Annotated in this window: 44 protein-coding genes, 1 tRNA gene and 2 pseudogenes; 24 read left to right on the top strand and 23 right to left on the bottom strand. The window is 60.1% G+C overall.

The annotated features are described in order from the left end of the window. Positions 1 to 1,435, bottom strand: a 1,435-nt coding sequence (gene istA, locus HAT86_RS10680; protein ID WP_167197099.1) for an IS21 family transposase, incomplete at its 3' end; no start/stop codon positions are given. A gap of 136 nt (positions 1,436 to 1,571) precedes the next feature. Here istA and HAT86_RS10675 point away from each other — a divergent pair. From HAT86_RS10675 to HAT86_RS10665, 4 genes and pseudogenes are all read left to right on the top strand, one after another. Beyond that, positions 1,572 to 2,222, top strand: a complete 651-nt coding sequence (locus tag HAT86_RS10675) for a hypothetical protein (protein ID WP_167197096.1) — start codon at positions 1,572 to 1,574, stop codon at positions 2,220 to 2,222. Positions 2,223 to 2,257: 35 nt separating this feature from the next. Next, a complete protein-coding gene (locus tag HAT86_RS16865; protein WP_231125883.1) occupies positions 2,258 to 3,082 on the top strand; it encodes a type I secretion system permease/ATPase in 825 nt (274 codons plus the stop codon). Between the two features lie 15 nt (positions 3,083 to 3,097). After that, positions 3,098 to 4,285 (top strand): annotated as a pseudogene (locus HAT86_RS16860) (type I secretion system permease/ATPase); the annotation flags it as partial. Then, a complete protein-coding gene (locus HAT86_RS10665; protein ID WP_167197093.1) occupies positions 4,282 to 5,619 on the top strand; it encodes an HlyD family type I secretion periplasmic adaptor subunit in 1,338 nt (445 codons plus the stop codon). The pseudogene HAT86_RS16860 and the gene HAT86_RS10665, both read left to right, overlap by 4 nt. A gap of 31 nt (positions 5,620 to 5,650) precedes the next feature. On the opposite strand, the gene HAT86_RS17020 is transcribed toward HAT86_RS10665, so the two are convergent. From HAT86_RS17020 to HAT86_RS10630, 7 genes are all read right to left on the bottom strand, one after another. Further along, positions 5,651 to 6,040 (bottom strand): SGNH hydrolase domain-containing protein, encoded by a 390-nt coding sequence (locus tag HAT86_RS17020; RefSeq protein ID WP_269204316.1) that lies wholly within the window; start codon positions 6,038 to 6,040, stop codon positions 5,651 to 5,653. Positions 6,041 to 6,048: 8 nt separating this feature from the next. After that, positions 6,049 to 7,641: an acyltransferase family protein gene (locus HAT86_RS10655; RefSeq protein ID WP_167197087.1), complete on the bottom strand. Its 1,593-nt coding sequence runs from the start codon at positions 7,639 to 7,641 to the stop codon at positions 6,049 to 6,051. A gap of 269 nt (positions 7,642 to 7,910) precedes the next feature. Next, entirely contained in the window at positions 7,911 to 9,545 is a 1,635-nt protein-coding gene (locus tag HAT86_RS10650) for an acyl-CoA synthetase (protein ID WP_167197085.1), read from the bottom strand. 4 nt (positions 9,546 to 9,549) lie between these two features. Continuing rightward, positions 9,550 to 10,353 (bottom strand): enoyl-CoA hydratase, encoded by an 804-nt coding sequence (locus tag HAT86_RS10645; protein ID WP_167197080.1) that lies wholly within the window; start codon positions 10,351 to 10,353, stop codon positions 9,550 to 9,552. 22 nt (positions 10,354 to 10,375) lie between these two features. Then, entirely contained in the window at positions 10,376 to 10,825 is a 450-nt protein-coding gene (locus HAT86_RS10640; protein ID WP_167197077.1) for an OsmC family protein, read from the bottom strand. Positions 10,826 to 10,835: 10 nt separating this feature from the next. Beyond that, positions 10,836 to 12,008, bottom strand: coding sequence for a glycine cleavage T C-terminal barrel domain-containing protein (locus HAT86_RS10635; protein WP_167197074.1), 1,173 nt, complete (start codon positions 12,006 to 12,008; stop codon positions 10,836 to 10,838). 189 nt (positions 12,009 to 12,197) lie between these two features. Further along, positions 12,198 to 12,692 (bottom strand): Lrp/AsnC family transcriptional regulator, encoded by a 495-nt coding sequence (locus tag HAT86_RS10630; RefSeq protein WP_167197072.1) that lies wholly within the window; start codon positions 12,690 to 12,692, stop codon positions 12,198 to 12,200. 335 nt (positions 12,693 to 13,027) lie between these two features. On the opposite strand from HAT86_RS10630, the gene HAT86_RS10625 reads away from it, so the two are divergent. The 5 genes from HAT86_RS10625 to HAT86_RS10605 all read left to right on the top strand — a co-directional run bounded on the left by HAT86_RS10625 (position 13,028) and on the right by HAT86_RS10605 (position 18,462). After that, positions 13,028 to 14,566, top strand: coding sequence for an ABC transporter substrate-binding protein (locus tag HAT86_RS10625; RefSeq protein WP_167197069.1), 1,539 nt, complete (start codon positions 13,028 to 13,030; stop codon positions 14,564 to 14,566). Positions 14,567 to 14,637: 71 nt separating this feature from the next. Continuing rightward, positions 14,638 to 15,624 (top strand): ABC transporter permease, encoded by a 987-nt coding sequence (locus HAT86_RS10620; RefSeq protein ID WP_196780587.1) that lies wholly within the window; start codon positions 14,638 to 14,640, stop codon positions 15,622 to 15,624. After that, the gene (locus HAT86_RS10615; RefSeq protein ID WP_167197066.1) at positions 15,621 to 16,529 is read left to right on the top strand and encodes an ABC transporter permease; all 909 of its coding nucleotides are present in this window, start codon (positions 15,621 to 15,623) and stop codon (positions 16,527 to 16,529) included. Before HAT86_RS10620 ends, HAT86_RS10615 begins: the two co-directional genes overlap by 4 nt. Next, positions 16,529 to 17,494: an ABC transporter ATP-binding protein gene (locus HAT86_RS10610; RefSeq protein ID WP_167197063.1), complete on the top strand. Its 966-nt coding sequence runs from the start codon at positions 16,529 to 16,531 to the stop codon at positions 17,492 to 17,494. The genes HAT86_RS10615 and HAT86_RS10610 overlap by 1 nt, the downstream gene beginning before the upstream one ends. Further along, positions 17,494 to 18,462, top strand: coding sequence for an ABC transporter ATP-binding protein (locus HAT86_RS10605; protein ID WP_167197059.1), 969 nt, complete (start codon positions 17,494 to 17,496; stop codon positions 18,460 to 18,462). The genes HAT86_RS10610 and HAT86_RS10605 overlap by 1 nt, the downstream gene beginning before the upstream one ends. A gap of 30 nt (positions 18,463 to 18,492) precedes the next feature. Here HAT86_RS10605 and HAT86_RS10600 read toward each other — a convergent pair whose 3' ends face one another. The 9 genes from HAT86_RS10600 to HAT86_RS10560 all read right to left on the bottom strand — a co-directional run bounded on the left by HAT86_RS10600 (position 18,493) and on the right by HAT86_RS10560 (position 29,644). After that, a complete protein-coding gene (locus tag HAT86_RS10600; RefSeq protein WP_167197056.1) occupies positions 18,493 to 19,920 on the bottom strand; it encodes a 3-hydroxyacyl-CoA dehydrogenase NAD-binding domain-containing protein in 1,428 nt (475 codons plus the stop codon). Between the two features lie 6 nt (positions 19,921 to 19,926). Continuing rightward, the gene (locus tag HAT86_RS10595) at positions 19,927 to 21,462 is read right to left on the bottom strand and encodes a 3-hydroxyacyl-CoA dehydrogenase NAD-binding domain-containing protein (protein WP_167197053.1); all 1,536 of its coding nucleotides are present in this window, start codon (positions 21,460 to 21,462) and stop codon (positions 19,927 to 19,929) included. Beyond that, positions 21,459 to 22,625, bottom strand: a complete 1,167-nt coding sequence (locus HAT86_RS10590) for an acyl-CoA dehydrogenase family protein (protein ID WP_167197051.1) — start codon at positions 22,623 to 22,625, stop codon at positions 21,459 to 21,461. Before HAT86_RS10590 ends, HAT86_RS10595 begins: the two co-directional genes overlap by 4 nt. Next, positions 22,625 to 23,329, bottom strand: coding sequence for an SDR family NAD(P)-dependent oxidoreductase (locus HAT86_RS10585; RefSeq protein WP_167197048.1), 705 nt, complete (start codon positions 23,327 to 23,329; stop codon positions 22,625 to 22,627). The genes HAT86_RS10590 and HAT86_RS10585 overlap by 1 nt, the downstream gene beginning before the upstream one ends. After that, positions 23,322 to 24,095: an enoyl-CoA hydratase/isomerase family protein gene (locus tag HAT86_RS10580; RefSeq protein WP_167197045.1), complete on the bottom strand. Its 774-nt coding sequence runs from the start codon at positions 24,093 to 24,095 to the stop codon at positions 23,322 to 23,324. The genes HAT86_RS10585 and HAT86_RS10580 overlap by 8 nt, the downstream gene beginning before the upstream one ends. Beyond that, complete coding sequence (locus tag HAT86_RS10575) at positions 24,092 to 25,717, bottom strand: class I adenylate-forming enzyme family protein (protein ID WP_167197042.1); 1,626 nt, start codon at positions 25,715 to 25,717, stop codon at positions 24,092 to 24,094. Before HAT86_RS10575 ends, HAT86_RS10580 begins: the two co-directional genes overlap by 4 nt. Positions 25,718 to 25,728: 11 nt before the next feature. Then, positions 25,729 to 26,508 (bottom strand): enoyl-CoA hydratase-related protein, encoded by a 780-nt coding sequence (locus HAT86_RS10570; protein WP_167197039.1) that lies wholly within the window; start codon positions 26,506 to 26,508, stop codon positions 25,729 to 25,731. Between the two features lie 56 nt (positions 26,509 to 26,564). Next, positions 26,565 to 27,800 carry a CaiB/BaiF CoA transferase family protein gene (locus tag HAT86_RS10565; protein WP_167197036.1) on the bottom strand — a complete coding sequence of 412 codons (1,236 nt, stop codon included), beginning with the start codon at positions 27,798 to 27,800 and terminating at the stop codon, positions 26,565 to 26,567. A 188-nt stretch (positions 27,801 to 27,988) separates the two neighbouring features. Further along, positions 27,989 to 29,644: a sigma-54 interaction domain-containing protein gene (locus tag HAT86_RS10560; protein WP_167197034.1), complete on the bottom strand. Its 1,656-nt coding sequence runs from the start codon at positions 29,642 to 29,644 to the stop codon at positions 27,989 to 27,991. 245 nt (positions 29,645 to 29,889) lie between these two features. Between HAT86_RS10560 and rpoN the strand changes: the two genes are divergently transcribed. The 9 genes from rpoN (at position 29,890) to HAT86_RS10515 (ending at position 39,767) form a co-directional block, all read left to right on the top strand. Continuing rightward, the gene (rpoN, locus tag HAT86_RS10555; RefSeq protein WP_167197030.1) at positions 29,890 to 31,257 is read left to right on the top strand and encodes an RNA polymerase factor sigma-54; all 1,368 of its coding nucleotides are present in this window, start codon (positions 29,890 to 29,892) and stop codon (positions 31,255 to 31,257) included. Between the two features lie 84 nt (positions 31,258 to 31,341). Beyond that, positions 31,342 to 32,547 carry a 3-oxoadipyl-CoA thiolase gene (gene pcaF / locus HAT86_RS10550; RefSeq protein WP_167197026.1) on the top strand — a complete coding sequence of 402 codons (1,206 nt, stop codon included), beginning with the start codon at positions 31,342 to 31,344 and terminating at the stop codon, positions 32,545 to 32,547. A gap of 335 nt (positions 32,548 to 32,882) precedes the next feature. Further along, positions 32,883 to 34,088 (top strand): ABC transporter substrate-binding protein, encoded by a 1,206-nt coding sequence (locus HAT86_RS10545; RefSeq protein WP_167197023.1) that lies wholly within the window; start codon positions 32,883 to 32,885, stop codon positions 34,086 to 34,088. Between the two features lie 68 nt (positions 34,089 to 34,156). Next, positions 34,157 to 34,942: an ABC transporter ATP-binding protein gene (locus HAT86_RS10540; protein ID WP_167197020.1), complete on the top strand. Its 786-nt coding sequence runs from the start codon at positions 34,157 to 34,159 to the stop codon at positions 34,940 to 34,942. Continuing rightward, positions 34,926 to 35,675: an ABC transporter ATP-binding protein gene (locus tag HAT86_RS10535; RefSeq protein WP_167197017.1), complete on the top strand. Its 750-nt coding sequence runs from the start codon at positions 34,926 to 34,928 to the stop codon at positions 35,673 to 35,675. The genes HAT86_RS10540 and HAT86_RS10535 overlap by 17 nt, the downstream gene beginning before the upstream one ends. Before the next feature lie 11 nt (positions 35,676 to 35,686). Continuing rightward, the gene (locus tag HAT86_RS10530) at positions 35,687 to 36,574 is read left to right on the top strand and encodes a branched-chain amino acid ABC transporter permease (protein ID WP_167197014.1); all 888 of its coding nucleotides are present in this window, start codon (positions 35,687 to 35,689) and stop codon (positions 36,572 to 36,574) included. A 3-nt stretch (positions 36,575 to 36,577) separates the two neighbouring features. Then, positions 36,578 to 37,567, top strand: a complete 990-nt coding sequence (locus HAT86_RS10525) for a branched-chain amino acid ABC transporter permease (protein WP_167197011.1) — start codon at positions 36,578 to 36,580, stop codon at positions 37,565 to 37,567. A 68-nt stretch (positions 37,568 to 37,635) separates the two neighbouring features. After that, positions 37,636 to 38,781 carry a CaiB/BaiF CoA transferase family protein gene (locus tag HAT86_RS10520; RefSeq protein WP_167197008.1) on the top strand — a complete coding sequence of 382 codons (1,146 nt, stop codon included), beginning with the start codon at positions 37,636 to 37,638 and terminating at the stop codon, positions 38,779 to 38,781. Beyond that, positions 38,778 to 39,767 (top strand): NADPH:quinone oxidoreductase family protein, encoded by a 990-nt coding sequence (locus tag HAT86_RS10515; RefSeq protein WP_167197005.1) that lies wholly within the window; start codon positions 38,778 to 38,780, stop codon positions 39,765 to 39,767. Before HAT86_RS10520 ends, HAT86_RS10515 begins: the two co-directional genes overlap by 4 nt. A gap of 22 nt (positions 39,768 to 39,789) precedes the next feature. Here HAT86_RS10515 and HAT86_RS10510 read toward each other — a convergent pair whose 3' ends face one another. From HAT86_RS10510 to HAT86_RS10490, 5 genes are read right to left on the bottom strand one after another with little or no spacing between them, the layout of a single operon-like run. After that, positions 39,790 to 40,599: an N-acyl homoserine lactonase family protein gene (locus tag HAT86_RS10510; protein ID WP_196780586.1), complete on the bottom strand. Its 810-nt coding sequence runs from the start codon at positions 40,597 to 40,599 to the stop codon at positions 39,790 to 39,792. Further along, on the bottom strand, positions 40,596 to 41,864 hold the full coding sequence (locus HAT86_RS10505) for an alpha/beta fold hydrolase (RefSeq protein ID WP_167197002.1): 1,269 nt from the start codon (positions 41,862 to 41,864) through the stop codon (positions 40,596 to 40,598). Before HAT86_RS10505 ends, HAT86_RS10510 begins: the two co-directional genes overlap by 4 nt. After that, a complete protein-coding gene (locus HAT86_RS10500) occupies positions 41,833 to 42,753 on the bottom strand; it encodes an NAD(P)-dependent oxidoreductase (protein ID WP_167196999.1) in 921 nt (306 codons plus the stop codon). The genes HAT86_RS10505 and HAT86_RS10500 overlap by 32 nt, the downstream gene beginning before the upstream one ends. Further along, the gene (locus tag HAT86_RS10495; protein ID WP_167196996.1) at positions 42,743 to 43,123 is read right to left on the bottom strand and encodes a carboxymuconolactone decarboxylase family protein; all 381 of its coding nucleotides are present in this window, start codon (positions 43,121 to 43,123) and stop codon (positions 42,743 to 42,745) included. The genes HAT86_RS10500 and HAT86_RS10495 overlap by 11 nt, the downstream gene beginning before the upstream one ends. 24 nt (positions 43,124 to 43,147) lie before the next feature. Beyond that, positions 43,148 to 43,825, bottom strand: coding sequence for a GntR family transcriptional regulator (locus tag HAT86_RS10490; RefSeq protein ID WP_167196993.1), 678 nt, complete (start codon positions 43,823 to 43,825; stop codon positions 43,148 to 43,150). 169 nt (positions 43,826 to 43,994) lie between these two features. On the opposite strand from HAT86_RS10490, the gene HAT86_RS10485 reads away from it, so the two are divergent. The 4 genes and pseudogenes from HAT86_RS10485 to HAT86_RS17070 all read left to right on the top strand — a co-directional run bounded on the left by HAT86_RS10485 (position 43,995) and on the right by HAT86_RS17070 (position 48,182). Then, complete coding sequence (locus HAT86_RS10485) at positions 43,995 to 45,392, top strand: MmgE/PrpD family protein (protein ID WP_167196990.1); 1,398 nt, start codon at positions 43,995 to 43,997, stop codon at positions 45,390 to 45,392. A gap of 3 nt (positions 45,393 to 45,395) precedes the next feature. After that, the gene (locus HAT86_RS10480) at positions 45,396 to 46,154 is read left to right on the top strand and encodes a cyclase family protein (RefSeq protein ID WP_167196988.1); all 759 of its coding nucleotides are present in this window, start codon (positions 45,396 to 45,398) and stop codon (positions 46,152 to 46,154) included. A 51-nt stretch (positions 46,155 to 46,205) separates the two neighbouring features. Further along, positions 46,206 to 47,009 (top strand): SDR family NAD(P)-dependent oxidoreductase, encoded by an 804-nt coding sequence (locus tag HAT86_RS10475; protein WP_167196984.1) that lies wholly within the window; start codon positions 46,206 to 46,208, stop codon positions 47,007 to 47,009. Between the two features lie 70 nt (positions 47,010 to 47,079). Continuing rightward, a pseudogene (locus HAT86_RS17070) lies at positions 47,080 to 48,182 on the top strand (NADH:flavin oxidoreductase/NADH oxidase). A gap of 261 nt (positions 48,183 to 48,443) precedes the next feature. On the opposite strand, the gene HAT86_RS10465 reads toward HAT86_RS17070, so the two are convergent. Next, positions 48,444 to 48,533: transfer RNA gene (locus HAT86_RS10465), tRNA-Ser, on the bottom strand. 281 nt (positions 48,534 to 48,814) lie between these two features. Between HAT86_RS10465 and HAT86_RS10460 the strand changes: the two genes are divergently transcribed. Then, entirely contained in the window at positions 48,815 to 49,330 is a 516-nt protein-coding gene (locus HAT86_RS10460; RefSeq protein ID WP_167196981.1) for a hypothetical protein, read from the top strand. A 146-nt stretch (positions 49,331 to 49,476) separates the two neighbouring features. After that, a partial coding sequence (locus tag HAT86_RS10455) for a site-specific integrase (protein ID WP_167196978.1) occupies positions 49,477 to 51,209 on the top strand: 1,733 nt, incomplete at its 3' end.

Here is a 51,209-nt window from a genome sequence, read left to right as displayed (position 1 = left end):
CGACCCGCGCCCGTGGCAGGTAGGGGTACACGTCGAGGTCGAGCCGTGGTGGCCGCTTCTCGACCTGACACAAAACCAGATGCTTCACAGCATCAAAGCCGACCGCGCCCATCTTCAGGGCCTGCTTTACGGCAACGTGCAGGTCATCCATGCCGAAGGTCTCCAGAAGGCGCAGCACCTGGACATACTCGCGGCGCCCTATCTTCAGCATGCGCGCTTCCATCAGGCGGCGCAGCGTGTCGAACTCTTCTGGCAAGTCCCACTCCGCAAGGGGCGCGGCCTGATCCAAAGCATTGATCTTGCGTTCGATCAGCGGGAGGTAGTGGATCGGGTCGAACACCATGTCCTCGCGCGCGTAGCACCGCGGATGGCGTGCGATCACGTCCCCACGGCAGCCAATCACCACCTGATCGACATAGGCCCGCACCCAGACATCCTGATGGCCATAGGCCACGGGGACCGAGTAATCGTTGGTGTCGTAGCGGACCAAAGACTGGGAGCTCACCCGGCCGCTGGCCTGTGCGCAGGCCTCAAAGGGGGCGGCTGGCAAGGGGCGCATCTCGGCCAGATCCCGCTGCAGGCGCGCGCCGATCGCCTCCGTGTGCCCACGGAGTGTATCAGTCTGACGGGCGCGACACTGCTCTTCAAGATAGGCGTTGAAGCTCTCCCAATCCGGGAAGTGGGGGATCGGCACCATGTGGTTGCGGCGCACGTAGCCCACCATCCCCTCAACATTGCCCTTGTCGTTCCCTTTACCGGGCCGCCCGTAGCGGTCTCGGAACAGGTCGTGCGACAGCAGCCCGCTGAACAGCGTCGCGCGGACCCGCGTACCATCCAGCTGGATCTTCGAGACCAGGCAGCGATCGTTGTCGTAGAGAACCGACTGCGGCACCCCGCCAAAGAAGGCAAAGGCATGCACATGCCCGTCCATCCAGGCCTCCGCCGTCGCCGCCGGGTAGGCCCGCACGAAGTAGGCATCGCTGTGCGGCAAATCCAGAACGAAGAAGTGGGCCTTTTGTTCGACACCCCCGATCACAACCAACGCTTCGCCAAAATCGGCTTGCGCATGGCCCGGCGGATGCGCCAGCGGCACGAACATCTCACGGCTGCGTCGTTCACGCTGCCGAACGTAATCCTTGATGATCGTATAGCCGCCGTTGAACTTGTGTTCCGCCTTGAGCCGCTCGTGGATCCGCTTCGCCGTGTGGCGCTGTTTGCGGGGCACATTCTTGTCCCCTTCAAGCCAGCCGTCGATGATCTCCGTAAACCCATCAAGCTTGGGACGCTTGATCTCCTTCGTGCGCCGGTAACCCGGCGGCGAAGAAAACGCCAACATCTTGCGAACGCTGTCGCGCGATATATTGAAATGGCGCGCCAGCTCCCGCTGGCTCATTCCCTCGCTGCGCGCCAGCCTGACCTTCAGATAAAGTTCCACGGTGTAAATCTCCTCGCCCTCCCTGCAGCTGCAAGAAGGGAAAAAGTGGACGACTTTTACGCCGCCCGCACCGCCAATATGGCGGCGCTACCGTGGTCTAATTTTGCACCGCCGTTCTCACATTCAGCAGATCAACGTGCTGCTGGATGACGACAGCATTTTTTATCCCGATGACGACGCATGGTCGATTGGCACCGATGGGAATTCTCTTTGGAACCACGCGGCGATCCGGTCATCTGGTGTGAACACAACAGACGAGATGCCGGACATCTACAAGCAATTGGCCAATTCGCTTGAGGCCGGATCGAATGCGGTCGGCGCGGGGGTGCGTGGGGATGACCCGTTCGAAGGCATGGACCGGCTGGACGTGCTTTACATCGAGGGCGACTTGCTCAGCCTGCAAGCAATCCGTCAGGTCAACTATGCGGGCGACGCCGATCAGGTCGAGTTGAAGGCGACCCAAGCCGCCCTGACCGAGGGTGGCGAAATTTCGGTAACCACCGGCGCGAACTTCCTGATCAACATTGCCGAGCTGTCCGACTTCGGGGTCGACAGCGCCGTTTATGTGGAGGGAGAGCAATATTCCGACGCCTTGATGCACCAAGCAGGATTGATCGTGTCCGACCCGGCAAATCAGGGCCTAGGGGGCGATGGCTTGGCCAGCGAAGCGGTGGCCTTTCTGGCCGATGGCATGATCGGGGAAGAAAAAGACGAAACGTCCGCCGCGCCAGACAACAGTGACGGCATGGACGCCAACCACGATGTCATGGGCGGCATTTTGACGTGACATTCAAAGACCGGTCTTGAGGGGGACATATTTAAATGAACAGACCGACCAAAAATCTCAAGCCGGACGACAAAGCGGCCACGCATGAAAGCACACACTCCAAAGCGCTGGATCGGAAACCACCAAAGCCAATACGGCTGGAACCTGAAGCGCGGGTTGATATCGACGTTCCGGCCAAAACGCGCAGGCCGGACCGAAAATCCAAAGACACCCCAACCGACGCCAAGGCGACTGAAACATCCGGCGGCGGGACCGGTGGCACAACCGACGGCGGCGGTGGCGGCGGCGGTTCGGGCGGCTTTCACAAGCGGCTTGGCCCGGTTGATTTCTCGGGCAACCTCAAGGCCGGGCTGGCGTCGGTCAGGCGCAACATCTGGGTTGTCATGCTGTTCACGCTGGCGACTAACCTGCTGATTCTGGCCATTCCGGTTTACCTTTTCCAGATTTCTGATCGCGTCCTGACCAGCCGATCAACCGACACCCTTATCATGTTGACCGTGGTGATTGTCGGGGCGGTTATTCTGCAAGCGTTTTTCGATGCAATCCGGCGTTTTATCCTGATGCGCACCGCGGTCGAGGTGGCGGCACGGCTTGGCTCTTCGATCCTCAGCGCGGCCGCGCGCGCATCGCTGCACGGCACGGGTCGGGAATATCAGACCTTGGGCGATCTACAGCAATTGCGCGGTTTTCTTGTGTCGGGCACGCTGTTGTCAATCCTTGATGTGCCCTTCGCCCCAATTTTCATCTTGGCAATTTTTCTTGTTCACCCGCATCTTGGCTTGATCGTTATTGGCACAGCACTTGCCTTGCTGGTGATTGCGTTGATCAACCAACGTCTGACCGCCCGGCATTTCGGCTAGGCCAACCGCCATCAAAGCATGGCCAACATGCATCTCGATTCCATGGCGCGGAATAGTCAGATTATCAACGCGCTTGCCATGATCCCCGAGGCAGTTTCGATCTGGGGGCGTGATACGGCCGCTTCGTTGAAATCTCAGGTCCGCGCACAAGATCGCAACATCGCGTCAGCGGCGGTATCGCGCGGCGTGCGCCTTTTGACACAGGTCGGAATGCTGGGATGGGGTGCCTATCTTGCTATCTTGGGCGAAATCACGGGCGGCATGGTCATCGCCGCCTCGATCATCGCGGGGCGGGCCTTGGCCCCGATCGAAGGTGCCATCGAAGGGTGGAACCAGTTCACCCTGTCGCGGGCGTCATTCGGGCGCATTTCAAATCTGCTGAACGACTCGCCGCTGAATCAAGACCGCCTGCGCCTGCCCCGCCCCGAGGGTCGGCTAGACGTTGAACGGCTGCTTTACGTGCCGCAAGGCACCAAAAGCGTGATCCTGAACGGGATCAGTTTTTGTCTGGCCCCCGGTGAATCCTTGGCGGTCATCGGCAATTCAGGCGCGGGCAAAACGACACTTGGCAAAATGCTGGTCGGGGCGATTTTGCCCACGTCGGGCTGTGTGCGTCTGGATTTGATGGACCTGCGCAACTGGGACCAGCGCCAATTCGGGGAAAGCATTGGCTACCTGCCGCAAGACGTTCAACTGTTCCCCGGCTCGATCAAGGCCAACATCGCGCGCATGCGCGCCGATGCCACGGATGATCAGATTTATCAGGCCGCGATGCTGGCCGATGTGCATGACATGATTGCCAATCTACCGCATGGCTACGAAACCTTTGTCGCCGCAGATGGCGCGCCATTATCAGGCGGCCAGAAACAGCGCATCGCCTTGGCCCGCGCCTTCTATGGCAATCCAAGACTGGTGGTGCTGGACGAGCCGAACTCGAATCTCGACACCGCGGGCGATCAGGCTTTGGCGCGCGCCATGGAACACGCCAAGAAAAGCGGGATCACCGTTGTGGTCGTGACCCAAAAGCCGTCCCTTCTGGCCCATGTGGACAAGATCATGCTGCTGGCGGGCGGCAATGTCGCGATGTTCGGCGAACGCGAACGCGTTCTGGCGCAACTCAAGCAACAACAAGGCGGCGCGCAGGGCAATCTTGGCAACGGTGGCGGTAAATCTCTGCCCGGCAACGGAGGCACAGGCAAATGACACGGTCCATCGCATATGATGCAAGTGAATGGTATTCCAGCGTTCCGCGCTCGATCAGCAAGCATGTCACTGTTGGATTGCTGGTCATGGCCCTGTCATTTGGCGGGTTTGGGGCTTGGGCCTTTCGCGCGCCTTTGGCCGCAGCCGTGATCTCGCCGGGGACGTTCGTGGCAACCGGCAACAACCAGATCGTGCAACACCTTGAAGGTGGGATTATCCGTGAAATCATGGTGACCGAAGGGGCGCGGGTCAAAAAAGGCGATCCGATCATCCGATTGGACGAAACCGCCACAGAGGCCCGCCTGCGCGAACTGTTCTTGCGGCGGGCCCGGCTTGAAATCATGACGGCCCGCCTGTTGGCCGAGTATCATGGTCAAGACGACATGCCGACGCCTGAGTTTCTGCAACAATCGGCTGACGACCCTGCTGTCGCGGAAATCATCCGCAACCAAGAACTGAATTTCGCAGTGTCAAAGATGAAGGTCGCCAAGGACATTTCGCTATTGCGCAGCAATATCAGCGCCTTGGAAAACCGCTTGGATGGATACGAGGCACAGCACAAATCGCTGGAAGAACAGATCGCATATCTTGACGAAGATATCGCGACGCAATCCACCCTTTTTGAAAAAAGGCTGGTCTCGAAAAGTCAGATCAATTCGCTGCAACGGGCGCGGGCCGAAGGGATTGGGCAAAAAGGCCGTGTTCTGTCTCAAATCGCCGAAACGCATGAGATGATTTCCAAACAGAAGTCGCAGATTGAGCAAGCGCGCACAGCCCACAAGGAGGCCGCACTGGATGAATTACAGGTCACCGAAGGCGAGTTGGACAGTGTGCGCGAACAATACCGCAATGCCCTGAGCATTCGACAGCGCTCAACGATCGAGGCACCGGTCAGCGGCACCGTCGTGCGCATGAATTACAATACACCGGGTGGCGTCATAGAAAGCGGCAAAAGCATCGCCGAGATCCTACCATCAGGTGCCCCGTTGATCATCGAAACGGAAATCCCGCGCAAGAATATCGATAGCGTCCAAATCGGCCAAACGGCCACGGTCCGGCTGACAGCATTGAACCAGCGGACCACCCCCGTTTTGACCGGCGAGGTATTTTATGTCTCGGCGGACGCTTTACCAGACACCACACAAATGACCCCGCGCGAGGTCTATCTGGCACGCGTGCGTTTGACGGCCGAGGAACTAAACCGCGTCAAGGGCTTTAGGCCAACCCCAGGCATGCCCGCCGAGGTGATGATCCAGGCCGCCGAACGCACGTTTTTTGAATATTTGACCAAACCGATCGTGGATTCAATGTCACGCGCGTTTCGCGAACGCTGAACCCTCCTCAGACAGATCAGCCCATTGACCTTTAATCGCGCAGCGCCTTGGCAACCGCCTCCAGCAATTGCGGTGCGATAAACTCGGCCCCGGTATTGGACAGGTGGTCATCGTCGTAATAAAGAACCTTGCCCGGCACAGCATTCACGCAACGCCCCGGTACCAATGTGTTGCACAGCGCTTTGTGCGGGTACGCGCGATAAATGCCCGGACCCGCGATCTGATCCAGATAGGACATGGCTGAGGAATTGCGCGCCTGAAAAACGTCGTAAGATGTTGTCAGCAAAAGGTCATCCGGGTTGGCCCCGTCATAGGCAATCATGTGTTGCAAAACCTTGGGCACGTTCCAGCCCGCTTCGGGGTTGGGATAGACAAGCACAACGTTGCTTGTGTCAACGAACGCCTTTAAATTCTCCCGCAACTTGTCGGTCAGGGCTTGCTTGTACGCCGCGCTACCGGGGGTAGACCGTCAATATCATACCCTGACCCCTCGCCAAATTCGACACCGCCTTCCTCGTTGGAAAACCTGTTGCCTTCAAAATAAAGCGTCCAGCGGTTTGATAATACAATGACATCGGGTTGAAGTTCTTCCAGTATGCCGCGCATTTCACGCGCATAGGTGTCGCAATCTCGACCATACCCTTTGAACCCATCAAAGGGGATGCAGGAATTCGCAGTGAACTGGTAAAAATCATAGCCAAGGTCTTTGGCCCCCAAACGCAGTGCGGCGGCATAATGATCGGCGTGGCTATCCCCCAACAAGACAACTTTTTGCTGTGCCCCGGTTTCGATGCTGCAATGCTCTCGCGCCGCGTCAGCAGAGAATTCCGCAGGAATTGGCAAACACTGTGCGTGATCGTTTCTGTCGTCGAAGGCATACAAAATATGGTTGGGCACCACTTTTTCGAACCGGGCCTCCAAACCCGCCGCCCGGCCACCAAGCCCGACCGAGACAAACAATAAAAGCCCAGCGATGCTGGCAATAAAGACCTGTGACCGGCGAGGGAAAACCGGCATTTTTCCCGCGCGAAACGGCTGTTCCACATAGCGCCAACTGATCGCGGCCAGACCCAACGTCACCCCAGACAGCACCAGCATGAGCCACAGCGCGGGTTCGTGCAGGCTGCGGATACGGGCAAACGCGAACAACGGCTGGTGCCATAGGTATGCAGAATAACTGATTAACCCGATGGCAACAGGCAGCCGCATCGACAAACACCGCCCCACCCAAGTATCGGCTTGCGCGTATAGCAGAACCAAGCACGTGCCCAACACCGGCACCATCGCATAGAGCGAGGGAAACGGGACGCTGCTATCATAGAAGAAAACCGCATAGAGGATCATCGCAAGACCGATGGTCGCCAGAAACTCATTTCTGCGCGGCGGCACCCTGAATGCAATGAACGCACAGATTGAGCCCGCGAACAATTCCCACACGCGTGAGAAGGTGAAAAAGAAATTTTCATTCGGGTGATGACGCCAGCCCCATTCGCTCAAGGCTAGGGACAAAATCCCAATAACGCCGATCACAAGAATATACTTCCGCCGCGAAAATACGCCCAGCATCGCGATCAGGTAGGGGAAGAACAGGTAATACTGCTCTTCAACGGCCAAACTCCACGTGTGCAGCAGAGGCCGCAACTCGGCGGATTGGGCGAAATAATCCGAGTATTCCCAGAAATGCACATTCGACAGGAATATGGCGGCGAACCCCAAACTGCGCAGATAATCATCAAAGCCATCCGGCGGCATCCACGCCCATGCCAGCGGGAAACTTGCCCCCAAAACAAGAAAAAGCGCCGGCAAGATGCGCCGTGCGCGCCGTTCATAAAACTGCAAAATTGAAAATCGCCCATGCGCGCGCTGGTCGATGATGATCGTCGTGATTAGAAAACCGGAGATCACAAAAAAGACGTCGACGCCGACAAAACCGCCTGAAAAAACATCCAATCCAGCGTGGAAAAAGATCACAGGCATCACCGCTACAGCACGCAGCCCATCAATCTCGCGTCGATAGTTCACTTTCCGGTCGCTCCAAAACGGCACGCACCGCGACCGTGCGCGGGGCAACATGTGTCTCTATCGCGCCAGACACGAAATGGCGCAAGCCATCGTCGTACAATCCAGTCAACGCCGCCGCATATGTGCCACACGACATCCGAACGTCGACCAACTGTGAGAAGTCTCAGGGCAAACTTGCCCCGCAGGATGCACGGCCAAATGTGAACCCGGTGCAACTCAAGCCAATCGAGCGCGAATACCCATCACCGATCCCGACCTTATCCGCCTGATTATTGCGTCAACCCCGAGGCCCGCTCGCGTAGAACGAACTTCTGGATTTTGCCGGTCGAGGTTCTGGGGATTGTGTCAAACACGATCTTGCCGGGCACTTTGTAGGGGGCCAGATGCTCGCGGCACCATGTGCGCAGCGTAGGTTCATCCACCTGCCCGCCCGCGTTCAACTCCACAAACGCACAGGGCGTTTCGCCCCATTTTTCATGCGGCATGGCCACGACGGCGGCCACGGCAACAGCCGGGTGCCGATACAGCGCCTCTTCAACCTCGATCGACGAGATATTTTCACCACCCGATATGATGATGTCCTTCGAGCGATCCTTTAGCTGGATATATCCATCGGGATAAACCACCCCCAGATCACCGGAATGGAACCAGCCACCGGCCAGTGCCTTTTGCGTGGCCTCGCTATTGCGGAAATAGCCCTTCATCACCACGTTGCCGCGGAACATCACCTCGCCCATGGTTGCGCCATCGCGGGGGACGGGTTGCATGGTGTCTGGGTCCAGAACGTCCAACTGTTCCAACGGCAAATAGCGCACGCCCTGTCGCGCCTTCAGCTTGGCCTGTTCCGGCGCGGGCAAATCCGACCAGTCGGAATGCCATTCGTTGACAACCGACGGGCCATAGGTTTCCGTCAGGCCATAGAGGTGCGTCACATCAAAACCCGCCTCGGCCATACTGGCCAGCAGGCTTTCGGGGGGCGGTGCGGCGGCGGTGAAAAACTGCACACGATGCTGCAATTCGCGCTTTTCCTCGGTCGGGGCGGATTCGATCAAAGACATGACGATGGGCGCGCCGCACAGATGCGTCACCCCTTCCTCGGCCAAGGCCTGCCAGATCGGGGCCGCGCGCACCTGCCGCAAACAGACATGCGTGCCAATGATGGCCGACAGGGTCCAAGGAAAACACCATCCGTTGCAGTGAAACATCGGCAGGGTCCACAGGTAAACGCTGTGCTTGGCCATGGATGTGGTTAGCGCATTGCCCTGCGCCAGCAGGTAAGCGCCGCGATGATGCGAGACGACGCCCTTGGGGTCGCCCGTGGTGCCCGACGTATAATTGATCGAGATCGCGTCCCATTCATCCTCGGGCATGAGCCACTCAAAATCCGCATCGCCGGTGGCAACGACAGCCTCGTAATCCTCGGCGCCCTCCATGCCACCGGGGCCGGTGTATTCGGGGTCGTCGTATTGAATAACCTCTGGCGTGACAGTCGCCAGTTCCAAAGCCTCGGCCATCAACGGCGCAAATTCGCGATCAACAATGACAATCTTTGCCATGGCGTGATCAAGCTGAAACGCGATGATCGCGGCATCCAACCGTGTGTTGATCGAATGCAGAACCGCGCCACACATCGGCACGCCATAATGACATTCCAGCATGGCAGGTGTATTGGCCAACATGGCCGATACCGTATCGCCCCGGCCAATCCCGCGCCCGGCCAGAACCGATGCCAGTTGCCGCGACCGCGCGTAGAAATCCCTGTAGCTGCGCCGCAAGTCCCCATGCACGATGGCCGTATAATCCGGAAAAACACTGGCCGCGCGTTCAAGAAACGTCAGCGGAGTTAGCGGCTGATAGTTGGCCGGTGTCCGGTCAAGGCCGGTGTTGTAGGGGTTCTCGGACATGTGTTTATCGGTCCTGCCATTGGGGTGCGCGTTTTTCGATGAAAGCACCGATGCCTTCCTCGGCGTCATGGGCCAGCATGTTATCGACCATCACCTGACTTGCATAGTCATAGGCGTCGGCCAATGGCATCTCGCGTTGGGCATAGAACGCACGCTTGCCGGTGGCCAGCGTCATGGTGGATTTCGAGGCGATCTTGCGTGCCATTTCCATGGTGGCCGCCTGCAATTCTTCTTCGGCCACGGCATAATTCACCAACCCGATTTCGGCGGCGCGGGGCGCGGGCGTCATATCGCCGGTCAGCAGCATTTCCATCGCATGCTTGTTGGCGGTGTTGCGCGACAGGGCCACCATGGGGGTCGAGCAGAACAGCCCGATATGCACGCCCGGCGTGCTGAACTTGGCGCTGTCCGCCGCAATCGCCAGATCGCAGCTTGCCACCAATTGGCAGCCTGCGGCGGTGGCGATGCCGGTGACCTCGGCGATCACCGGCTTGGGGCAGTTGACGATGCCCTGCATCACGCCCGAACACTGGCCCATCACCTTGGTGAAATAAGCGCGGCCCCCGTCTGCTGCGGCGCGCCCGGCGGTCATTTCCTTCAGGTCGTGCCCCGCACAAAACGCCGGACCATTGGCCGCAAGGACGATCACACGCACCGCCGGGTCATGACCCGCCTCATCAAACGCCGCTCCAAGCGCCGAAAGCATCGCCTCAGACAAGGCATTGCGCCGCGCCACATCGTTCAAGGTCAGGCGCAGGACGCCATCATCCGACAGGTCGCGCAGCAAGATATCGGTCTGGGTGGTCATGGGCCGGTCCTTTTTCTTGATCTCAGTTGACGTTGATTTCCACGCTATCCGCCAAGGTGTTGGCGATAAAGCAATAGCGATGCGCGCGGTGCTGCATTTCGTCTAGCTTGTCGGCCTCGACGGCAAAGCCGGTATCGAACCGCACCACCGGGTTCAGGTCGATCCGCGTGACCGACATCTGCCCTTGGGCGTTTTTGCCCAGATGCGCCTCGGCATAATCGTGGTAGCTGGCCACCGGCCACCCGGCCTTGGCGCATAGCGCAAGGAAGGTCATCATGTGACAACTGGACAGCGCCGCCGCAAGCGCCTGTTCGGGGTTGGTATTGTCGGGATCGCCGCCCCAATCGGGGGCGGCGTCCACTTGCACTTCGTGGGTGTTGTTATACTGCACCGTATGGGCGTTTGAAAACTTGCCAGTTTGTAAAGCCGGTTCGGCGCGCTGCCAATGCAGCTCGATGGCGAGGTCGGACATGTTGTTGCCTTTATGCGTTGATCTGGACGGCCTCGGTCGCGCCAGTGGCGGCGATTTGCTTGCGCGGGTCAAAGAAGGGCTTCTCAACAACGGTGGCCGTGGTTTCGCCAGTCTGGGTCATCACATCCAACTGAGTGCCAAGCTCTGCCGCCTCGACCGAGACCATCGCCAAGGCGATGTTCTTTTTCAGACGTGGCGAATATACAGCCGAGGTGACCTTGCCCACCGGGTCGCCATTTTGGTTGATCGCCCAGAAGGCCGTATTCGGCCCTGACATCGGCTCTCCTTCGATGATCAGGCCAACCTGCTTGCGGGTAACGCCGTTGTCGCGGATGCGCTGCAACGCGAACTTGCCGATAAATTCGGCGTCCATATCCAGATTAACCAAACGATCCATGCCCAACTCGAACGGGTTGGTGTGGATATCAGCATCGGCATGATAGGACAGCATACCACCTTCGACACGACGAATGGTCGAGGTGTGGCCGGGTTTCAGACCCATCGGCATACCGACGGCCATGATCCGCTCCCACAGGGCATCGCCGTAATCTGAATCGCGCAGGTAGATTTCATAGCCCAACTCGCTGGACCAGCCGGTGCGCGACACGATCAGCGGAATGCCATCCAGCTCCATCTCGCGGAACCAGTAATAGCGCAGGTCCATAACCTCGTCGCCAAACAGCGCCTGCATGATTTCGCCCGATTTGGGGCCCTGCAATTGCAGCGGCGACACGTCCGGTTCACAGATTGAAACATCAAGCCCGGAATGCACGGCCACACCCTGCGCCCATAGCAGAATGTCACTGTCGGCCAGCGACAGCCAGAAATGATCGTCGGCCAGCTTCAGCAGGATCGGGTCGTTCAGGATGCCGCCTTCGGCGTTGGTGATCATGACGTATTTGCACTGACCCACAGCCATGTTCGACAGGTCGCGCGGCGTCAGCATCTGGGTGAATTTGGCCGCGTCCGGGCCGGTGATTTCAACCTGACGCTCAACCGCCACATCGCACAGGATCGCATCGTTCACGAGGTTCCAGAAATTCTGCTCGGGGTCGCCGAAATCACGCGGGATATACATGTGATTGTAAACCGAAAACCCTTGCGCGCCCCAACGCACCGTTGCGTCGAAGTAAGGCGATTTGCGGATTTGAGTGCCAAAACCAAAGTCTTGAGATTGCATCATGTCATTCACCCTGTTTTGCGCTTCGGGCCATGCCCTGGGTCGCGTTGTTGATGTTTCCGGATGTAACGTGTTTTGTTTTATCAGACGGCCTAAAAATCGGGCGCTTCGAAGACTGTTCAGGCTTGGATTCAGGGGTTTGCGGACTGAATGGTCCGGGATGACAAATCACGACACGGCATGTCGCAAACATTACAGCCTGTTTTGCGCCACCAGCTTGGCAAGGTTGGGTTGTTCGGCCTTGATCAGACGGGTAGCGAAATACGTCATATACCGGTCAACCGCCAGATCCTCGGATAACAGATCATCCATCAGGGCCTGAAACGCGGACAGGTTGGGCGTGACCAAGGTCATGATGTAATCAATGCCACCGCCTGTCGCCACGCAGTTAATGACCTCGTCAATCGACCGGATATAGGTTTCGAACCTGTCAAAGTCGGATTTGCGGTGATGCGTCAGGGATACGGTCACGACCACCCGCGTCGCATCCACCACCCGTTCAAGGGCGATGTCGGCATGGTAGCCGCGGATATATCCAGCCGCGCGCAGGCGGGTCAGCCGCGCCCAACATGGGGTTGCCGACAGGTTGACCAACTCGGCAAGTTTTGTCTTGCTCAGCTGGCCGTGCTTTTGCACCGCGCTTAAAATGCGAATATCCGTTGGATCGAGCCCCTGCCGTTCTCGCATAACATGCCGCCTTGCTGAATGACCGATACACCGCATGCGCCTGCCACAAACGTCCTGCGGTTTTTTTTAGATGTTATGCGGACAAGTGGCCGCACCAAGAGGCGAATTTGCGACCTAATAAATACCAGTAGCGGCAAATGATTTACACAAGGCGATTTCACATGGGCAGAAACCGAAACCGTTTTGGTGTTTTGCATGCAGTCAGCCAAGAAGCTTGGCATGACGCGACGGCACCGATCTTTACACTGGCCGGCAATCGGGACTACGGTAACAGGTATAGAAACGGCCGCCCCGCGCCTGTGGGATGCGGCAAAATAGTCCTTAGGGAGTCTTCCATGAAACATCTCAGATCGCTCACCGCCGCAATGGCAATGGTTCTGGGGGCGGCCACCGTGGCCCCGGCCCAGACACTAAACTTTGCCTATGACGCGGACCCCGTGTCACTTGATCCGCACGAACAATTGTCGGGCGGCACGCTTCAGTTGTCCCATATGGTGTTCGACCCGCTGGTGCGGTGGAATAAGGATTTGGGGTTTGACCCCCGCCTTGCCGAAAGCTGGGAACGTGTGGACGACACGACGATGCGCTTTCACCTGCGCGACGGTGTCACCTTCCACACCGGCAACGAGATGACCGCCGACGATGTCGTCTGGACGATCGAGCGGTTGAAATCCTCGCCCGACTTCAAGGGCATTTTTGCTGGCTGGACCTCGGCCACGGCGATTGATGAAGATACGGTTGAAATCAAGACAGATGGGGCCAGCCCGCTTGTTCTTCACACCGCAACCTACGTCTTCCCGATGGACAAGGATTTTTACGAGGACGGCGGCGCCGAGATTGCCAAGCACGGCGACAGTTTCGCCAGCCGTAACGTTTCGGGCACCGGCCCCTTCACCGTGGCCGAGCGTGAACAGGGTGTGCGCGTCACCTTCGAACGCAACCCCGATTACTGGGATGCCGACAGCCCCGGCAACGTGCAAACCGCCGTTCTGACCCCGATCAAGGAAGCGCCCACACGTGTCGCAGCCTTGCTGTCGGGCGATGTGGATTTCATCGCGCCAGTTCCGCCGACCGATCTTGAGCGGATCGAAAACGACGACAACACCAAACTGGTGACGATGACCGGCACCCGCATCATCACGCTTCAGATGAACCAGGACCGGAACGAAGCCTTGGCCAACCCCAAGGTCCGTCAGGCGATTGCCTATGCTATCAACAACGATGGCATCGTGCAAAAGATCATGAAGGGCTTTGGCACCGTTGCGGCACAGCAATCACCCAAGGGCTATGTTGGTCACAACCCCGACCTGACCCCGCGCTTTGACGTGGCAAAGGCACAGGCGTTGATGGAAGAGGCGGGCTATGCCGATGGCTTCTCAGCCTCGATGATGTGCCCCAACAACCGTTACGTGAACGACTTCAAAATCTGCGAAGCGGCAGCGGCGATGCTGGCCAAGATCAACGTCCAGATCGACCTGACCACCATGCCCAAGGCGCAATACTGGCCCAAGTTCGACGAGCGCGCCGCCGACATCATGATGATCGGCTGGCATGCGGATACCGAAGACAGCGCCAACTTCAACGAGTTCCTGACCATGACCCCGGATGCCGACACCGGTCGTGGCCAATACAACTCGGGCAATTACTCGAACGCGGAAGTCGACGAGCTGACCATTGCCTCGCTGACCGAAACCGATGCCGAGAAACGCGCCGAAATGCTGCAACGGGTTGAGGAAATCCTTTACAACGAAGCCGCCTTCATTCCGTTCCACTGGCAAGATCTGGCTTGGGCGGCCCGCAAAGGCGTGATGATCGAAGACGTTGTCAACGTGATGAACTTCCCCTATCTGGGCGATCTGGTCATCCAAGACTAACGGGGCAATCAAGACGAAGCTCTCAGGCGCGGGCCGGATGCAACTGGCCCGCGCATATCCGAAAGACATCCATGCATATCATCGCTTTTCTTCTTCGACGCGGCGTTCAAGCCGTTGTCGTGATGTTCGTCATATCCCTGATCGGGTTTTCGATTCAGGGCAATCTGGGCGACCCGCTGCGCGAACTGGTCGGGCAATCGGTGTCCGAAGAAGAGCGCGACCTGATGCGCAATGAAATGGGGCTGAACGATCCGTTCTTCGTGCAGTATGCCCGGTTTCTGGGCAATGCTATACAGGGCGATTTGGGCACCTCGTATTTCTTCAAACGTCCCGCGCTTGACGTGATCATGGACAAATTTCCCGCCACGTTCGAACTGGTTCTGGGGGCGGTTTTCATTTTCCTGTCGCTGTCGATTCCGGCCGGTATTTATTGCGCCATCCATCGCGACAGTTGGCTGACGCAGTTTATCATGTCAGCCTCGATCATCGGCATTTCGGTGCCGGTGTTCCTGACCGCGATTGGCATGGTGTGGCTGTTCGGGGTCGAATTGGGCTGGTTGCCCGCGTTCGGGCGCGGCGACACGGTTGCCCTTCCATGGGGATGGGAGACCGGCCTACTGACATGGGACGGGCTAAGCCATTTGATCCTGCCGTCGATCACCCTGTCGTCAATCATGCTGCCACTGTTCATCCGCCTGATCCGCGCCGAGATGATGGAGGCCATGGGCACCGATTACGTGCGTTTTGCCAAGGCCAAGGGGCTATCAACAGCGCGGGTGCGCTATGTCCACGCCTTTCGAAATACTCTGTTGCCGGTGGTCACGGTGGGCGGGCTGATGATCGGCACGCTGATCGCCTATACCATCCTGACCGAAACCGTGTTCCAGTGGCCCGGTATGGGGTTCTTGTTCCTTGAGGCCGTAAACCGCGTCGATACCCCGTTGATCATCGCCTACATCATCGTGGTCGGCCTGATTTTCGTGGTCGTCAACACGCTGGTTGATTTCATCTACACACTCATCAATCCAATGGTGAAGCTACCGGGGGCAAAAGGATGATCTCACTCAAAGGCTTCATCAAACGGTTTCTGTCCGATCCGGTTGCCATCGGCGCCGGGGTGGTCTTGCTGATCCTTGTGCTGATGGCCGTTTTGGCCCCCTTCCTCGCCCCGCAAAACCCCTATGACCTGATGCAGCTTGACATCATGAACAGCGAAATGCCCCCAAGCTGGAAGCCCGGTGGCGATGATCGCTTTTTGCTGGGCACCGATGCGCAGGGGCGCGGCGTGTTGTCCACGATCATGTATGGCACCGGAATTTCGCTGATCATCGGTATCGGCGCAGTGATCGTTCAGGGCATTCTGGGCGTCACCCTTGGCCTGATCGCGGGGTATCGCGGTGGCTGGGTCGATGCGTTCCTGATGCGGTTGGCCGATATCCAGATGTCGCTGTCGACGCTGATGATCGCCATCATCGTGCTGGCCATCTTTTCCGCCACGTTCGATGCCAACACCTATGCCGATTACGCGATCTTCATGCTGATCCTGATCATCGGTGTCGCCGAATGGCCCAAATTTGCGCGCACGGTGCGATCCTCGGTTCTGGGGGAACGCAACAAGGAATATGTCGATGCCGCCCGCGTCATCGGGCTGCCCCCGCGCAAGATCATGTGGAAGCATATCCTGCCCAACACCCTGACGCCGGTGCTTGTGATCTCGACCATTCAGGTGGCCGAGGCGATCATGACCGAAGCCGCGCTATCGTTTCTTGGGCTTGGAATGCCGGTGGACCGTCCGTCGCTTGGCTCGCTCATCCGCTCGGGTTTCGAGTTCATCTTCTCCGGCTCGTGGTGGATCACCTTCTATCCCGCCCTCGTGCTGGTCGCACTGATCCTTGCGCTGAACCTTTTGGGCGACTGGCTGCGCGATGTCTTCAATCCGAAACTGCGCCGGGGGGATGACTGATGCCTTTGCTTGAAATCCGTGATTTGCACGTCGCCTTTCCCAAGGGCAAGAAAACCGAGGTCGAGGCCCTGCGCGGCGTGAACCTGACGCTGGAAAAAGGCGAACGCCTTGGCGTCGTCGGAGAATCCGGCGCTGGCAAATCCATGCTGGCCTTTGCCATCCTCAACCTGATCGCCGACCCCGGCCGCGTGTCACAGGGCAGCATCACCTTTCATGGTGAAAACCTGCTTGATCTGTCCGAACGCGACATCCGGTCGATCCGTGGCAACCGTATTTCGATGATCTTTCAAGATCCGATGGTGACGCTGAACCCCGTGCTTTCAATCGGCACGCAGATGATCGAAACCCTAAAGGCGCATCGCCGCATTTCCGACAAAGAGGCGCGCAAGCTTTGCATCGAAAAGCTGCGCGAGGTGGCAATCCCATCGGCCGAGTCCCGGCTGGAAGCCTACCCGCATGAATTGTCGGGCGGCTTGCGCCAGCGCGTGGTGATCGCCATCGCTTTGCTGACCGACCCCGAACTGATCATCGCGGACGAGCCGACAACCGCCCTCGATGTCACGATTCAGGCCGAAATCATGGCGCTGATCCTGAAACTGTGCCGTGAAAAAGATGTCGCGCTGCTCCTGATCACCCATGACCTTGGGGTCGTAGCCGAAGTCACGCAGCGGCTGATGATCATGTATGCCGGTCTGTGCGTGGAAACCGGCCAGACCCGAGGCATCATCGACGCACCGCAGCATCCCTACACCTATGGTCTGCTCAAGGCACTTCCGCAAAAGGTGGGCCGCGGCGCGCGCCTGTATCAAATTCCGGGGTCCATGCCGCCGATCACCGCCCTGCCGTCGGGCTGCGCCTATCACCCGCGCTGTGACCGCGCGACAGACGTCTGCCGCAGCCAGATTCCACCGCTCGAAAACGGTCGTGCCTGTTTTCACCCGCTCAATGTCCCCGAGGCCACCTGATGACCACGCCCATCGTCGAAACAAAAGGGATTGAGGTTCGCTTTCCCCTGCCCACGCATTTCCTGTCGCGCGACAAGCCTGTGCTGCACGCGCTCAATACCGTGGACATTGCGATCCAGCCCGGTGAAACCTTTTGCGTTGTCGGGGAATCCGGTTGCGGCAAAACCACCCTCGGCCGCGCCATCATCGGGCTGCAACCACCGACCGCCGGTGAAATTTATTTCAACGGCCAGCGGATCGACCAGATGGACGAGGCCACCCGCAAGCCCATTCGCCGCGACATGCAGATGGTGTTTCAGAACCCTTATGCCTCGCTCAATCCGCGGCGCAACGTGTTCGAAACGCTGGCCGAGCCCATTCGCCACCTGATGCCCGAAACCCCGGCCTCCGAGGTGCGCGAGACGGTCGAAAACGTGCTTGCCGTCACCGGCTGTGATCCCTCATGGCAGCGCAAGCTACCGCACGAATTTTCCGGCGGTCAAAGGCAACGCATCGCAATCGCGCGGGCCTTGGTGACAAATCCGGCGTTTATCGTTGCGGATGAACCGATTTCTGCGCTTGATGTGTCCATTCAGGCGCAGATCCTGAACCTGATGACCGATCTGCAGTCCAAGTGGGGCCTGACCTATCTGTTCATCACCCATGACCTGAGCGTTGTTGAACATTTCGGCACACGTGTCGCGGTAATGTATCTGGGCCGCGTCATGGAACTGGCCAAAACCGAAACGCTGTTTGACGCGCCAAAACACCCCTATACACAACTGCTTCTTGATGCGATCCCCAAGCTTGAGGGCGGATCGTTCGACACGCCGCGTGAACCGGGCGAGCTGCCCGATCCGGTCAACATGCCACCGGGCTGTCCCTTTGCGCCGCGCTGTGCCATGGCCGAGGCGCGCTGCCGCGCCGAACGCCCGGAATTGCGGCCGCTGTCCAACGGCGCACGCGTGGCCTGCCATTTCGCAGAATAAACGCCCCCACACGGGTTTGATCAGGCCTCATCACTCCATCGCGGCCATGCGCAACCCCAAAGAGGCGCGATAGCGCGGGTCGCCTGTGAGGCCTTGCAGGTTGTCCAAAACCGCCAGAACCCGGCCTAGACCAATGTCGCGCGCCCATGCGATCGGCCCCTTGGGGTAGTTCAAGCCAAACTGCATCGCGGCATCCACATCGCTTTCGCTGGCCACGCCTTGCAACACGGCTTCGAACCCCTCGTTGGCCAGCATCCCGACAGTGCGCATCACCACCAGCCCCGGCCAATCAGGTAGATGTGTGCAAACGATGCCCTGCCCCTGCAAGGTGGCCGCAACCCGCGCCACCATATCCTGCGGCACATCCGGCGAGGTGGCAAAACCCAGACGTTGCCCCGGCGCATCGGCGTTCAGCAAATCCAGCACCATCACCGGCGCGCCCTTTTCGCGCGCGATCTGGCGGGCCAGCCGCCCGTCGCTTGGCACGATATGAATGCCGTCGATCACGCAGGGGTGCATGGGGTCTATGGGCGTTGGGAGGGCAAGGTCGGGGTCGGCCGGCTCGGTCTGCGGCGTTGGCGCAGACGTGTCTTTGGCGTAGTCATAAAACCCACGCCCCGATTTACGCCCCAGATGACCGGCGTTCACCAGTTCCCGTTGCGCCAGTGAGGGGCGAAACCGCGGGTCTTGATAGAACGCATCGAACACCGATTGGCTGACGGCATAATTCACATCATGGCCGATCAGATCCATCAGGGCGAACGGCCCCATGCGAAACCCGCCGCCGTCGGTCATCAGCGCATCCAGCGTTGCGGGGCTGGCGACCTGTTCTTCAAAAAGGCGCAACGCTTCGGCATAAAACGGGCGGGCGACGCGGTTGACGATAAAGCCGGGCGTCGATTTTGCCCGCACGGCAACTTTGCCCCACGCGCCAGCCAAATCGAACACCGCTTGCGCCACCTCGGGCGCGGTGGCCCGCCCTGACACGACTTCAACCAGTTTCATCACCGGGGCCGGGTTGAAAAAATGCATCCCCACCATGCGCTCTGGGGCGGCAAGGGCGCGGGCGATGGACGTCACCGAAATCGACGAGGTATTCGTCGCCAGTATCGCATCGTCCGCGACGGTCTTTTCCAGTTCGGCAAAAACAGTCTGCTTGATCGCCAGATCCTCAACGATGGCCTCGATCACCAGACCGGCCCCGGCCAAATCGGCCAGATCGGCCACAGGCCGGATACGATCCAGCAGGGCGTTGGCCTCATCGGCTGTCATCTTGGCGCGCGCCACGCGGCTGTCCAACCGCTGTGACAGTCCGGCCTTGGCTGCGCGGGCGGCGTCCGGGGCGACATCATACAATAAAACCTGATGGCCATACGCGGCGGCAACTTGCGCAATCCCCGCGCCCATGGTGCCCGCGCCGATCACGGCGACGATCCTTTTGTGGTCTGTAGCAGACATGCCGCGTTATCCTTTCACCGGGTCAGGGCAGACAGCGGCTTTGGCCTGATGGGCGCTGGCCACCACTGCACGGCGCGCAGGTGCATAGCCGGGCTGCCCCGTCATGGCATAAAGCGCCGATGTCACGTCAAAATGCCGGGCCAGACCGCCACGCGTCACCCGTTCGATCGGGCCATCAGGATAGCCAAGCCCCAGTTTGCAAGTCTTGTCCATGTCCTCGGCGGTGGCCAGCCCTTCATCAAGAAACCGAAGGGCGTCATTATATTTGGGCCGCACAAGACGGTCGACGATGCGCCCCGGTTGATCTGCACACACGACGACATCAAAGCCAGCCACCTCAAAAATCGCGCGCGCCGCGTCCAAAGCGGCCGCGTCGGTTGCGGGCTGGCGCACCAGTTCAATCAGGTTCGACGGCGCGTCATTGCCATTGCGATAGCGCGCAAACCCAACTGCGTTCGATCCTTCCCGGCCCATATCCTCGCCGGTGTGAACGCCAAGGCATTCGGTGTCCAGTTCCACCAACACGGCTGTTTTCGATGGATCGGGTGCGTAACCTCCGCCCAGATGCATCGTCACATCTGCCCGTTCTGTTGCGCGGTCCACAATCGTATCACCTGACGGGAACGAGCGGCTGTCGCCCGATGCAACAATGCTGAAATCGGGGGCCGTGTCGGCGCGCTGTCGGCTTTGCCCTGTCAGCAACCCCTGCCCCGATTTATTGCCCAGCCTGCCCGCCGCCACCATCCGGCGCAGCAACGGCGGCACCGAGGCGCGGCGATCCAGCGTGATCGGATAAAACGCCTCGCCCAGCAAAACCTGAGTGTCCAGCCCAATCAAATCCAACAGAGTGCAGGGGCCCATCTTGTAACCCAGCCCGCTTTTGATTGCGATGTCGATATCTTCGGCCGTGGCCAGCCCCGCCTCGATCGCGCGGATCACGTCATTGTTGAACGGCACCAAAAGCGCGTTCAGGATAAAGCCCGGTTTGTCCTGCGTTTCTACGGGAAGCTGCCCGGCGGCTTCGGTCCATGCCCACGCCTCGCGAAATGTCTCGTCCGAGGTGTTCAGCCCGCGCGACATCTCGATCAGTTTCATCAATTCGGCGGGCAGGCAGAAATGCATGCCAACAACCCGATCTTCACGACCACAGCCACTGGCGATCTGGGTGATCGACAGGGTCGACGTGTTAGAGGCAAAGATCGTCTGGGGTTTACAGATCGTGTTCAGCTCTTTGAACAACGCCTGTTTCACCTCAAGGTTCTCATAGATCGCCTCGATCACCAGATCGCAATCGGCCAGATCGGCCAGATCGGTGCTATCTTGCAGACGCGCCAGCGTGGCGTCGCTGTCCTCGGGGGACATGCGACCCCGGTCCACCGATTTTTTCAAGAACTTTTCCGCAGCCCCGCGCGATCGCGACAGCGCTTCGGACGATCGGTCAAAACGGATGGTTTCAAACCCGCCGCGCACCGCCACAAGGGCAATGCCCGCCCCCATGGTGCCACCTGCGCCACAAACTGCAACTTTTCTGATCCGGGTCATTTGCTTCTGAAGCTCCTTCCGATGAGTTGGCGATGAACCTGGTTGGTGCCCTCCCAGATTTGCGTGATCTTGGCATCGCGCATCAAACGCTCGGCCCGGTAGTCGCGGCAATAGCCATAGCCGCCGTGAAACTGGACGCATTCGGTGGTCATCTTCATCGCCAGATCCGAGGCGCGCAATTTCCCGACCGAGGCTTCAAGCCCAAAGTTGCTATCGCCGCCATCCACCAGATCGGCGACATAATCCAGCCAGCGTTCCACCATCAGCAGCTCGGCCGCCAAATCGGCCAGAATGAACTGATTACCTTGAAAATCCAGAACGGCCTTGCCCGATTGCTCGCGGTCATTGCCATAGGCGACCATGTCACGAAACGCGGCGCGGGCGATGCCGCGCGCCTGTGCGGCCACCGAAGGGCGCGATTTGTTCAGCGAGGCCAGCAGAATGGCCAGCCCCTCGCCCGGGGCCCCCAAAAGGTTGGCACGCGGCACACGCACATTGTCAAACGACAGCGCACAGGTGGACGAGCCGTTATGCCCCATCTTGCGTTCTTTCGAAATCACGCTGAATCCATCAGCGCCCTTTTCCATGATCAGTGCCGAAATCGCCTTTTTCGGATCGTCGATGCCCGCCCATTTGCCGAACACCAAATACAAATCGGCCACATCACCGTTCGAGATAAAGATCTTGTTGCCCTTGACGATGATATCCTCACCATCGGGGGTAAAGGTGGTTTTCATGCCCGTGGCATCCGATCCGGCGGTGGGTTCGGTAATGGCCAGCGCGCCCATGCCACCCTCGGCAATTCGGGGCAAAAGGCGCGCGCGCTGCTCGTCGGTGCCAAAGTCGATCAGCGGCTTCATGCCGTGGTAATTCGTGGCGTATATAATCCCAGTCGAGGCGCAGGCCTCGGAGATGATCGACACGATTTCCAGATACAGCTTGTAAGACATCGGCATGCCGCCGAAGGCTTCGGGAATAAAGATGGTGTTCAGGCCCAGCGCATTGATCGCCTCGACATTCTTCCACGGGAATTCGCCAGTCTGGTCGATATGCTCGGCATTGGGGGCGATGACCTCGTCGACCATGCGCTGAACCTGTGTCAGGATCTGGCGTTCTTCATCGTTCCAGTTGCGTGCAGACAGCACCTTTTCATACATTTTCATCAGTGGTTCATCCCTTGTGCGCCGTCGATATAAATTGTCTCTCCGGTCAGAAAGGCGATATCTTCGGCAAAGATCGCACCCACCAACCGGGCCACATCCGCAGGCTGACCCGGCCCGCCGGTGGGGATGCGTGACTGCATCCACGCGCGCACCTTGTCGCGGGCCAGAAACGCGCGGTTCAGGTCGGTTTCAATATAGCCCGGCGCCACCGTCATGACACGGATGCCATCACGCGCCCATTCCACCGCCATGCAGCGCGTCATCGCGGCCACCGCCGCCTTGGACGCGCAATAGGCCAGATTGTCGGGCACGCCCATCTTGTCAAAAAACGATCCGATATTGACGATCGTGCCGCCACTGGCCCGCAAATGCGGATAGACCTCGCGCGCGGCGACCATCACGGCGGTGGTATTCAGCGCCATGGTTGTATTGAAATCAGCGGTACTCAGCGTCGCGGTTGCGCCGCCGATATGCACCCCGGCATTGTTGACCAGCCCAACCACCAGCCCCTGCGCCGCGATGTCGGCAAATGTCTGGCGCACGGCATCTTCGTCGGTCATGTCACAGCACATCTGGCGGCCCGCACTGCCCGTGCCTGAACGCGACAGGCCCACCACGGCAAAGCCGCGGCGTTCAAGATCCTGCGCGACGGCAAGGCCAATCCCCTTGGATGCGCCGGTGACAATGATCTGTCCTTCACTCATCGCGAAACTCCGGTTTGCGCTTTTCTTCGAAGGCGGCCATGCCTTCTTCGGCGTCGCGCGTGCGATAGGCCAAGGTCGACAGGTCCGCCTCGGTTTGCAGGCCCTCGTGCAGCGGGGTATCGGCCGCGCGTTGCACCGCGCGGCGGGCGCAGTCCAGCACCGGCAGGCTGTAACGGGTAAAGCGCCCGGCAAAATCCCGACCGGCCTGCATCAGATCACCTTGGGCCATCGCATTGATCAGGCCGATGCGTTCGGCCTCGTCCGCCGCCACGTTGCGGCCCGTCATGATGATTTCCAGCGCCCGCGCCTCGCCCACCAACCGCGGCAGGCGTTGTGTGCCGCCATAGCCGGGGATCAGGCCCAGCTTGACCTCGGGCAGGCCAAACACCGCGTTCGGACTGGCCAGCCGAAAGGTGCAGGCCATCGCCAGTTCCGCCCCGCCGCCAAAAGCATAGCCGTTGACCAGTGCCACCGAGGCAATCGGCAGCCTGTCCAGCCGGGCAAACACCGCCTGCCCCAGTTCGGCACCGCGTTTCTGATCGGTTAGGGATCGGTTGCGCAGCTCTTTGATATCGGCCCCGGCGCAAAATGCCTTGTCGCCCGCGCCGGTGATCAGCAGGGCGCGCACGTCGCGCCAGCCCGCCACCTCATCAATCGCGGCACCGATGCGGCGCAGAATGTCAAACGATAGCGCATTCAGCGCCTCGGGCCGGTTCAGCGTCAACAGCGCGTAGCCGTCTTCGGTTTTCGTCAGGTCGATTGTCATGAGGCCGATACCTTGTTTTCTACGTAACGCACGGGGTCCAGCTTGATCGCGCCCGTTCTGACCATTTCGGTCAAGGCCCGCTTGAGGATCTTGCCACTGGCCGTCAGGGGCAGGTCATCCAACGCGATGAACCATTCGGGCATGTCGAATTTCGACAGCCCCTCGTCGGCGAGATGATCCAGCACCTCGGCTCCGGTCAGGTTGCCGATGATGGCCAGACATACCTTTTCGCCCAAGCGATCATCTGGCACCGGAAAGGCCGCCGCCTTGCTGATTCCGGGATGCGTCAGGGCGCGGGCCTCGATCTGCGAGGGATAGATGTTATGGCCCCCACGAATGATCAAATCCTTGACCCGGCCCTCGATCCGCAGATTGCCCGCAGTATCAAACGACCCCAGATCGCCCGACATCAGATACCCGTGCCGGTTAAAGGTATTTTCGGTCGCGGCCTGATTGGCGTAATAGCCTAGCATCAACGCCGCGCCGCGCCCGCCGATTTCACCGATTTCGCCCGGTGGCACCTCTTGATCGGGGTTGTCACGGTCCCAGATGCGCACCTCGTAAGCCGGGCCGCCCCGGCCACAGGTGGACACCCAGACATCCTTGGGGTCGTCGGGATGCGTGTATTGATGCGAGGACGATTCCGTCATGCCGTAGATGTTTTGCGGGGTGATCCCCTGATCGGCAAAGGATTTCGCGACCACCTCGGGGATGGGCGACCCCGCCATGTAGAATATGCGCACCTGCCCGATCTGGGGGATGTCCCGGCGGGCCTGCTCGGCCAGAATGTCCATGGCGTGGGTGGGCACGCCCAAAACATAGGTGGCCCCGGTTTCGATGATCCAATCCAACCGGCTGATCCCGGATGGTGGATCGTCGGTGACAAGCTGCGCACCGCACACCAGCCACTGTGCCACGGCCACCCAAGCGATGTGATGCGACAGCGGGCTGAGCGTCAGCAGCGTCTGATCATGGCCCAACTGCCAGTCCCGCACCAGATCGCGGGCATTGGCCAGCAAGGTGTTGGACGAATGCATCACGCATTTCGGCTTGCCCGTGGTCCCCGAGGTAAAGGCCAGATAGGCGATACTGTCAGGGTTGGCGTGCACCTCGGGGTCGACCTGCGTGATATGGGTGGGGAAGCTATCGGGTGTATAGACCTTCTTGAAAAAAGGCAGCTCGGCCAGCATGGCGTCCAAATCGCAACTGGCGCGGTCGGCCCCCCAGCCCGGTTCGGTGATCAGGGCACTGGCCTGAAGTTCGGTCAGCAGATCGATGATCTCATCGCAGGTATAGGTGCGGTGAAGCGACGGGTTGCAGGCGATCCCTTGGCGCGCGCAGGCCAGAAAGGCAATCACCGCCTCGGCCCGATTGGACAGCCAAAGCGAGACCCGGTCGCCTGCCAAAATCCCCTGCTCGTGCAGGTCATCCGCCAGCGCATCAACCCGCGCCCTCAGCGTGCGCCAGTCCAGCCAGCACTGCCCGTCACGCAGGGCCATAGCATCGGGGCGGGCTTCGGCATGGCGCGCCAGCAAGCTGTAGAACGTGTCGTCAGCCCAAAGCCCTGCCTTATAGAATCCGCGGGCTGTGCCCGGATCGTGCAATGTCAGGAAAGGTTTCATGCCGCCCTCCGTTACTGGCCAAATTTCGACGGGTCCGGCTTGCGGCGGTCGTTGAAACTGGCATTCATCTCTTTGGCCTCTTCGGTTCTTAGATATTGGCTGAGCAACAGGTCATGGGTCACGCGCGACAGCCCCCCGACCCCGCCATGCCGGGCATTGAACGCCGCCTTGATCGAGGCCAGCGCAAACGCCCCGCGATCTGCAATCTCAAGTGCGAATTCACGGGTTTTCGCCGCCAGTTCATCATCCGGGGCAATCCTGTTGATCAGCCCCATGTCGCGCGCCTCTTCGGCGCTGATCTTGGGGTTGGCATACCAAATTTCCTTGGCGCGTTTCTTGCCGACCAGATCTTCCAGATACCATGTGCCATAGCCCGCATCGAACGACCCCATCATCGGCCCGACCTGACGGAATACGGCACTTTGCTTGGCAATGGTCACGTCACAGACCATCTGCAAGACATTGCCGCCGCCCACGGCAAAGCCGTTGACGCTTGCGATCACGGGCTTTTGCAACTTGTCGATGGCCTCGTACATCTCAAGCGTGGGCAAGGTTCCGGCATATAGCCGGGTTTTTTCCATGCCATCCTTTTGGCCACCGATGCAAAAAAACTTGTCGCCCGCACCGGTCAGCACGATCACACGGGTGCGGGTTTCGCGGCGAATACCCTCGATACAGTCGCGGATTTCATGACACATGGTTTCGGTGAACATGTTGCCATCATCGGGCCGGTTCAGCGTGATTGTTCCGATGGGGCCGTCTTCTTCATAGGTGATCTGTGTGAATGTCATGCTGTCTGTCCTGTCATCTTGGAGGTAAAGTGCCGACCCGGCCGGGCCTGCGATATCTAGTCCTTCGCTCCGCCGGCGGGTGGGCGCAAAAGCTCTTCGTTATGCTGGCCAAGGCGCGGCGGCGCCGAGCGTGGAACGCAAGGCGCCCCGTCCACCTGTATGCCAAGTCCGACCTGTGGCAGCAGGCCGTTGCCTTCCTGCTCAAGCGCAAAGAACATGCCGCGATCTTGAAAATCAGCATCAGAGGCCACTTCATCCAGACTGTTGATGGGCCCGGCGGGCACCCGTGCCTTGGCAAAAATCTCTAGCCAGTCTGCTCGGGGCCGGGTTCGCAGGATATCCTGAATGCGCGTGACGATCTGTTGGCGATGGTCGCGGCGCTTGGCGTTGCTGGAAAATTCAGGCCGCTCCGCGAAATCGGGCTGGTCGACGGCCTGCCAGAAACGTGTCCAGATCGCATCGGTGCCAAGCCCCAGGGTTATCGGACGGTCAGCGGTCTCAAAGGACTGGTAAACCGCGATCACGCTATCCGTTCCGCCCGAACGGCGCGGCACCTCACCCGAGCCAAGATAAGCAGACAGGCGGCAACTTAGAAAACGCGTCATGCTTTCGACAAGGCTGACGTCGATCTTGCGGCCCATGCCGGTGCGCGCGCGATCAAAAAGTGCGGCAATCGTGGCCGTGGCGGCATCCTGTCCGGCCAGCATGTCCGCCCCGGGTGCCCCGATCTTTTGCGGCGGGCCATCGGCCTGCCCGGTGATATCCATGACCCCGGAATAGCCTTCCGCGATCAAGTCATAGCAGGTCAGATCGGCGCGGCGACCGCTAAGCCCAAAGCCTGTGATCGACACGAAAATCACATCCTCGCGGATCTCGCGGATGCTTTCATGATCCAGCTCCAGCTTGCGCTGCACATCGGGTGGCTGGTTGGTGACCACCACATCGGCCGACCGGATAAGATCCAGCAGGTGGGCTCGCCCTTCGTCAGACCGCAGGTCAAGCGCCACGCTTTTCTTGTTGCGGTTGACCGACGCGAACCACAGCGATGTATCGTTCAAAAACGGCGGTCCCCAATGGCGCGCATCATCGCCGCCCGGCCGTTCGACCTTGATCACCTCGGCACCGAAATCGGACAGTAGCATCGTGGCATAGGGGCCAGCGACAGAGGTCGTCAGGTCGACCACCCGCACCCCGTCCAGAAACCCAAAGCCTTGCCCGGTTTTCCAAACAGGCAACGTATCGCAGGGCAAACCAGACCAGTCATGCGCGTCGTCAGATTTGCGGTTCTCCATAATGTCACCTTTCTACAGCAGCTTGCCAAAGGTGTCGCAAACCACGTGCCAGCTTCACCGGGGCACGGCCTTGCAGGGCAAGTGGCAACGAAAAAGGCTGCTCCTGTCCGTGCTAGGACAATGCCGCGCAAAACGTGTCGCCAACGCGAGCAGCCGTGCACAAAAGTGTCCACAAAACGGACGCGCGCCTAAGCCTCGAAATCTTCTTCCAGCTTTTTGTAGAGATACGAGCGCGAAACCCCGAGATGTTCGGCCACTTTTTTCTTGTTGCCATTGAACCGGATCATCGCATCGGCGATCAGTTTACGTTCCAACTGGCCCAGAACATCCTTGAGCGATCCGCCATCGGCAAGGTCGGTGACCACCGCCGGCGCAGCAGCAATTCGGGGGGGCGGTGCGGCATGCCCCGCGTGTTCAAAATCCGCCACCCTCAGCCAGCCGTTTTCTGCAAAGACAAAGGCGCGTTCAATGACATGGCGCAATTCACGCACATTGCCCGGCCATGCCCGCCCCATGAGCAAATCGGGCACCGCCTCTTCGACCTCGGGTATGGGCCGATCGTAATGATCTGACAAATCTTTCAGAAAATGCTCCAGCAACAGCGGAATATCTTCGATACGCTCGGCAAGGGTGGGCATTTTTATGAGCACCGGGCTGATCCGATAAAACAGGTCCAGACGGAACTTTTCTTGTTCGATAGAACGCTCCAGATCGCGGTTGGTCGCGCTGATCAAACGGAAATCAACCTGACGCGGGCTTTCGCCGCCGACGCGTTCGACCAGCCTGTCTTGCAACACGCGCAGCAACTTGGATTGCACCTCAAGCGGCATATCCCCGATCTCGTCCAGAAAGATCGTGCCTTTGTCGGCCTGCTCGAACTTGCCCAGCCGACCTTTGCTGTCGGCGCCGGTGAACGATCCCGGCTCATACCCGAACAGCTCGCTTTCCACCAAAGAGGCTGGCAGGGCCGCGGCATTCACAGTGACCAGCCGTGCCTTGTTGCGCGGGCTTAATGCATGTAGCGCCTTGGCCACCAGCTCTTTGCCGGTGCCGGATTCACCTTGGACCAGCACTGGAATATCCAGCGGCGCAACCTTGCGGATCTGATCGCGCACCGCCTCGATGGCAGGGCTCTGACCGACGATGGCCTTCAAAAACGCCTCGGCGCGTTCACTGACCTTGCGTTCGGTGCGATAGCTTGCGATTTCTTTTTCCAACACGTTGATCCGGCGCGCCAGGGCCTCAACCTGCTGTGGCCCCTTGAACATCACGCGACCGATCGCGCCCACCACCATTCCGTCATGCTTGATCGGGTGTCGGGATACGACACGTTCACTGTCACGCATTTTCTGAATCTGGCCCACCTCGGCAACGCCGGTGCGCACCACATGGTGAAGGCGAGTGTTTTGAATCACATCACGCACGTTCCGGCCTACGCCTTCACCAGTTTTCAGACCAAAGAACTTTTCATGTACCGGCGATACGAACGCCAGCCGGGCCTTGGCGTCGATCACTGCCATCGCATCGTAAGGATCGCTTAGAATATGGTCGATGATATCAAAGGAAAAATCGACCTGTGTGAAAAACCGCAGAACCGTGTCGGTCACTTGGTCGAAAAACAAAACCAGCCGCCCGCCCTGAACGCCGGTGACAAGCGCGACATACTGCACATCCGTTAACAACGCGGGCACAATCCGGCGCTCTATCGCCTCGGCCATCCAATCGGGGTCGCTGACCATTGCCGTCAGCCGCTGATCCTGCCCCGCACCAAGTTGCAAGACAACCTGTCCGTCATCATCGACAACGATCAACCCTTTGACATTTGGCGATTTATCGCTGGTCATGCTGTAATCCTTTCGGCTTGCTGTCCAAGCGGCAAGCGCGCGATGTCCGCATTCAAGACAACTCTGTCGAAGGCTGACCGCATTGACAACACCTCATAGCAAAAGACTTTAGCAGCAGCCTACTTGGACCTTTAACCGATAAGCTTTGAAGAGTTTGGCACGGTTTTTGTGGTACCCTGATGTGTCGCCAGTATTCCGGCCCGCGCGACGCAAAGCAGGCCCTTACGACGACAGGGGAGGACGCAATGCAATTTCAGATCGACAAACACCTACGCCAGACGCAAAGCCAGAAACTGTCGCAACAGGCGATCCAGTCGATCAGGATTTTGCAAATGAACGGTCAGGATCTGCACGCGTTCCTGACCGACGAAGCTGAAAAAAATCCGCTGCTTGATCTCAGTTTTCCGGTGCCGGGCAAGGCGGCGCAGGCCAGCCCGGCGCGGCCTGTCCCGTCGCCCTCTGCAGGGATACCAGCGGGCGGCGATTTGCCGGGAATTGCCGAAACCCACGCCTGCCCCGTCACCCTGCGCGAGTATCTTCTGGATCAGGCTACGCTGACGTTCAGGCGTCCGCAAAACCGCAGGATCGCAGCCGAGATCATCGAGTCGATCGAGCCCGACGGCTATCTGCGCCGCCCCATCAGCGACATTGCACGCGCCCTTGGCCTGCCCGAGCGCCCTTTGCTGGACGTGCTGGCCCGCATTCAACAGTTCGACCCTTGCGGCGTGGCAGCGCGTGATCTGGCCGAATGCTTGCGCCTGCAATTGCAAGACCAAGGCGAGTTAACAGACAAGCGGGCGTGTCTGCTGGCCAATCTGCCCTTGCTGGCAGCCTATGACTTTGATGCCTTGGCGCGCAAATGTGGCTGTGACCGCAACGACGTCATGGCGATGGTGGCCCGACTGAAACAATTGAACCCGGCCCCGGGCCGCCAGTTTGACAGTGCGCCAGTGCCGCTGGCCATGCCGGACATCCTGCTGACCCCGGCGCACGATGGAGAGTTTCGGGTGGAACTGAACCCCGAAGTTCTGCCCCGCGCCTTGGTAGATCGCGAATATCAAGCGCTGATCCGACCGCAGGCCCGCGAGACGCATGAAAAGAAATTCATCGCCGATTGCCTGCGCAATGCGACATGGCTGGTGCGCAATCTGGACATGCGGGCCCAAACCATTCTGCGGGTCGCCACCGAACTGGTCGCACAACAACGCGAATTCTTTCTGCATGGCGCGGCCAGTCTGCGGCCCCTGTGCCTGCGCGATATCGCCGATGCGGTCGGCGTGCATCAATCCACGGTGTCACGTGCCATCGCCAACAAATATATTCTGGGGCCACGCGGGCTGGTGGCGATGAAATCCCTGTTCTCCGAAGGGCTGGCCACTTCGGGCGGGGAGGAACAGGTGTCAGGCGCCGCAGTGCGCAACCGGATCAGCGCGTTGGTGAATGCCGAGCGCGCAGATGCCATCCTGTCGGATGACGCCATCGTCAGCGCGCTTGACCGGTCTGGCATCACCATAGCACGGCGCACGGTGGCCAAATACCGGCGGATGCTGCGCATCCCGTCCTCGTCGGTGCGACGGCGCATTAAAGCAGCGCAGGCACAGCCCGCCGCCTGATCCTTGCTATTGCATGGTTGGCACCGGATTTGCGTGGTGCAGGGGTATCACCGCGGCTCTTGACCCCGCAAACAGGAGCGACCCATGCAAGACGTCTTTATCTGCGATTACATCCGCACCCCGATTGGCCGCTTTGGCGGTGCCCTGTCACCGGTGCGCGCCGATGATCTGGGGGCCGTGCCTTTGCGCGCGCTGATGGAACGCAACCCGCGCGTTGATTGGGCCGCCGTGGATGACGTGATCTTTGGCTGCGCCAATCAGGCAGGTGAAGACAACCGAAATGTTGCGCGCATGTCGCTGCTGCTGGCCGGGCTGCCCGAGGGGGTGCCAGGCACGACAATCAACCGCTTATGCGGTTCGGGCATGGATGCGGTTATTGCCGGGGCACGGGCCATCCGCACCGGCGAGGCCGACCTGATCATCGCAGGCGGCGTCGAAAGCATGAGCCGCGCACCCTTTGTCATGCCCAAGGCTGAAACAGCCTTTTCGCGCAATGCCGCCATCTACGACACCACCATCGGCTGGCGGTTCGTAAACCCCCTGATGCACGACGCGCACGGCACCGATGCAATGCCTGAAACCGCTGAAAACGTGGCCGAGGATTTCTCGATCAGCCGCGCGGATCAGGATGCGTTTGCCCTGCGCTCGCAACAGCGTGCCGGTGCCGCGATGGATAGCGGACGGCTGGCGCAGGAAATCACCCCGGTCACGATCCCGCAGCGCAAGGGCGATCCGCGTATCGTGGTGCAGGATGAACACCCCCGGCCCGGCACCAGCGCAGAGTCACTGGCAAACTTGCCTACCCCGTTTCGCAAGGGCGGCACCGTGACCGCGGGCAACGCCTCGGGCGTCAATGACGGCGCGGCAGGTCTGGTTCTGGCATCGGATGCCGCGGTCAAAGCATATGGGCTGACACCGCTTGCCCGTGTCACCGGCGGGGCGGCGGCGGGTGTCGCGCCGCGCATCATGGGGTTCGGCCCCGCACCCGCGTCGAAAAAGCTGATGGCACGGCTGGGGCTGTCGGTGGCAGATTTTGACATCATTGAACTGAACGAGGCCTTCGCCAGTCAGGCGCTTGCCACTCTGCGGGACTTGTCGATCGCGGATGACGATCCCCGCGTCAACCCCAACGGCGGCGCCATTGCCTTGGGGCATCCACTTGGCATGTCGGGCGCGCGTCTTGCAGGCAGCGCGGCGCTTGAATTGCACCTGACCGGCGGGCAGCGCGCGCTGGCGACAATGTGTATCGGCGTGGGACAAGGGATCGCGCTGGCGCTTGAGGCTGCGTGATCCACGAATGTGCGGGTGTGCTCGAAAAAGACACTCGCGCGCGCCTTCTGTCCTTGGAAACGCCACATGACATGAAATGGCCGCCCCGGCCTTGTCCGGGGGTGCCAGTCTGCCAGGCCCGGAGGGTCTGTTCGGCCAGATGCCCCGTCCTGATCCGCACCGCCGCAGGTATGGGGACGCGTTTTTACAAAGGTTTCGGAATCGCGCGCGATCTACAGGAAAAGCACGGCAGTCGCCGCAATGCCCAAGGCAATGGCATGCTTGTTGCGTTGCTACGGGTGGGCCGACGAAAGCGCGGCCACAAGACGATAAGATCCTAGGGAGGAGATCAGAGAATGAAACTTTTGACAGGGGTAACCGCAACACTTGCGTTGTCAGCCGGGTTTGCGACGGCGCAAGATATATCAGGCGACACCGTCAAGATCGGCGCCATGGTCGATATGACGGGTGTTTATTCCGCCAATGGCGGCATGGGCGCAGTTCTGGGCGCTGAAATGGCGATTGAAGACTTTGGCGGCACCGTGAACGGCAAGCCGATCGAATTGCTGTCGGCCAACTATCAGAACCGGGTGGATGTCGCATCAAACCTTGCGCGGGAATGGATCGACCAAGATGGCGTCGACATGATGATCGAGTCCACCGACTCGGCCGCAGCGATCGCCATTCAGAACATCGGCAAGGAAAAGAACGTTTTGTCTGTCGCGGCGGGCTCGGCCTCGACCGCGTTGACCAACGGCGAATGCGCGGCGACCGGCATTCACTATGTCTATGACACCTACGCGCTGGCCACCGGAACCGGCAACGCCATTGTGAAGAACGGCTTGACCGACTGGTATTTCATCACCGCCGACTACGCCTTTGGGCATTCGCTTGAAGAAAACACCGCCAGCGTTGTGCAAGAGCTTGGCGGCAATGTGGTGGGCACCGTGCGCCACCCGTTCAAGGCCACCGACTACAGCTCCTTCATCCTACAGGCGCAATCGTCGGGATCGGATGTGGTGGCCTTTGCCAATGCCGGCACCGATTTCAGCACAGCCTTGAAACAGGCCAGCGAATTCGGCGTTGTTCAGGGTGGTCAGACCATCGCGGGGATGCTGGTGTTTCTGACCGATATCTACGCACTGGGGCTGGATGTGGCGCAGGGCCTGACCTACACCACCGGGTTCTACTGGGATCACAACGATGAAACCCGCGCCTTTGCCGCACGTTTCAAGGAACGTCATGGCAGCATGCCCACGATGATCCATGCCGGGTTCTACTCCGCCGTCACCCACTATCTGAACGCGGTCGAAGCCACCGGCACCGACGATACGGCAACCGTCCGCAAATGGATGGGCGAGAATCCGATCAACGATTTCTTCGCCAAGGATGGCTATATCCGCGAGGATGGCCGCATGATGCACACGATGTATCTGGCTCAGGTCAAGTCGCCTGACGAAGCCGAGAACGAGGATGACGTGGCCCGCGTGCTGCGCGAGATCCCCGCAGAAGAAGCCTACATGCCGCTTGAGAAAAGCACCTGCGCGCTTGTGAACGGCTGACAGTCTGACCCCGGCGGCGCCTTTATTCTAGGGCGCCGCCTTTTCGGCAAGGCAAGGAAAGCAATCCCATGACATCCCGCCACAAAGACGGGGCTGATTATGTTCTCACGGCCAAGGGTTTGACCAAGGTCTTCGGGGGCATAAGGGCCGTAGACAACGTGGATCTTTCGGTGCGGCGTAACACGATACACGCGCTGATCGGTCCGAACGGGGCAGGCAAGACAACCTGTTTCAACCTTTTGAGCAAGTTTCTGACACCGAGCAGCGGCACGATCAAATATGAAGGTCAGGACGTGACCGCCCTGCCACCCGCGACAATCGCGCGACAAGGCATGGTGCGCTCGTTCCAAATTTCGGCGGTCTTCGCCAGCATGAGCGTGCTGGAAAACGTGCGACTGGCGCTGCAACGGCGCGTGCATGGCCCGTCGTTCGATTTCTGGCGCTCTGTCAAATGCCTGCACGCGCTGGAGGACGAGGCCGTATCGCTGCTGGAAGAGGTCGGTTTGGCCGATTTCCTGCACGCGCGCGCCGCTGATCTGCCCTATGGGCGCAAGCGGGCGCTGGAAATTGCCACCACACTTGCGTTGGACCCGCAGCTTTTGTTGCTGGATGAACCTCTGGCCGGGATGGGCCAAGAGGATATCGGCCGCACCTCGGATCTGATCAAGCGGGTCGCACAGACCCGGACGGTTCTGATGGTGGAACACAACCTGTCCGTCGTCGCCACCTTGTCGGACCAGATCACCGTGCTGGCGCGCGGCGCGGTTCTGGCCGAGGGCGATTATGCCGCGGTGTCGCAAAATCCCGCCGTGGTCGAGGCCTATATCGGAGAGCCCCATGACACATACGATTGAACACACCGGCCCCGGTGCGCCCGCCGCGCAATCCGATACCATGCTTGAAGTGTCGGGTCTGAACGGCTGGTATGGCGAAAGCCACGTGCTGCATGACATAAACCTGCGCGTCGGCAGCGGCGAAGTCGTCACCTTGCTGGGCCGCAACGGCGCGGGCAAGACCACCACACTCAAGGCGATCATGGGCCTGCTGAAAACCCGGAGCGGCAGCATCCGTTTTCAGGGCCATGAAGTTATCGACACACCCGCGCGCAGCATTGCAAAAATGGGCGTCGGCTATGTGCCCGATGATCGCGGGATCTTTGGCAGCCTGTCCGTGCTGGAGAACCTGCTTTTGCCCCCCAAGGTGGCCGAGGGCGGGTTTGACCTGCCCGATATATACGAGCTGTTTCCAAACCTTCAGGAGCGGCTGGACAGCTATGGCAACAAGCTGTCGGGTGGCGAACAGCAAATGCTGTCGATCGCGCGTATCCTGCGCACCGGTGCGCGCTTTGTGCTGATGGACGAACCCACCGAGGGGCTGGCCCCGGTGATCATCCACCAGATCGGCCATACCGTGCGGCGGCTGAAAAAGGCAGGCTTTACCATTCTGCTGGTCGAACAGAATTTCCACTTCGCCCGCGAACTCGCAGACCGTCATTACATCGTTCAGGAAGGTCGTATCATCGACGAATTCCGCAACGATGAGGTCACGGAAAACCTGGACAAGATCCAGGGCTATCTTGGCATATAAGGAAATCAGTCATGTTCGAGCTTTTGGGAATTCCGCCGCAGGCGCTGTTTGGCCAAGTTCTTCTTGGGCTGATCAACGGATCCTTTTATGCCGTGCTAAGCCTTGGCCTTGCGGTGATCTTTGGCCTGTTGAACATCATCAACTTCGCGCATGGTGCGCTTTACATGATGGGGGCCTTCGTGGCGTGGATGCTGCTGACCTATCTGGGCATCCCGTTCTGGGCGGCGCTTGTGGTATCGCCGATGATCGTGGGGGGGATCGGCATGGTGATCGAACGCACCATGTTGCGCCCGCTGCATGATCTTGATCACCTCTACAGCCTGCTTTTGACCTTTGGTCTGACGCTGGTCATTACCGGTCTGTTCCAGAATTTCTATGGCGTGTCGGGCAAGCCCTATCCGATCCCGGCGGTGCTGACCGGCGTTGTCAATCTGGGCTTCATGTTCCTGCCCATCTACCGCGCCTTTATCATCGTCATGGCGGTGATCGTGTGCTTTGCCACGTGGTTCCTGATCGAAAAAACGCGGCTTGGTTCGTATCTGCGGGCCGCCACGGAAAACCCCGAAATGGTCAGCGCCTTCGGCATCAACGTGCCGCTTCTGGTCACGCTGACCTACGGGTTTGGCGTGGCGCTTGCCGCCTTTGCCGGGGTGCTGGCCGCACCGGTGTATTCGGTCAATCCCGTGATGGGCAACGACATCATCATCGTGGTGTTCGCCGTCATCGTGATCGGTGGCATGGGGTCGATCATGGGCGCTATTATCGGTGGTTTCGGGCTGGGCGTGGTCGAAGGCCTGACCAAGGTTTTCTATCCCGAGGCGTCGACAACGATCATTTTCATCATCATGGCGCTTGTGCTGCTGCTGAAACCCAGCGGTATCTTCGGGCGGGAGGTCTAAATCATGACGCAACAAACGGAATCCACGACTCCGGCGCAGACGCAAAACAAATCCAGCGGACGCAACCGGACCACGCGCCATCACATGATCGCCTTTGGCCTGATTGCGGCCTTCGTCGTGATCGCCCCGCAGTTCCTTTATCCAGTTTTTGTGATGAAGCTTTTGTGTTTTGCGCTGTTTGCCATGGCGTTCAACCTGATGCTGGGCTTTGGTGGCCTGCTGTCCTTCGGACATGCCGCGTTCTTTGGCGGGGCGGCCTATGCCGCCGGCCACGCCGCCAAGGTCTGGGGCTGGCCACCTGAACTGGCCATTGCCTTTGCGGTTCTGGTGGGCGCAGCAATGGGCGCGGCCTTTGGGTTTGTTGCCATCAAAAGCCGTGGAATCTACTTTGCGATGATCACACTGGCCTTTGCGCAGATGGTGTATTTCTATGCCCTGCAATCTCCGGTCACAGGGGGCGAGGATGGCTTGCAAAGCATCCCGCGCAATTCACTGTTCGGGCTTGTCGATTTGTCCTCGGATGGGGCGTTCTATTGGCTTGTTGCGGTGATCTTTATGATCGGCATCCTGTTTGTTTACCGGGTGATCCATTCGCCGTTTGGCGAGGTGCTGAAAGGCATCCGCGAGAACGAACAGCGCATGATCTCGCTTGGGTATCAGGTGCAGCGCTACAAGCTGGTGACGTTCATCATCTCGGCGGCGCTGTCGGGGCTTGCCGGCGGCACCAAGGCGTTGGTGTTTCATCTGGCGTCGCTGGTCGATGTGCATTGGACCATGTCCGGCGAGGTTGTCCTGATGACCCTGATCGGTGGCATGGGGACGATCTTTGGCCCGATCATTGGGGCGGGGGTGATCGTGGCAATGCAGAACTATCTGGCCGATCTGGGATCGCTGGTGCTGATCGTGCAAGGGCTGGTCTTTATCGTTTGCGTGCTGACCTTCCGCGAAGGCATTATCGGCGTGCTGGCCAAATGGCTGAAAACCCGTCTTTAATCAATTGGGCCTGCCCTTGTTCAGGGGCGGGCCCACACACCGCTTGAACCATAAAAGGGCAGGACACGATGACGGCACCCCTCAAGGATATACGCGTTCTGGATTTCTCGACCCTGCTGCCGGGGCCGATGGCCACCCTGTTTCTGGCCGAGGCCGGCGCCGAGGTGATCAAGATCGAACGCCCCGGGCGCGGCGAAGAAATGCGCAGCTATGATCCCAAGTGGGGGCAGGACAGCGCCAATTTCGCGATGCTGAACCGTGGCAAGAAATCGCTTGCACTGGATCTGAAAGACCCCGCACAGCGCGCCCGCCTGATCCCGCTGCTGAAAGACGTCGATATCGTTGTGGAGCAGTTTCGCCCCGGCGTTATGGCCCGTTTAGGCCTCAGCTACGAAGACATCGCTGCCATCAACCCCGAAATCATTTACTGTTCGATCACCGGCTACGGACAATCAGGGCCCAAGGCAGCCCGCGCAGGGCATGACCTGAACTATATCGGCGACAGCGGCTTGCTTGCGCTAAGTTGCGGACGCCCCGAGGCCCCGGTTTTGCCACCGGCGCTGATTGCCGATATCGCGGGCGGCACCTATCCGGCGGTGTTCAATATCCTGCTGGCCTTGCGTGACCGCGACCAGACCGGCAAGGGCGCGCATCTGGACATCTCAATGTCCGACAACCTGTTTCCGTTCATGTATTGGGCTATGGCAGAGGGCCAGACCACCCACCAATGGCCGGGCAATGGCGATGCGCTTGTCACCGGCGGATCGCCGCGCTACCGGCTGTATCCCACCAGCGATGGCCGATTTGTTGCCGCCGCGCCGATCGAGGAAAAATTCTGGCAGGCGTTTGCCGATGCCATCGACCTGCCGGATGATCTACGCGACGATACGCATGATCCCGCGGCCACAGCACAGGCCGTTGGTGCCCGTATCGCCGACAAGCCCGCCGATCACTGGCGCGCCGCGTTCGAGCGTGCAGATTGCTGCTGCACCGTTGTTCAAACCCTGCAAGAGGCTCTACAAGACCCCCACTTTCAAAGTCGTGGTTTGCTGGAGCACGAGGTGGAAAACACCGACGGCGCGCGCCAGATCGCCCTGCCCGTGCCCGTGGCCGGCCAGTTTCGCACGGCACCCCATGCCGCCCGCGCCCCGACCCTTGGGGCGGACAATGACTTGGCGCCACAGGCAACCCCCAACACAGGAGATACGGAATGAAGGCTGTTCTGGTTCGCGATTTCGGCCCGGTCGGGCAGGCCAGAATCGAAGAATGCCCCAGCCCCCGGCCCGCCGCGCAGGAGGTCGTCGTTGATCTGCGCGCAACCGAAGTGAACTATCCCGATATCCTTGTGATGGAGGGCAAATACCAGATCAAGCCGCCGCTTCCCTTTTCGCCGGGCAAGGCCGGGGCCGGGGTGATTTCGGCGGTCGGCCCCGATGTCAGCGGGCATAGCGTCGGCGACCACGTGGCCGTGCAGTCGGAATACGGCACTTATGCCGAACAAATCGCAATCAGCGCCGAAAGCTGCCACCCAATGCCCGACGACATGCCGTTTCCCGTCGGCGCGGCGCTTGGTCTTGTGTATCAAACGGCGTATTTCGCCCTGATCGACCGGGCGGCGATGAAACCCGGTGACACGGTTCTGGTTCTGGGGGCATCGGGCGGCGTCGGATCCGCCAGCGTTCAATTGGCCCGCGCGCTTGGGGCAAGCTGTGTCCTCGGCGGGGTCAAGGGCGAACAAAACGCGGAACTGGCCCGCGCTGCGGGCTGTGACGCCACGATTGATCTTGGCATGGAAAACCTGCGCGACGGGCTGCGCGATCAGGTCCGCGCGGCCACGAACGGGCATGGCGCGGATATCGTGATTGACCCCGTGGGTGGTAGCGTCACCGAGGCCGCCTTGCGCGCCATGGCATGGCGCGGGCGGCTGGTGGTGGTTGGCTTCGCGGCGGGCGACATCCCAACGATCCGGGCCAATTACCTGTTGGTCAAGAACATCGCTGTTACGGGGCTGCAATGGTCTGACTACCGGGATCGCGATCCGGCTTGGGTGCAAAGCGTGCAACAAGACATCTTCGCGCTTTGGTCAGACGGCAAACTGTCCCCACAGATCGCCGATACCCTGCCGCTGTCGGAATTTGCCGAGGCGCTGAAACGCCTGAAAGACGGGCGCGCACACGGCAAAATCATACTTGAACCCTAAGCAAAAACCGCCCTAGCAAGCGTCACGCCGGGCCGGGGCTGTCGCTGGGCGGCTCGTGCAGGATAAAGATCAGATCATCATCGGGGTGCGCCGGATACAGCTCAGCCACAGCTGGATCATGACCGGGGATCAACCTGTCATAACCACCGGCAAGCTCCAACACACGGTCATGACCTTCCAATGTTTGCGCCACATGGGTGGTAATCTTGAACGGACTGCCAAGGGCGATATTGTCAAAGAAATGCGCCGTGTCCGAGGCAAGGCACAGCCGCCCCCGCGCGGTGGTGACTGTGACCGCCTGAAGCCCCATCGAATGGCCCGGCACATGATGCAGGCGCACCCCGTCCGTCAGGTCATGCGCCCCATCCACAAACTTCACCCGGCCCGCGTAATTATGCGTCACCATGTCCAGCACATCCGACAGCTCAAACGGGGCCTGAACAAGGCTGTGACGCATATGCCGCCCGGTGGCAAAGCGCATTTCCTCGTCCTGCAAGACAAAGCGCGCGTTGGGAAACAGGTTCAAATTGCCCGCATGATCATAATGCAGATGGGTGATGACCACGGTGTCAATATCCGCCGGGTCCACGCCAAGATTGCGCAAGCCTTCGGTCGGGCAGCGCTGAAAATCGCGCCCACGCTCCTGCGCGCGCTGCGCGTCAAACCCGGTATCGACCAGAATACAGCGGTCCGCGCTACGGATCAGCCAGACATAATAATAAATCGGCGCTGGCCCGTCATGCGGATCGGTGCCCAGAAAGTAATCCGATGAGGGCCGGATCGCGCGGGCGTATTGAATGGCATAGACTTCGTAGTCGGGTGCGATGCTCATGGCTGCTCCCCTTCCATCTGTTGTAACGCCGCCAAAAAATGGGGCCGAAAGGCGGTTGGGTCTTCGATCATCGGGAAATGACCAAGCCCCTGCATTTCCCTGAACCATACGTGATCTTCGCCAATGGCATGGCACAGGGCGCGCGTATTGTCCGGCGAGGCGGAATAATCATAGCTGCCGGTCAGCAGGGCCAGCGGACGGCCCGCCGCCCGCAGCGGCGCGGCAATGCGCGCGCCGTCATATTCATCGCTGTAATAGGCCAGATCGCCCATATACACACCGGGCCTTGCCTGCGCATAGATCGCGCAGGCCTCATCGCGTTGGACCTGCGGGCAGGTCGGGCCCAGCATGGCGCGCACATAGGCCGGGTTGTGCTGGCTGTCGGCAATGCGCGCATCGGTCAACAGATCGCTGCGACGGCCCGGTGCTGTCATCGGGGCCTCTAGCGCGATACAGCCGTGCACCAGATCGGGGTGCTGTGCCGTGATGGTCAACGCCATGGTGGCCCCCATCGAACAGCCCACCAGAATAACCGGCCCGCCGGCCACCTGCTCAATAAAGGTTGCGCACCACTCCAGATACGCGGCTTCGGTCAAACGGTAATGCGCGGTTGTTTCGTGGCCTGCCTCGCCCGAGGATAGACCATGCCATGGCAGGTCAAAGGCCATCATGCGATATTGCCGCTGCAATTCGGTATCGGCCAGTTGGTGAAGGTATTGCCGGCTGTCCGCGCCTGCCGTGTGCAGGAATACAATCGGCGGCCCGCTTGTGCCGGCCTCTATCCAGTGCAGCATCGCACTGGCCCCATTGCCACGACGCAGCACCGCGCGCCGCCCCGTCACCGCAGCAGGATCATGGGCAAACCCGTGCCCCACCGGATCGGGCCGATCGGGCCGCGCCAATTCAATCAATCGCTCAAGGGCCGCCAAAGCCTGCGCCTGCGGCACTGGATCGGCGGTGATCGTCAGGCCGGTATCATGGCGCAAAAGCGCCCCAAAGGAATGGCTGCCCGGCGGCGGATCGGGCCGCATCACCCGATCAAACCCCGCCACATCACCAGTGATCGCGATATCCGGCTGCCTCAGGTCGTCACCCGTAAGGGGCCGGGGTTGATCAGACAGCAACAGGCCCGCCGTGACCGGCCCAGATTGCAGGCACAGCCGCAGCGACAAACCACGGCAATGCCATGCCAAAACCGGGTCCGCCACCGCACGCGCCACCCAAGCTGTCAGATCAGCCGCCATCGCGCCCTGCCACAGTTTCAAGATAGCTGAAAATCTCGGTATGGTCAGCCTCGGGGTCCAAGTTCGAGCGTGCATCGGACCACAGGCCGCTGACCTCATCCAGACAAGGCATCTCAAGGCCCAAATCATCTGACAGGGATTTCGCCAGCGCCACATCTTTGGCCATCAATTCAAGCGCGAATCCAGCCTTGCGGAACGCGCCGCTCAGCACGAATTGCTTCAGCTTGTTCTCGGTCGAATTGTTCCGTCCGGTCGAAACATTCAGCACATCCACCAGCGTTTCGGGATTCAGGCCAAACCGACGCCCCACGATCAGCGCCTCGCAGGCAGCGGCCAAACCGGCGGCCGACACGTAGTTGTTCAGCGCCTTTGAGGCATGCCCCGAGGCCAGCGGCCCCGTTGGCACCACCGTGCCCATCGCCTTAAGAATGGGTGTCACACGCTGTGCGGCGGCGTCATCGTCACTGCCCAGAAGAATGCTCAGCGTGCCCGCGACCGCCTTGCGCAGCCCACCCGAGACCGGCGCATCCAGCAAGGTTATTCCGGCCTGCGCCAGATCGGGAGCCAGTTTGCGGGTTTCCATCGGATCGGATGAGCTCATGTCGACGACAAGCGATCCGGGCCTTAGCCCCTCGATCAGGCCCAGCGCATCGGCGCCATCGCCCAGACAGACCCGGCGCACGATACCTGAATGCGGCAGCATCAGGATAACGATATCACAGGCGCGGCCCAAATCCGGCAGGCTGTCGATCACCTCAAGCCCGGCATCGGTGGCCACGGCGCGGGCGGCCTCGGTGTCGATATCAAACAGCACAGGGCGATAGCCCGCCTGCGCGAGACACCGGACCATGGGCGCACCCATGGTCCCAATGCCGACGAAGCCCAGCTTTATGTCGGCCTCAGATTTCATTCATCTCTCCCAGAACGGTGCGGGCGACGCGGAAACTGTCAACCATTGCCGGAACCCCGGCATAGATGCCGACCTGTAAAAGGATTTCCTTGATCTCGTCGGTCGTCAGCCCGTTATTGATCGCACCGCGAATATGGGCGGCCAGTTCATGCTGACGATTCAGCGAGGCGATCATCGCGATATTGATGGTCGAGCGCGTCTTGCGATCCAGCCCCTCACGACCCCAGATTTCGCCCCAGCAATAGGTTGTGACCAGTTCTTGGTAATCACGCCCGAATTCGTCGGCATTGGCCAGCGCCTTGTCGACATATTCGTCGCCCAGCGTGGCCCGGCGGATTTCAAGACCCTTTTCGTAGGTTTCATTGTCCATTTCATTGTCCTTTCAAGAATTGGGTTAGGGTGTCAGATCGGCAAAACTGTCGTCTGCGGCCTGCGCTGCGGCGGCAACATGCGCCTCGGCCAATTGGCGGGCGGTGCTGGCATCGCCCCGGTCTATGGCCGCGACAATGCCTTGAATTTCCGTCAGCATCTGCGGCAACCGCCCCTTTTGCGCCAAAGATCTGCGGCGCAGCAAAACAACGCGGTTGTTCAACTGGGTGAAAATCTTGCCAAGCGGTTGGTTGCCGGTGCCGGTAAACAGGCAGCGGTAAAATTCATTCTTGGCCGCAACCATCGCACGCTCGGGGGCGTCTTCGGCCACCAGTTGCGCCAAACGCGCGGTGATCTGCATCAATTCGCGGCGCTGATCAGCGCTGGCGTTGGTGGTGAACTCGGCACAGGCCAGCCCTTCGATCGCAGCCCGCACGCGATACAGGTCTTGTGCTTGCTTGCGGTCCAGCCGCGCCACCATCGGGCCCTTGTGCGGAACGTGCACAATCAGATCTTCAGCGGCCAATGCCTTGAGGGCTTCGCGCACAAGGCTACGGCTGACGCCGAACATGTCACACAAGGCGCGTTCGCTCAGGTTCTGGCCGGGGGCCAGATCGCCATCCAGAATGGCATCGCGCATGGCCTGCACAAGCCGGGCGCTCAGCGTTACGTCATCGCGGTTGAGGGTCAGTGTCTGTGGCATGGAAATCCTGTTCTTCACGGCAGATTGGAGCATTTTGTCGGACAATCGGTCAATCCGGCAATTTCACAACATATAGCAGCCATTGAAAACAGCTCTGCCCAAAACGGCACAGTGATTGCGACGCAAGTTTCATGCCGCGCGCCGACCATGAAGAAAAGGACCGCAAACAATGACCACGACCCCCACAGCACAGCTGTCTGCCTTTGTGGCCAATCTACGTTTTGACGATTTACCGCCCGAGGTGGTGCATCAGGCGTGCCGGTTTCTGCTGGATGCCGTGGGCTGTGCCATTGCCGCCCGCGCCGAAGACCCTGCAAAGGCCAGCCACGCGATGCAGCTTGTGGCGGGGTTCCATGCCAACGGCCCGGCCAGCGTGATTGGCGGCGCACCGTCTGATCCGGCGCTTGCAGCGCTGGCGAATGGCATTTTGATCAACGCCACCGATTACGACGACACCCACAAACGCGCGCTGATCCATGTCGGGTCAGTCGTTGTGCCTGCCGCCCTTGCCGTAACCGAACAGGCCGGCGGCAGCGGGCGCGACCTGATCACCGCGATGATCGCGGGCTACGAGGTGAGCACGCGCGTCGGAATGGCGGTAATGCCGACGCATTACCGGTTCTGGCATTCAACAGCCACCAACGGCACCTTCGGGGCTGCGGCTGCGGCCAGTCACGCAATGGGGCTGGACGCCGCACAGACCGAAACCGCCCTTGGCCATGCCGCCACGCAGGCCGCCGGGCTGAACACATTCTTTGAAACCGGCGCTGACACCAAAAGCATCCACCCCGGCAAGGCAGGGCTGAACGGCATCTTGTCCGCACGCATGGCCGCGCTTGGCCTCAGCAGCCCACCCGACAGTCTGGGCCACCCCAAGGGCTATTTGGCCGCCTTCAGCGCCGATCCCCAACCCAAGGCATTGACGCACGGGATAGGGCAGGAATGGGAAATCCTTGAAAACGGGTTCAAATATTTCCCTTCGATCCTTGCCAGCCATTCCCCCATCGGTGCGGCGCTGGACATCGCGACACGTCATGCCCCGCCGCCCGAAGCCATTACCGCTGTTCGGGTCAGAACCTACGCGACGGTGAAATCACATTTTTCCAGCACCCGTGTCGATACCGCGATGGCGGCCCGGCTTTCGGTGCCCTACTGCGTCGCCGCCGCATTGCGTGACGGACAAGTGACGCAAGCCCAGTTTCAGCCCGACAGGTTTCGCGACAGCGCGCTGCGCCAATTGATGAACCGGGTCGAGATCATCGCCGATGAGGATCTGACCGCGCTTTATCCCGAAAAGTTCCCCGCGCGGGTCAGCGTGCACATGCAGGGCGGTGAAACTTACACAGCGGGGCTTGATTACCCAAAAGGCGACCCCCACAACCCGCTCAGCGATGCAGAATTGCTGGAGAAGTTCCGGCGCAACGTCGCAGACGCCCTGCCCCGGCAACAGATCGAAAACCTAATACAGGCCATAATGACTTTGCCAAAGGCGCAAGACTTGCAAAACATCGGCGCACTTGTGCGCGGGGTCGGCGTGTCTGAAAAAACCGCCCGGACCAAGGGGTAAACCATGTGCGATTGTCCACACACCCCCGGTCCCGGCTGGCAAGGCTGGCAAGATCTACCCCCCGCACAACCGCTGCAGCCGGTGGGCGACTGGGTTGACCTGTCTCATCCCCTGTCGGCCGATGCTCCACGGGTGCCGTCCTTTCCCGCGCCGGTTTTCGAGCTGATCCGCCAGATGCCGCGCGATCCGCTGAATGTGACGCGAATGCAGATGGTTGTGCATATCGGCACGCATATCGATTCCCCGCGGCATTTCTTTCTGGATGCCCCCGCGATGGAGGATATCCCGATCAACCGTCTGTGCGGACCCGGCATTGTCTGGCCGGTGGCGCTGAACGGGGCCAAACTTATCGAACCGCATCACTTGGCCGGGCTGGAGGGGTGCCTTGCGCCCGGTGATGCGCTGGTGCTTGAGACCGGCTGGCACACCCGCGCGGGCAGTGAGGCCTATGATAACGATCACCCCACACTTAGCCTTGAATGCGCCGACTGGCTGCTGGCGCAGCGCATCAGGATGCTGGCGCTGGACTTGCCGACGCCGGACCTGCCTGTCAGGAAACGGCCCGAAGGGTTTGATTTCCCGATCCACAAAAGGCTGTTGCAACACGGTGTTCTGATCGCCGAGCATGTCACCAACCTTGCCCCGCTGCGCGGCAAAACGGTTGAGTTACTTTGCGCCGCGCTGAACATCACCGGGGCGGATGGGGCCCCGGCCCGGATACTTGCACGCGAAATCGCCACACCGTCAGGGAACGCAGCCTGACAGCGCCAAAGGCGACATCGCAGGCCAAACCGCAAAACCAAGGAGAACGAGATGACAGAGACTGCAACAAATGTGCTGGTGGTCACCGGCGGAGCGTCAGGGATCGGGCTGGCCTGCGCCCAACGCATGGCCAGCGATCACGGCAAGGTCGTGCTGCTGGACCGCAACGCCGAAGCACTGGAACAAGCTGTAACAGAACTCAAACAGGCCGGATCCCAAGCGTTTGGCATCCCCTGCGACGTCAGCGATGCTGACGCCCTAAGCGCCATCGCCGCCCAAGTTGAGGCCGATCACGGGCCGGTTGACACGCTGGTCACCTCGGCAGGTATCATCAGCAACACCGAAACCTTGATGGAGATGGACCTTGACCGCCACCGCGAGGTTTGGGACGTGAACTATCACGGCACGGTCTATGCCGTGCGCGCCTTTGCCCGCGCCATGCAAGATCGTGGCCGGGGCCGCATCGTGACGCTTGGCTCGATCACCGGGATGGGCGCGTTTCCCCTGCCCGCCTACAGCCCCGGCAAGACCGCGATCACCCGACTGACGCAAATCCTGTCGGTTGAATTGGGCCGTTTCGGCATTCGGGTGAACTGCGTCGCCCCGACCTATGTTCTAAGCGAAACCATGAAGCAGCGCATCGCCGAAGGGCTGCGCGACGGCGAGGCGATCCGCAAGGCTGGCGCACTAAGTACCTATGTGCTTCCCGAAGATATCGCCGATGCAGCAGCCTTCTTGTGTTCCGATGCAGCAAAGGTGATCACAGGGGTTCTTTTGCCGGTTGACGCCGGCTGGCAAGCGGCCACTATCTATCGCAGTTATACCGGCGGCGTCCCATGGGCCGAGGCCGAGTAATACGCGCTGCACTGTATGCATCAAAGACATGCAGTGACCGACCAAACGACATAAAAAAGAGACATAAAACATGAGCGACCCTGCCCTTTTCACCCCAACCCGTATTGGCGCACTGGAGTTGGAAAACCGTATCGTGATCGCCCCGATGTGCCAATATTCCGCCGAAGATGGCTGCCTGACCGACTGGCACGTGATGCATTACGGGCAACTGGCCATGTCGGGGGCAGGGCTGCTGATCTTCGAGGCGGCCGCCGTCGCCCCCGAGGGGCGGATTTCATGGGCCGATGCCGGGCTTTACGATGACGCGACCGAGACGGCGATGGCGCGTGTCGTTGAGGCGGTGCGCCAGTGGTCGACCATGCCCTTGGCGCTGCAACTGGCCCATGCCGGGCGCAAGGCCAGTTGCGCCCAACCTTGGAAAGGCGGCCAACAACTGCCCGGCGACGACCCGCGCAGTTGGCAAACGGTCGCGCCCTCGGCCCTGCCATTTGCGGCGGATGACAGGCCCCCGCTGGCGTTGGATGCAGAGGGGCTGAAACGTCTGGTCGGTGATTTCGCCGAAGCCGCCCGCCGCGCCGCACGTCTGGGCTTTGATGCGGTCGAACTTCACGCCGCGCATGGCTATCTGCTGCACCAGTTCCTGTCCCGCTGTCGAACACCCGCAACGATAGCTATGGCGGCAGTCTGGAAAACCGCATGCGCCTGCCGCTTGAAGTGTTCAGCGCCGTGCGCGCTGCGTTTCCGGCAGACCGCCCCGTGACGATGCGGGTCTCGGGCACCGACTGGGTCGATGGGGGATGGGACATTGAGCAGACAATTGCCCTAGCGCAGGAACTGGAACGCCTTGGCTGCGCCGCGATCCATGTCTCAAGCGGTGGGCTGGACCCACGGCAATCGATTCCCATTGGGCCCAATTATCAGGTGCCGCTGGCCCGCGCCGTCCGCGCCGCAGTGGATATGCCAGTGATTGCCGTCGGCCTGATCACCGAACCGCAGCAGGCCGAGGCCATCATCGGCACCGGCGAGGCTGACATGGTCGCTCTGGCACGGGCGATGTTATATGATCCCCGCTGGCCTTGGCATGCCGCTGCCGAACTGGGGGCCGACATCACCGCCCCCCCGCAATACTGGCGCAGCCAGCCCCACACGCTGAAATCGCTTTTTAAATCCTGACCACGGCAGGGGCGTTCCAAGCGTCCCTGCCCCTTTAGAGCCGAGCATCGCTGTTGGGGCTGCAGTCAGACATATGAAAGCCACGCTCAGGGGGCATGGCTCTACTGCGCCCGCGCAGCCATGTCAGCCCGGTCACCAACCCTCACCGATCGCCTGTCAGCAACACAGGCGCGCATCACGCCCCCAACCCACCCCGATATTCGCAGAAGCGAACCAGAACAAACCGGCTCAAATTCACGGAAAAATACGGCATTTATGTTATGGCGGAGACGAAGGGATTCGAACCCTCGAGACCCTTCCGGGCCTACTCCCTTAGCAGGGGAGCGCCTTCGACCACTCGGCCACGTCTCCGCCGACGCGTATAGCCGGGCAATCCCCTGCATTACAAGGCAAAAATTCAAAAACTTGGCCAGCGTCCCGCGACGGCCCCAAATGCTTGAAATGGCATGGAAAGGAACCACGCGGAACCAGAAATGGGCAAGATCTGGTCATTTCCCCTTTCGGCAAAAGTGCCTTCGACGGCTCTTGGCCAGCCTCCATCGCCGCTTTTTACGGCGTGCTGACAGATTCGCAGATCGAATTTCCGCGCGGCGGGTCATGCACCGACTTCCTTTTCGAAAGGAGGGTGCATCATGACCACCGACCAACAGGACCCCGGCTCCGCGACGCTGGAGGAACTCCGCATCTACTGGCGCATGCCCTCGCTGAGGGCGACGCGAGAGCTTGCAAATCGCCATGGCGTGCGTCGCGTCGGGGAACGCTATCCATGGTATGCCATCTGGGCTGCGGAAGGACTTGCTCCACCCGCACCGCGTCACTGGGCAGAGCTGAAGCTGCCGCATGTGACGACACAAGATCTTGCCGGAATCCTGAACGGAGCCAGACGCACGGCCCAGCGCGTGGATCAGAAGAAGCCGGATGCAAGCTTTCCTGAGCGCCTGAGATTTAGAGACAAGCCGAAACTGTGGCGGCGGGCTCAGGTGAACTTCTGGGCCGCCGGTCTTTCCGTGCCAACCTACAAGGCGCGGTCTGAAAAAAGAGCGGTCGGCACATCCAACTCTCGAACCGCCCAGGGCCCGGATCGAACGCCATCAGAAGGGTTCGATCCCTTCGAGGAAGCACGGCTTGCGGACACGCGTGCCGATTAAATGACATCGCTCCCGAAGAACGGAAAAAATGACAGACACCCATCAAGCTTCTTGCGGCAATACTGGATAGGTGAATGTCATTTTTGCTTCGGGCAAACCGAAAACGGCCAAAATTCACGATGAACGGCCAATTAAGGAAATGACAAATGCCCTTTGACCCATTCACCCAGTCAGCCTCGATTTCAGAAAACTGCAACGAAACGCAGGTGGAGAGCCTCGCCGATGTCTTGTCCTGGATCGACGACGGCGGATCCGACCTGGAGACAGACACGAGGCTCGATTACAGTCGGGCCGTCAAATTGGTCGGGAAACGGCTGCGAAAGCCGCTGTCGTCCATCCCGGCTTCGACCGTCGCCTTTCGCGCGGAGTTTCCAGATGCCGAGTACAGCTTGCTCTGGGGCAAGTCCTTCAACGCCTTTAAGCGCTGGAAAGGCAAAGTCTGCGCGGCCATCAATGGCGCGACGGGAGCGATCGCCGCCAAGGCAGAACGGCGGGCGCGCGATGACGACTGGCGGACGCTGATCGATGTTTTATCAGACATCGCAGCACGGACGCCGCCGGAGGATGCCCTTTTTCACGAAAAGGAGATTATTGGTGTCACCGCACTCGCCGACGCCGCGCGTCGCGCGGATGTGCCCGGCCCAAGACACATACCTGGTTGCGTTCATGACATTCTTGCAGAGGCTGCGGACAGTGGACAGCGGAAGGCGATCATCGATGCGCTGCATCTCTGCGATCGTATTCGAACGCTTCGCGACAACCGGCTTGGGCAGCTGTTGCCCGATGACCCTATTGCGTATTCACCTGTTGAAGTTGCGCAAATTGAGATTCCGGATCACTTGCTCGCCGAACTCGACATATGGATCGATTTGGCCACACGCGGTGAATGGTCACTCACGAAAAAAGCTTACGGCAAGGGGATTGCACGCAAACCTTATCAGGATGCGACCCGCAAGGTTATCCGAACCGCGCATCAGGGCGGCGGGATAAACCTTGCAGAGATCCAGACGATCGCCTCGGCTTTTTCAGACAGCGTCTTGACGCAGGTGGTACGCATCTGGCGCAAGGAACATGAAGCAGGAGAGCGCGGCACGGTCGCGCCGCGCACTGCCAAGAATTACCTTGACGCCGTCAAGTGTTTTCTGGAGCGGAATGGCGAGTGCACCGATCTCGTCAGAAATATCCTGGCGACCGATGATTGGATCCAGAGCGGAGAAGCCGGCCGCGGCATGCCGGAGCGCGCAAAACGTCTCTGCCGCCGTGTCGTAACCGACATGCCAACCCGTCTTGCATTCCTGTCGCTTCACATCAGTTATCGCGATGCCGCCGAAGACTGTCTGAAGATGGCAGAGGCCGACCCGAAGACGCGCAGCCACGCTCTCCTGATGGCCCGGCTATTGGGCACCTGCGCCGCCTTCGCAGCTCTTGAAACGGATGCGGTTCCGGCGCGAGTCGGCAATGCCCTCGCGTGCCCTTACCGCGGACGCGGCGCGTGGCTCGAGCTCGGGCATGGACGGAAACAGCACGGGCATTTGCACGTCCCGGCCTCGGAAACAAAAAATGGCAAGGCGATCAATGCGCCCATCAGGGCAGACAGTCGCCTCCGCGGCCTCGAGACCCTCCGCTGGTATGAAGAAAAGATACGCCCACTTTTTCCATACCATGCTGAGAGCGATTATTTCTTTCCGGCGGTACAGACCGCTGGGGAGCCTTTGAGCTACGCGACTCTGTTGAAATGGTGGAAGAAAACCATCGGCAACTTCGGCTTTCCGGGCATGAACCCGCACATGTTCCGGCACGGACAGGCATCGATCCTTGTCGCGAACAACCCCGGCGACTGGCAGACGGTTTCCGCCCGTCTCGGCGATACGGAATTCAC

Source organism: Roseovarius gahaiensis (assembly GCF_011601345.1).
In the GTDB taxonomy this organism is placed as follows: Bacteria; Pseudomonadota; Alphaproteobacteria; order Rhodobacterales; family Rhodobacteraceae; genus Roseovarius; species Roseovarius gahaiensis.
This window is presented reverse-complemented; position numbering and strand designations above follow the sequence as displayed.

Excerpts from the sequence above, each read along its gene's own strand:
- HAT86_RS10615 (WP_167197066.1), top strand. The coding sequence starts at position 15,621 with ATGATCTCACTCAAAGGCTTCATCAAACGGTTTCTGTCCGATCCGGTT.
- HAT86_RS10515 (WP_167197005.1), top strand. The coding sequence starts at position 38,778 with ATGAAGGCTGTTCTGGTTCGCGATTTCGGCCCGGTCGGGCAGGCCAGA.
- HAT86_RS10650 (WP_167197085.1), bottom strand. The coding sequence starts at position 9,545 with ATGTCCGAGAACCCCTACAACACCGGCCTTGACCGGACACCGGCCAAC.
- HAT86_RS10500 (WP_167196999.1), bottom strand. The coding sequence starts at position 42,753 with ATGAAATCTGAGGCCGACATAAAGCTGGGCTTCGTCGGCATTGGGACC.
- HAT86_RS10530 (WP_167197014.1), top strand. The coding sequence starts at position 35,687 with ATGTTCGAGCTTTTGGGAATTCCGCCGCAGGCGCTGTTTGGCCAAGTT.
- HAT86_RS10665 (WP_167197093.1), top strand. The coding sequence starts at position 4,282 with ATGACACGGTCCATCGCATATGATGCAAGTGAATGGTATTCCAGCGTT.
- HAT86_RS10475 (WP_167196984.1), top strand. The coding sequence starts at position 46,206 with ATGACAGAGACTGCAACAAATGTGCTGGTGGTCACCGGCGGAGCGTCA.
- HAT86_RS10645 (WP_167197080.1), bottom strand. The coding sequence starts at position 10,353 with ATGACCACCCAGACCGATATCTTGCTGCGCGACCTGTCGGATGATGGC.
- HAT86_RS10605 (WP_167197059.1), top strand. The coding sequence starts at position 17,494 with ATGACCACGCCCATCGTCGAAACAAAAGGGATTGAGGTTCGCTTTCCC.
- HAT86_RS10600 (WP_167197056.1), bottom strand. The coding sequence starts at position 19,920 with ATGTCTGCTACAGACCACAAAAGGATCGTCGCCGTGATCGGCGCGGGC.
- HAT86_RS10610 (WP_167197063.1), top strand. The coding sequence starts at position 16,529 with ATGCCTTTGCTTGAAATCCGTGATTTGCACGTCGCCTTTCCCAAGGGC.
- HAT86_RS10575 (WP_167197042.1), bottom strand. The coding sequence starts at position 25,717 with ATGAAACCTTTCCTGACATTGCACGATCCGGGCACAGCCCGCGGATTC.
- HAT86_RS10620 (WP_196780587.1), top strand. The coding sequence starts at position 14,638 with ATGCATATCATCGCTTTTCTTCTTCGACGCGGCGTTCAAGCCGTTGTC.
- HAT86_RS10495 (WP_167196996.1), bottom strand. The coding sequence starts at position 43,123 with ATGGACAATGAAACCTACGAAAAGGGTCTTGAAATCCGCCGGGCCACG.
- HAT86_RS10635 (WP_167197074.1), bottom strand. The coding sequence starts at position 12,008 with ATGATGCAATCTCAAGACTTTGGTTTTGGCACTCAAATCCGCAAATCG.
- HAT86_RS10595 (WP_167197053.1), bottom strand. The coding sequence starts at position 21,462 with ATGACCCGGATCAGAAAAGTTGCAGTTTGTGGCGCAGGTGGCACCATG.
- HAT86_RS10490 (WP_167196993.1), bottom strand. The coding sequence starts at position 43,825 with ATGCCACAGACACTGACCCTCAACCGCGATGACGTAACGCTGAGCGCC.
- HAT86_RS10485 (WP_167196990.1), top strand. The coding sequence starts at position 43,995 with ATGACCACGACCCCCACAGCACAGCTGTCTGCCTTTGTGGCCAATCTA.
- HAT86_RS10460 (WP_167196981.1), top strand. The coding sequence starts at position 48,815 with ATGACCACCGACCAACAGGACCCCGGCTCCGCGACGCTGGAGGAACTC.
- HAT86_RS10525 (WP_167197011.1), top strand. The coding sequence starts at position 36,578 with ATGACGCAACAAACGGAATCCACGACTCCGGCGCAGACGCAAAACAAA.
- HAT86_RS10520 (WP_167197008.1), top strand. The coding sequence starts at position 37,636 with ATGACGGCACCCCTCAAGGATATACGCGTTCTGGATTTCTCGACCCTG.
- HAT86_RS10510 (WP_196780586.1), bottom strand. The coding sequence starts at position 40,599 with ATGAGCATCGCACCCGACTACGAAGTCTATGCCATTCAATACGCCCGC.
- HAT86_RS10580 (WP_167197045.1), bottom strand. The coding sequence starts at position 24,095 with ATGACAATCGACCTGACGAAAACCGAAGACGGCTACGCGCTGTTGACG.
- HAT86_RS10540 (WP_167197020.1), top strand. The coding sequence starts at position 34,157 with ATGACATCCCGCCACAAAGACGGGGCTGATTATGTTCTCACGGCCAAG.
- HAT86_RS16865 (WP_231125883.1), top strand. The coding sequence starts at position 2,258 with ATGAACAGACCGACCAAAAATCTCAAGCCGGACGACAAAGCGGCCACG.
- HAT86_RS10630 (WP_167197072.1), bottom strand. The coding sequence starts at position 12,692 with ATGCGAGAACGGCAGGGGCTCGATCCAACGGATATTCGCATTTTAAGC.
- HAT86_RS10625 (WP_167197069.1), top strand. The coding sequence starts at position 13,028 with ATGAAACATCTCAGATCGCTCACCGCCGCAATGGCAATGGTTCTGGGG.
- HAT86_RS10565 (WP_167197036.1), bottom strand. The coding sequence starts at position 27,800 with ATGGAGAACCGCAAATCTGACGACGCGCATGACTGGTCTGGTTTGCCC.
- HAT86_RS10640 (WP_167197077.1), bottom strand. The coding sequence starts at position 10,825 with ATGTCCGACCTCGCCATCGAGCTGCATTGGCAGCGCGCCGAACCGGCT.
- HAT86_RS10545 (WP_167197023.1), top strand. The coding sequence starts at position 32,883 with ATGAAACTTTTGACAGGGGTAACCGCAACACTTGCGTTGTCAGCCGGG.
- HAT86_RS10560 (WP_167197034.1), bottom strand. The coding sequence starts at position 29,644 with ATGACCAGCGATAAATCGCCAAATGTCAAAGGGTTGATCGTTGTCGAT.
- HAT86_RS10570 (WP_167197039.1), bottom strand. The coding sequence starts at position 26,508 with ATGACATTCACACAGATCACCTATGAAGAAGACGGCCCCATCGGAACA.
- HAT86_RS10535 (WP_167197017.1), top strand. The coding sequence starts at position 34,926 with ATGACACATACGATTGAACACACCGGCCCCGGTGCGCCCGCCGCGCAA.
- rpoN (WP_167197030.1), top strand. The coding sequence starts at position 29,890 with ATGCAATTTCAGATCGACAAACACCTACGCCAGACGCAAAGCCAGAAA.
- pcaF (WP_167197026.1), top strand. The coding sequence starts at position 31,342 with ATGCAAGACGTCTTTATCTGCGATTACATCCGCACCCCGATTGGCCGC.
- HAT86_RS10590 (WP_167197051.1), bottom strand. The coding sequence starts at position 22,625 with ATGAAAATGTATGAAAAGGTGCTGTCTGCACGCAACTGGAACGATGAA.
- HAT86_RS10585 (WP_167197048.1), bottom strand. The coding sequence starts at position 23,329 with ATGAGTGAAGGACAGATCATTGTCACCGGCGCATCCAAGGGGATTGGC.
- HAT86_RS10480 (WP_167196988.1), top strand. The coding sequence starts at position 45,396 with ATGTGCGATTGTCCACACACCCCCGGTCCCGGCTGGCAAGGCTGGCAA.